The sequence below is a fragment of the Ponticaulis koreensis DSM 19734 genome, from assembly GCF_000420665.1.
Classification (GTDB): Bacteria; Pseudomonadota; Alphaproteobacteria; order Caulobacterales; family Hyphomonadaceae; genus Ponticaulis; species Ponticaulis koreensis.
On sequence record NZ_ATVJ01000001.1, the window covers coordinates 1,249,436 to 1,304,320 of the forward strand.

The 54,885-nt window shown below is 55.6% G+C and carries 59 protein-coding genes and 1 tRNA gene (2 of these 60 only partly in view); 28 read left to right on the forward strand and 32 right to left on the reverse strand.

All coding sequences use genetic code 11. The annotated features are described in order from the left end of the window. The 3 genes from G523_RS0106505 to G523_RS18320 all read left to right on the forward strand — a co-directional run. Nucleotides 1-1,455, forward strand: partial view of an SUMF1/EgtB/PvdO family nonheme iron enzyme gene (locus G523_RS0106505; RefSeq protein ID WP_022694228.1) — the 3' portion only. The gene continues 1,215 nt to the left of window position 1, outside the view; only the last 1,455 of its 2,670 coding nucleotides appear in the window; its start codon lies off the left edge, out of view; it ends in the stop codon at nucleotides 1,453-1,455. A gap of 208 nt (nucleotides 1,456-1,663) precedes the next feature. Continuing rightward, the gene (locus tag G523_RS0106510) at nucleotides 1,664-3,376 is read left to right on the forward strand and encodes a TadE/TadG family type IV pilus assembly protein (RefSeq protein ID WP_022694229.1); all 1,713 of its coding nucleotides are present in this window, start codon (nucleotides 1,664-1,666) and stop codon (nucleotides 3,374-3,376) included. 126 nt (nucleotides 3,377-3,502) lie between these two features. Then, nucleotides 3,503-4,948, forward strand: coding sequence for a carboxylesterase/lipase family protein (locus tag G523_RS18320; protein ID WP_022694230.1), 1,446 nt, complete (start codon nucleotides 3,503-3,505; stop codon nucleotides 4,946-4,948). A 74-nt stretch (nucleotides 4,949-5,022) separates the two neighbouring features. On the opposite strand, the gene G523_RS0106520 is transcribed toward G523_RS18320, so the two are convergent. Further along, on the reverse strand, nucleotides 5,023-5,409 hold the full coding sequence (locus G523_RS0106520) for a DNA-binding transcriptional response regulator (RefSeq protein ID WP_155802605.1): 387 nt from the start codon (nucleotides 5,407-5,409) through the stop codon (nucleotides 5,023-5,025). A gap of 91 nt (nucleotides 5,410-5,500) precedes the next feature. On the opposite strand from G523_RS0106520, the gene G523_RS0106525 reads away from it, so the two are divergent. The 4 genes from G523_RS0106525 to G523_RS0106540 all read left to right on the forward strand — a co-directional run bounded on the left by G523_RS0106525 (nucleotide 5,501) and on the right by G523_RS0106540 (nucleotide 9,845). Further along, entirely contained in the window at nucleotides 5,501-7,093 is a 1,593-nt protein-coding gene (locus tag G523_RS0106525) for a sensor histidine kinase (protein ID WP_081648725.1), read from the forward strand. Between the two features lie 19 nt (nucleotides 7,094-7,112). After that, nucleotides 7,113-7,517 (forward strand): response regulator, encoded by a 405-nt coding sequence (locus G523_RS18325; protein WP_022694233.1) that lies wholly within the window; start codon nucleotides 7,113-7,115, stop codon nucleotides 7,515-7,517. Nucleotides 7,518-7,707: 190 nt separating this feature from the next. Further along, nucleotides 7,708-8,817, forward strand: coding sequence for a hypothetical protein (locus G523_RS0106535; protein ID WP_022694234.1), 1,110 nt, complete (start codon nucleotides 7,708-7,710; stop codon nucleotides 8,815-8,817). Next, entirely contained in the window at nucleotides 8,814-9,845 is a 1,032-nt protein-coding gene (locus G523_RS0106540) for a phosphotransferase (protein ID WP_022694235.1), read from the forward strand. Before G523_RS0106535 ends, G523_RS0106540 begins: the two co-directional genes overlap by 4 nt. A gap of 17 nt (nucleotides 9,846-9,862) precedes the next feature. Here the strand turns inward: G523_RS0106540 and G523_RS18330 are convergent, their stop codons facing one another. The 6 genes from G523_RS18330 to rpoH form a co-directional block, all read right to left on the reverse strand. Further along, nucleotides 9,863-10,750, reverse strand: coding sequence for an alpha/beta fold hydrolase (locus G523_RS18330; RefSeq protein ID WP_022694236.1), 888 nt, complete (start codon nucleotides 10,748-10,750; stop codon nucleotides 9,863-9,865). A gap of 318 nt (nucleotides 10,751-11,068) precedes the next feature. Further along, nucleotides 11,069-11,143: transfer RNA gene (locus G523_RS0106550), tRNA-Val, on the reverse strand. A 98-nt stretch (nucleotides 11,144-11,241) separates the two neighbouring features. Next, complete coding sequence (locus tag G523_RS0106555; RefSeq protein ID WP_022694237.1) at nucleotides 11,242-12,054, reverse strand: TrmH family RNA methyltransferase; 813 nt, start codon at nucleotides 12,052-12,054, stop codon at nucleotides 11,242-11,244. A 46-nt stretch (nucleotides 12,055-12,100) separates the two neighbouring features. Next, complete coding sequence (locus G523_RS0106560; RefSeq protein ID WP_022694238.1) at nucleotides 12,101-12,436, reverse strand: RcnB family protein; 336 nt, start codon at nucleotides 12,434-12,436, stop codon at nucleotides 12,101-12,103. Between the two features lie 75 nt (nucleotides 12,437-12,511). Next, nucleotides 12,512-12,706 carry a hypothetical protein gene (locus tag G523_RS0106565; RefSeq protein WP_022694239.1) on the reverse strand — a complete coding sequence of 65 codons (195 nt, stop codon included), beginning with the start codon at nucleotides 12,704-12,706 and terminating at the stop codon, nucleotides 12,512-12,514. Between the two features lie 71 nt (nucleotides 12,707-12,777). After that, nucleotides 12,778-13,668, reverse strand: a complete 891-nt coding sequence (rpoH, locus tag G523_RS0106570) for an RNA polymerase sigma factor RpoH (RefSeq protein ID WP_022694240.1) — start codon at nucleotides 13,666-13,668, stop codon at nucleotides 12,778-12,780. 304 nt (nucleotides 13,669-13,972) lie between these two features. Here rpoH and G523_RS0106575 point away from each other — a divergent pair, with 304 nt between their 5' ends. After that, nucleotides 13,973-16,324, forward strand: coding sequence for a methyl-accepting chemotaxis protein (locus tag G523_RS0106575; protein ID WP_162141031.1), 2,352 nt, complete (start codon nucleotides 13,973-13,975; stop codon nucleotides 16,322-16,324). A gap of 59 nt (nucleotides 16,325-16,383) precedes the next feature. Here the strand turns inward: G523_RS0106575 and G523_RS18335 are convergent, their stop codons facing one another. Continuing rightward, nucleotides 16,384-16,962: a superoxide dismutase family protein gene (locus G523_RS18335; RefSeq protein WP_022694242.1), complete on the reverse strand. Its 579-nt coding sequence runs from the start codon at nucleotides 16,960-16,962 to the stop codon at nucleotides 16,384-16,386. 153 nt (nucleotides 16,963-17,115) lie between these two features. On the opposite strand from G523_RS18335, the gene G523_RS0106585 reads away from it, so the two are divergent. After that, nucleotides 17,116-17,553, forward strand: coding sequence for a hypothetical protein (locus G523_RS0106585; RefSeq protein ID WP_022694243.1), 438 nt, complete (start codon nucleotides 17,116-17,118; stop codon nucleotides 17,551-17,553). A gap of 2 nt (nucleotides 17,554-17,555) precedes the next feature. Here G523_RS0106585 and G523_RS0106590 read toward each other — a convergent pair whose 3' ends face one another. Beyond that, nucleotides 17,556-18,614, reverse strand: a complete 1,059-nt coding sequence (locus G523_RS0106590; protein WP_022694244.1) for an RluA family pseudouridine synthase — start codon at nucleotides 18,612-18,614, stop codon at nucleotides 17,556-17,558. A gap of 58 nt (nucleotides 18,615-18,672) precedes the next feature. Next, a complete protein-coding gene (locus tag G523_RS18340) occupies nucleotides 18,673-19,290 on the reverse strand; it encodes a TetR-like C-terminal domain-containing protein (protein WP_022694245.1) in 618 nt (205 codons plus the stop codon). Nucleotides 19,291-19,572: 282 nt separating this feature from the next. Between G523_RS18340 and G523_RS18345 the strand changes: the two genes are divergently transcribed. From G523_RS18345 to G523_RS18350, 3 genes are all read left to right on the forward strand, one after another. Next, nucleotides 19,573-20,700, forward strand: coding sequence for a TolC family protein (locus G523_RS18345; RefSeq protein WP_022694246.1), 1,128 nt, complete (start codon nucleotides 19,573-19,575; stop codon nucleotides 20,698-20,700). Nucleotides 20,701-20,785: 85 nt separating this feature from the next. Beyond that, nucleotides 20,786-22,522, forward strand: coding sequence for an alkaline phosphatase D family protein (locus tag G523_RS0106605; protein WP_022694247.1), 1,737 nt, complete (start codon nucleotides 20,786-20,788; stop codon nucleotides 22,520-22,522). 34 nt (nucleotides 22,523-22,556) lie between these two features. Further along, nucleotides 22,557-23,216, forward strand: coding sequence for an RluA family pseudouridine synthase (locus tag G523_RS18350; RefSeq protein ID WP_022694248.1), 660 nt, complete (start codon nucleotides 22,557-22,559; stop codon nucleotides 23,214-23,216). Nucleotides 23,217-23,262: 46 nt separating this feature from the next. Here the strand turns inward: G523_RS18350 and G523_RS0106615 are convergent, their stop codons facing one another. The 3 genes from G523_RS0106615 to folE form a co-directional block, all read right to left on the reverse strand. After that, nucleotides 23,263-23,493: a dodecin family protein gene (locus tag G523_RS0106615; protein ID WP_022694249.1), complete on the reverse strand. Its 231-nt coding sequence runs from the start codon at nucleotides 23,491-23,493 to the stop codon at nucleotides 23,263-23,265. A 159-nt stretch (nucleotides 23,494-23,652) separates the two neighbouring features. Further along, the gene (gene hisI / locus G523_RS0106620; RefSeq protein ID WP_022694250.1) at nucleotides 23,653-24,042 is read right to left on the reverse strand and encodes a phosphoribosyl-AMP cyclohydrolase; all 390 of its coding nucleotides are present in this window, start codon (nucleotides 24,040-24,042) and stop codon (nucleotides 23,653-23,655) included. A gap of 21 nt (nucleotides 24,043-24,063) precedes the next feature. Next, nucleotides 24,064-24,678 (reverse strand): GTP cyclohydrolase I FolE, encoded by a 615-nt coding sequence (gene folE / locus G523_RS0106625; protein ID WP_027441516.1) that lies wholly within the window; start codon nucleotides 24,676-24,678, stop codon nucleotides 24,064-24,066. Nucleotides 24,679-25,009: 331 nt separating this feature from the next. Here folE and G523_RS18355 point away from each other — a divergent pair, with 331 nt between their 5' ends. Next, nucleotides 25,010-26,350: a DUF2254 domain-containing protein gene (locus G523_RS18355; protein ID WP_022694253.1), complete on the forward strand. Its 1,341-nt coding sequence runs from the start codon at nucleotides 25,010-25,012 to the stop codon at nucleotides 26,348-26,350. A gap of 54 nt (nucleotides 26,351-26,404) precedes the next feature. On the opposite strand, the gene G523_RS0106640 is transcribed toward G523_RS18355, so the two are convergent. Both G523_RS0106640 and G523_RS0106645 read right to left on the reverse strand, forming a co-directional pair. Then, nucleotides 26,405-26,776, reverse strand: a complete 372-nt coding sequence (locus G523_RS0106640) for an RcnB family protein (protein WP_022694254.1) — start codon at nucleotides 26,774-26,776, stop codon at nucleotides 26,405-26,407. A gap of 89 nt (nucleotides 26,777-26,865) precedes the next feature. Further along, nucleotides 26,866-27,531, reverse strand: a complete 666-nt coding sequence (locus G523_RS0106645) for a hypothetical protein (protein ID WP_022694255.1) — start codon at nucleotides 27,529-27,531, stop codon at nucleotides 26,866-26,868. 212 nt (nucleotides 27,532-27,743) lie between these two features. Here G523_RS0106645 and G523_RS18360 point away from each other — a divergent pair, with 212 nt between their 5' ends. Further along, nucleotides 27,744-29,507: an ATP-binding protein gene (locus tag G523_RS18360; RefSeq protein WP_022694256.1), complete on the forward strand. Its 1,764-nt coding sequence runs from the start codon at nucleotides 27,744-27,746 to the stop codon at nucleotides 29,505-29,507. A gap of 58 nt (nucleotides 29,508-29,565) precedes the next feature. On the opposite strand, the gene G523_RS0106655 is transcribed toward G523_RS18360, so the two are convergent. From G523_RS0106655 to G523_RS0106665, 3 genes are read right to left on the reverse strand one after another with little or no spacing between them, the layout of a single operon-like run. Beyond that, complete coding sequence (locus tag G523_RS0106655; protein WP_162141032.1) at nucleotides 29,566-30,171, reverse strand: phage tail protein; 606 nt, start codon at nucleotides 30,169-30,171, stop codon at nucleotides 29,566-29,568. Nucleotides 30,172-30,196: 25 nt separating this feature from the next. Continuing rightward, nucleotides 30,197-30,805 (reverse strand): phage tail protein, encoded by a 609-nt coding sequence (locus G523_RS0106660; protein WP_022694258.1) that lies wholly within the window; start codon nucleotides 30,803-30,805, stop codon nucleotides 30,197-30,199. A 40-nt stretch (nucleotides 30,806-30,845) separates the two neighbouring features. Further along, entirely contained in the window at nucleotides 30,846-31,457 is a 612-nt protein-coding gene (locus G523_RS0106665; protein ID WP_022694259.1) for a phage tail protein, read from the reverse strand. Between the two features lie 250 nt (nucleotides 31,458-31,707). Here G523_RS0106665 and G523_RS18365 point away from each other — a divergent pair, with 250 nt between their 5' ends. After that, complete coding sequence (locus G523_RS18365; protein ID WP_081648728.1) at nucleotides 31,708-33,174, forward strand: dicarboxylate/amino acid:cation symporter; 1,467 nt, start codon at nucleotides 31,708-31,710, stop codon at nucleotides 33,172-33,174. Nucleotides 33,175-33,257: 83 nt separating this feature from the next. Further along, nucleotides 33,258-33,680, forward strand: coding sequence for a hypothetical protein (locus tag G523_RS0106675; protein ID WP_022694261.1), 423 nt, complete (start codon nucleotides 33,258-33,260; stop codon nucleotides 33,678-33,680). Nucleotides 33,681-33,838: 158 nt separating this feature from the next. On the opposite strand, the gene G523_RS0106680 is transcribed toward G523_RS0106675, so the two are convergent. After that, nucleotides 33,839-34,312, reverse strand: coding sequence for a hypothetical protein (locus G523_RS0106680; RefSeq protein WP_022694262.1), 474 nt, complete (start codon nucleotides 34,310-34,312; stop codon nucleotides 33,839-33,841). Between the two features lie 237 nt (nucleotides 34,313-34,549). Between G523_RS0106680 and cysS the strand changes: the two genes are divergently transcribed. After that, nucleotides 34,550-35,938: a cysteine--tRNA ligase gene (gene cysS / locus G523_RS0106685; protein WP_022694263.1), complete on the forward strand. Its 1,389-nt coding sequence runs from the start codon at nucleotides 34,550-34,552 to the stop codon at nucleotides 35,936-35,938. A 119-nt stretch (nucleotides 35,939-36,057) separates the two neighbouring features. After that, nucleotides 36,058-36,612 carry a hypothetical protein gene (locus G523_RS0106690; protein WP_022694264.1) on the forward strand — a complete coding sequence of 185 codons (555 nt, stop codon included), beginning with the start codon at nucleotides 36,058-36,060 and terminating at the stop codon, nucleotides 36,610-36,612. 79 nt (nucleotides 36,613-36,691) lie between these two features. Here G523_RS0106690 and G523_RS20860 read toward each other — a convergent pair whose 3' ends face one another. Beyond that, nucleotides 36,692-36,856: a hypothetical protein gene (locus tag G523_RS20860; RefSeq protein WP_022694265.1), complete on the reverse strand. Its 165-nt coding sequence runs from the start codon at nucleotides 36,854-36,856 to the stop codon at nucleotides 36,692-36,694. A gap of 98 nt (nucleotides 36,857-36,954) precedes the next feature. After that, complete coding sequence (locus G523_RS20865; protein WP_022694266.1) at nucleotides 36,955-37,125, reverse strand: hypothetical protein; 171 nt, start codon at nucleotides 37,123-37,125, stop codon at nucleotides 36,955-36,957. Nucleotides 37,126-37,272: 147 nt separating this feature from the next. Here G523_RS20865 and G523_RS18370 point away from each other — a divergent pair, with 147 nt between their 5' ends. Then, nucleotides 37,273-37,821, forward strand: coding sequence for a phosphoglycerate mutase family protein (locus G523_RS18370; RefSeq protein WP_022694267.1), 549 nt, complete (start codon nucleotides 37,273-37,275; stop codon nucleotides 37,819-37,821). 145 nt (nucleotides 37,822-37,966) lie between these two features. Beyond that, nucleotides 37,967-39,316 (forward strand): aspartate aminotransferase family protein, encoded by a 1,350-nt coding sequence (locus G523_RS18375; protein ID WP_022694268.1) that lies wholly within the window; start codon nucleotides 37,967-37,969, stop codon nucleotides 39,314-39,316. Here G523_RS18375 and G523_RS20870 read toward each other — a convergent pair. Genes G523_RS20870 through G523_RS0106725 form a run of 3 tightly spaced genes read right to left on the reverse strand, consistent with a single transcriptional unit; the run spans nucleotide 39,313 to nucleotide 41,896 of the window. Next, a complete protein-coding gene (locus G523_RS20870) occupies nucleotides 39,313-39,471 on the reverse strand; it encodes a hypothetical protein (protein WP_022694269.1) in 159 nt (52 codons plus the stop codon). The genes G523_RS18375 and G523_RS20870 overlap by 4 nt on opposite strands. Then, entirely contained in the window at nucleotides 39,464-40,501 is a 1,038-nt protein-coding gene (gene cydB / locus G523_RS0106720; RefSeq protein WP_022694270.1) for a cytochrome d ubiquinol oxidase subunit II, read from the reverse strand. The genes G523_RS20870 and cydB overlap by 8 nt, the downstream gene beginning before the upstream one ends. Nucleotides 40,502-40,504: 3 nt before the next feature. Continuing rightward, nucleotides 40,505-41,896 carry a cytochrome ubiquinol oxidase subunit I gene (locus G523_RS0106725; RefSeq protein ID WP_022694271.1) on the reverse strand — a complete coding sequence of 464 codons (1,392 nt, stop codon included), beginning with the start codon at nucleotides 41,894-41,896 and terminating at the stop codon, nucleotides 40,505-40,507. 171 nt (nucleotides 41,897-42,067) lie between these two features. Between G523_RS0106725 and G523_RS18380 the strand changes: the two genes are divergently transcribed. Together G523_RS18380 and G523_RS0106735 are read left to right on the forward strand one after the other, a co-directional pair. Continuing rightward, entirely contained in the window at nucleotides 42,068-42,511 is a 444-nt protein-coding gene (locus tag G523_RS18380; RefSeq protein ID WP_022694272.1) for a MarR family winged helix-turn-helix transcriptional regulator, read from the forward strand. A 56-nt stretch (nucleotides 42,512-42,567) separates the two neighbouring features. Then, nucleotides 42,568-43,179, forward strand: coding sequence for an exopolysaccharide biosynthesis protein (locus tag G523_RS0106735; RefSeq protein WP_022694273.1), 612 nt, complete (start codon nucleotides 42,568-42,570; stop codon nucleotides 43,177-43,179). 6 nt (nucleotides 43,180-43,185) lie between these two features. Here G523_RS0106735 and G523_RS0106740 read toward each other — a convergent pair whose 3' ends face one another. Next, entirely contained in the window at nucleotides 43,186-44,625 is a 1,440-nt protein-coding gene (locus G523_RS0106740; protein WP_022694274.1) for an AMP nucleosidase, read from the reverse strand. A gap of 109 nt (nucleotides 44,626-44,734) precedes the next feature. Between G523_RS0106740 and rfbC the strand changes: the two genes are divergently transcribed. Next, nucleotides 44,735-45,313 carry a dTDP-4-dehydrorhamnose 3,5-epimerase gene (gene rfbC / locus G523_RS0106745; protein ID WP_022694275.1) on the forward strand — a complete coding sequence of 193 codons (579 nt, stop codon included), beginning with the start codon at nucleotides 44,735-44,737 and terminating at the stop codon, nucleotides 45,311-45,313. On the opposite strand, the gene G523_RS18385 is transcribed toward rfbC, so the two are convergent. Next, entirely contained in the window at nucleotides 45,288-46,202 is a 915-nt protein-coding gene (locus G523_RS18385; RefSeq protein ID WP_022694276.1) for a sterol desaturase family protein, read from the reverse strand. The genes rfbC and G523_RS18385 overlap by 26 nt on opposite strands. A 136-nt stretch (nucleotides 46,203-46,338) precedes the next feature. Between G523_RS18385 and cysQ the strand changes: the two genes are divergently transcribed. Genes cysQ through G523_RS0106765 form a run of 3 tightly spaced genes read left to right on the forward strand, consistent with a single transcriptional unit; the run spans nucleotide 46,339 to nucleotide 48,650 of the window. Continuing rightward, the gene (gene cysQ / locus G523_RS0106755; protein ID WP_022694277.1) at nucleotides 46,339-47,166 is read left to right on the forward strand and encodes a 3'(2'),5'-bisphosphate nucleotidase CysQ; all 828 of its coding nucleotides are present in this window, start codon (nucleotides 46,339-46,341) and stop codon (nucleotides 47,164-47,166) included. Between the two features lie 44 nt (nucleotides 47,167-47,210). Next, nucleotides 47,211-48,164 carry an acetyl-CoA carboxylase carboxyltransferase subunit alpha gene (locus G523_RS0106760; RefSeq protein ID WP_022694278.1) on the forward strand — a complete coding sequence of 318 codons (954 nt, stop codon included), beginning with the start codon at nucleotides 47,211-47,213 and terminating at the stop codon, nucleotides 48,162-48,164. Between the two features lie 6 nt (nucleotides 48,165-48,170). After that, nucleotides 48,171-48,650: a YchJ family protein gene (locus tag G523_RS0106765; protein WP_022694279.1), complete on the forward strand. Its 480-nt coding sequence runs from the start codon at nucleotides 48,171-48,173 to the stop codon at nucleotides 48,648-48,650. 6 nt (nucleotides 48,651-48,656) lie between these two features. Here the strand turns inward: G523_RS0106765 and G523_RS0106770 are convergent, their stop codons facing one another. Together G523_RS0106770 and G523_RS0106775 are read right to left on the reverse strand one after the other, a co-directional pair. Next, on the reverse strand, nucleotides 48,657-49,325 hold the full coding sequence (locus G523_RS0106770) for a glutathione S-transferase family protein (protein WP_022694280.1): 669 nt from the start codon (nucleotides 49,323-49,325) through the stop codon (nucleotides 48,657-48,659). A 67-nt stretch (nucleotides 49,326-49,392) separates the two neighbouring features. After that, on the reverse strand, nucleotides 49,393-50,112 hold the full coding sequence (locus tag G523_RS0106775; protein ID WP_022694281.1) for a VOC family protein: 720 nt from the start codon (nucleotides 50,110-50,112) through the stop codon (nucleotides 49,393-49,395). 76 nt (nucleotides 50,113-50,188) lie between these two features. Here G523_RS0106775 and G523_RS0106780 point away from each other — a divergent pair, with 76 nt between their 5' ends. Next, nucleotides 50,189-51,319 (forward strand): DUF3137 domain-containing protein, encoded by a 1,131-nt coding sequence (locus tag G523_RS0106780; RefSeq protein ID WP_022694282.1) that lies wholly within the window; start codon nucleotides 50,189-50,191, stop codon nucleotides 51,317-51,319. Between the two features lie 3 nt (nucleotides 51,320-51,322). Here the strand turns inward: G523_RS0106780 and G523_RS0106785 are convergent, their stop codons facing one another. Together G523_RS0106785 and G523_RS0106790 are read right to left on the reverse strand one after the other, a co-directional pair. Next, nucleotides 51,323-52,093: a metallophosphoesterase family protein gene (locus G523_RS0106785; RefSeq protein ID WP_022694283.1), complete on the reverse strand. Its 771-nt coding sequence runs from the start codon at nucleotides 52,091-52,093 to the stop codon at nucleotides 51,323-51,325. Then, on the reverse strand, nucleotides 52,086-52,943 hold the full coding sequence (locus G523_RS0106790) for a LytR/AlgR family response regulator transcription factor (RefSeq protein WP_022694284.1): 858 nt from the start codon (nucleotides 52,941-52,943) through the stop codon (nucleotides 52,086-52,088). Before G523_RS0106790 ends, G523_RS0106785 begins: the two co-directional genes overlap by 8 nt. Before the next feature lie 179 nt (nucleotides 52,944-53,122). On the opposite strand from G523_RS0106790, the gene G523_RS0106795 reads away from it, so the two are divergent. Then, entirely contained in the window at nucleotides 53,123-54,322 is a 1,200-nt protein-coding gene (locus G523_RS0106795; protein WP_022694285.1) for an acyltransferase family protein, read from the forward strand. A gap of 3 nt (nucleotides 54,323-54,325) precedes the next feature. Here G523_RS0106795 and G523_RS0106800 read toward each other — a convergent pair whose 3' ends face one another. Both G523_RS0106800 and G523_RS0106805 read right to left on the reverse strand, forming a co-directional pair. After that, nucleotides 54,326-54,772 carry a DMT family transporter gene (locus G523_RS0106800; protein ID WP_022694286.1) on the reverse strand — a complete coding sequence of 149 codons (447 nt, stop codon included), beginning with the start codon at nucleotides 54,770-54,772 and terminating at the stop codon, nucleotides 54,326-54,328. Then, nucleotides 54,772-54,885, reverse strand: the 3' portion of a protein-coding gene (locus G523_RS0106805) for a 2-hydroxymuconate tautomerase family protein (RefSeq protein ID WP_022694287.1). 96 nt of this gene lie beyond the right edge of the window; 114 of the gene's 210 nt are visible here — the last part of the coding sequence; its start codon lies beyond the right edge, outside the window; its stop codon occupies nucleotides 54,772-54,774. Before G523_RS0106805 ends, G523_RS0106800 begins: the two co-directional genes overlap by 1 nt.

Sequence of the window (54,885 nt, forward strand, 5' to 3'; positions counted from 1 at the left end):
TCAGCATGGCTGGCAGTGGACCAACAGGACCCTGATGCGGTTCTCACTTTCTATGAAACGGTAGAGAACAATCCGGTGCTGCGTGCGCAGGTGCGAGCCCGCTGGATCACGCTAGAGAGTGAAGCCTGGGTGACGGCGCGTGCCCGCGACACAGAAGATGCGTATCTGACGATGCAGGACATGTATGGCGAAACGCCGCCGACATTTGCACGCCATGTTGACGATGTGGACGATGCGCTCGCCCGCATTCAGGCAGCCGAGGCGGATGCGGAGGAAGATACATCTGGCGCTGAGACCGTGCTTGCAGAAGCAGACACTGAGGTTCTGCCAGAGGATGATACAAGCTCGCCTGAAGTCACAGAAGCGCCGCCCGAAACGGATGCGACTGAAGAAGACGAGGCTGGCTCAGAGGTCGACACTGAAGCTGATGCATCAACGCCGTCAGAAGGCGAAGAAGTTGGTGATGTAGACACTGAGGCAGACGCCGAAACCGTTCCGGACGCGGCAGATCAGACAGAGGCACCGGAGGCTGAAACAGAGAGCGACCCGGTTGTTGAGTCTGATGAAGCGGCCGGTTCTGAAGAGGACACATCCTCCGAGGCTGAAAGCGATCCCGCGCCTGAGGGAGAAACGGACGCGAGCTCAGATGAGACCGCGGGCGAAACTGAAGGCGATGTCGACGTCACCGATGAAGGGGATGCAACCACGCCGGATGCGGATCCGCCTGAAGAAGATACCTCGGAGGCCGATGAAACAGAGTTGGCAGAAACCGACACGGAAGCAGCGGGCGAGGTTGATACTGACTGTGAAACCTGTCCGGTCATGGTGTCCGCGCCGGGTCTCGCTGAGGTTTCTGTCTCTGCGCATGAAATCAGCGTGGCAGAATTCGGTCGCTATCTGACCGCGACAAACCGCAGTGCGCCGACAGGTTGTTTCACGCACCGTATCGAGAGCGAAAGCATTTGGGGCTATACCTCTGACGCAAGCTATGCTGAGCCCGGCTATCCGGTGACAGATGCCTCACCGGCAAGCTGTATCTCTTACGATGAGGCGGTCCAGTACACAGAATGGCTGAGCGCAGAAAGCGGTGAAACCTATCGCTTGCTGACCGCCGAGGAATGGACGGCAATGGCGGGGCCGCCAGCACCGGGCCTGATGGCGTGCAGCGCCAATATGGCTGACCAGTCTCTCGGGGCTGAAGGTCTGCAGACACCGCTACTGAACTGCGATGACGGTGAGCCTTACACAAGCCCTGCGAGCGGTAACGCTCTGTCATCTACTTACGGAAATATTGCTGAATGGGTCAGTGATTGCCGCGATGATGAGTGCAACCGTAGGGTTGCTATGGGCGGATCCTGGGTCACGGGGCCGGTTCAGCTGCGCGGCAATGTTGAAGACGTTTTCTCGCCGAACAGCCGGTCTAACTCCTTGGGATTCCGCGTTTTAAGAGAGTGAAGGGTGACGCCGGGTAAGGTGCTTTCGCGTTAACGTCTTGAGCGATCTGACTTGTATGCACGCTTAGCGTGTATGTGTGAAGTGCGAAGGAACTCTGGTGGAGGCTTAAAAAGCCCTTAACAGACTATCTAAACCTTGGAAGCATATGTTTCCAAAGTAATTTTCTTTTACTGTTAAACGTGGACTCAACAGGATGAAGAGTTCGCGAATGAAGAATTTTCTGAAGGACAGTCGAGGCAATGTCGCGATGATTTTCGCGCTATGCCTGATTCCGCTTGTCGTACTGATGGGCGGAGCGATCGACTTTTCCAGGCAGCGTAGTGGTGAAGGGCTCGCGCAGGATGCGGTTGATGCTGCATTGCTCGCGATTGCCGGTACTGCACAGGACAAAACCGACGCCCAGCTGACGCGCGAAGCGCTCGTCTGGTTCGAGAACCATATGCAGGATCTCAATCTCGACATTGACAGTTTTCAGGTTGTCAAAGTGGGTGACGAGCTGACGGCGACGGTCAATGGTCACGTCGATACCGCTTTCCTTGGCCTGATTGGCATTAATGATCTTGATGTGAACCGTACGGCATCTGTCCGGATCGGCCTGACAGCCGTTGAACTGGTCATGGTGCTTGATACCACAGGTTCCATGCGTTCGACGCCTTCTGGCCAATCTATGACCAAGCTTGAATCCATGCAGGATGCAGCGCTGGATATGGTCGATATTCTCAGCGAGCTGGATAATGGCCGCGGCGATATTGAAATCGGCCTTGTGCCCTTTGCCACCTATGTGAATGTTGGGCTTGATAATATCGAAGCCAACTGGATTGATTCTGGTGCAGACAGCCCGATGCATGCGGACAATCTCGCAGAAGGTCTCAACCGTTTTGACCTCTATGAGCATATGGGGTTTGAGTGGAAGGGATGCGTTATGGCGCGCCCGGCGCCGCATGATGTACGCGATACGAGGCCGCGGGCGAACCGTCCGGAGACTCTCTTCGTGCCTCTATTCCACCCCGATGAGCCGGATTCGCGCTATCGCTGGTTTGAAGAATACCCAAACAATTATATCGATGATGCGGGCTATTCGCTCGGGTCCGATCTCCTCAATGTCGGTAATCCTGTGAAATACGGCGTACCTGAAAGCATTCTTGCCACCATTGACGGCATCTCAAATCGCTTGCTGCGTTCCATCCTTCGAGATGACGACGATGATGATGACTGCGAAGACGGTGACGATGACGGCGAAGGCCGCGGTCAGGAATGTAATAACGGCAATGGCAACGATCCGACCAACCCGGATAACTGGGATGACGTCTCCATCCATCGTGACTATGACTATTATAGCGATGTCGACACTGAAATTGGCCCGAGTTTTAGCTGTGAGATGTCGCCAATTCTGCCGCTGACAACACATTTTCAGACTGTCCGCAACAGTATCCGCAGCCTGAGTGCGCAAGGATCCACGAACATCGCGCAGGGTACCGTCTGGGGCTATCATGCCCTGTCGCCGTCCGCTCCGTTTACTGAAGGCGACCGCTATTCGCATAGCGTCCAGAAGGTTATGATCATTCTGTCGGATGGCAATAATGTAGTCAGAGCGCGTGAAAACCACCCAGGTGGGTCGGACTTCTCAGCCTATGGCTATATGGAGAATGACCGTCTGGAAGGGCTTCCGCGCAGGTATGATACGACAGATATCATGGACACAATGGACCAGCGCACTTTGCTGGCTTGCGAAAATGCCAAGGATGAAGGCATTCGCATTTTCACAATCCGCGTGTCGTTGGAAGATGAACGATCTGATGAATTGCTGCGCGCATGCGCCAGCGCACCTGAAGATTATATCGACGTGCCGGACTCTGACCGTCTGGATGAAGCGTTCAGACAAATCACAGACCGTATTTCGCAGCTTTATCTGACCCGATAAATCTGCGTACGCGCTTCACAGAAATATCAACAAGGCCGGCTCTGCAAAGGGCTGGCCTTTTTGGTTGTTGATGATAGGTTCCTCTCATAAAACAATCAAAACAGACTGTTTCTTAGGGAGGAACATATGAAAACCATTCTACCAGCGCTTGGCGCTGTCTTACTGGTATCGGCCTGCGCGACATCAACGCCGCGTGCGCCGACTATGATTGGCGATGTGGTGGACACACCGCTCGGCAGCGTGCGCGGTGAGACGGTCACCGAGAATGGCGTTACAGCGCATATTTATCGCGGTATTCCGTATGCCCAGCCACCTGTTGGCGATCTTCGCTGGCGCGCGCCAGAGCCTGCGGAAGCCTGGGAAGGTGTGCGCGATGCAACCGGGTGGCCGAACCGTTGTCCGCAAGGTGAAAGCAGCATGGGCGCTGGTGGCCCGATCAGCGAGGACTGCCTCTATGTAAACGTTGTCACGGCGGCCGAGCGTTCTGACGAAGCCCGTCCGGTTATGGTCTTCTTCCATGGTGGTGGTCTGACGAGCGGCACTGGCAATTCAACGACTTACAATCACCCGATGCTGCCGAATAAAGGCGTCGTTGTCGTGACAGTGAATAGCCGCCTTGGTCCAATTGGCTATATGGCCCACCCGGAGCTTTCAGACGAAAGCCGCTACGGTTCGGGTAATTACGGTACACTCGATCTGCGCGCTTCCCTTCAATGGGTGGAAGAGAATATCGAAGCCTTCGGTGGTGACCCTGACAATGTGACGATCTTTGGTGAGTCGGGCGGCGGCACAAAAACGATCTCCCAGATGGCGACGCCGCTCTCTGACGGTTTGTTTGATGCGGCTATCGTCGAGTCCGGTTCTGCGCTTGTTTCCCAACAACGTATTACAATGCTCGATGATGCCGAAGCGACGGGCGTGCAACTGGCCGAAGCACTGGGCGCATCCAGCCTTGAAGACCTGCGCGCGCTGAGCTGGCAGGAGGTCATTGCAGCAGGTGAGGAGATCGGCTTCCGGGCCAATGTTGTCGTCGATGGCTATGTCATTCCGGAACCTGTGAGCACGATTTTTGCCAATGGCGATCAGGCTCAGGTGCCGCTTATTGTGGGTGCCAATCAGGGCGAACGGTCGCTGCAGACGTCTGTACCGCTTATGGCGAACCTTCACAGCGCGGCTGGTGCGCCGACCTATGTTTACAATTTCACCCAGCTGCCCTGGGGCTGGCGTCAGGAAGAGGGCTGCGTGGCCTTCCATGGTCTGGAGCTGACCTATATATTTGGCGCTGTGCCAACCGGTCTGCACTCTGCGACGACGCAATTCCTTGCAGGCACAGGCGGATGCACGACCCGCGTACCGGAACATGATGCGCAGGATCTCTGGCTGGCCGAGCGGTCTGCGGAGATCTGGGCGTCTTTTGCCCGTGACGGTGACCCGAGCGTGCCGGGCCTTGTCGAATGGCCGCAATATTCAGAGGACGATAACGTCTATCTGGATATCGGCGTGCCGCTCGAAGTGCGTGAGAATGTTCAGGGCTCTTATGTGAGACCGAATGTAGAAAACCCGCGCTTTTGATCGCAAAAAGAAACGGCCTCTTCGGAGGCCGTTTTTCGTTTATGCAGTCGTCTCAAGTGAGTGGCCGCACCCGGCTATGATGCCATTGGCGCTTCGAAAGACATGAGCAATTCATGCAGGCTTCTGGCGGATAGGGCATCCTTTTCCATGCAGGCGGCGATGCGCGCGTCGATCTTCTCACTGCCGAAATCATCCGGAATTTCACCGCTTAACAGAACTACGTTTGTGCTCTTGTCGAGCGCCTTCATCATCTCCAGAGACCCGCGAAACTCGAAAGCGGGCGGCACAATATTATCGAGGAAAATAACGTCATATGGCGGATTATTCTCAATGCGGGTGACCGCATCATCCACGTCCTGACAGAACTCGAAATCTGCCGGAGCCTGGCCCATTGCGCCCAGCATTATTCTGAAGATCATACCCATGGCTGAATGATCATCGATCAGCAAAATTCTGCTCACAACAAATGCGCCCCCGCGCGATTGCAATGTGTTAAGGTTGCCCTGATTCTATTTATTTATCATAAGTAGCGCTTTTTATACAGAGTGAGATATGAGCTCGAACGAAAGTCAGGATTTACCAGTAGACGGATCGTTGGACGCAATGAGTGCTTCAAATGAAAGTACAGCGCGCATGCAGCGCGAAACTCTGGATGCCAGCCTGCTCGGTATTATTACAGCCAAGCCTGTTTTTTCAGACGATGGCGAGGTCATCGATTTTGAATATCTGACCGCCAATCGCGTGTTACAGAGAACCCTCGGCATTTCCCCTGAGGACCTTGTCGGCAACAGAATGCTCGGTGTGTTCCCCGAACTCGCTGACCACCACACCTTCCCGTATTATTGCGATGTCGCGGTTACAGGTGAGCCGATTGTATTTGAGTCGGACTTCCAGTCTGACGAGCTCGACATTCATGTGGTCGTATCGATTTCGAAGCCGAGCCCCGATTACATCACGATCACATTCGTAGAAGTGTCCGAGATTGTTCGGATTACGGACGCGCTAGCTGAGCTGAATGCGCTTTCTGGCACCGAGATTGATCTGGAGGCCTATATTCAGGGAACGCTGGATATCGGTCGGCGCGCGTTTAATGCGGGCAGAGCTTATCAGATTTCGTTTCATGATCATGGGTATAGCGTGATTGCTCAGGTCGGTGCTCAGGGGGCACCGGAGGTGAAGAGGCCTCTGCCGACCGATATTGCGCTCGAATTATGCCAATCTGGTACCGTGAAGACTGTGCGCAATCTCAACGATCACATGGATGCCGCATCCGCTGGCGACGTGCCGTTTTTGAGCTTTATCGCCGCCTCTTTCATGACGGGTGAACAGACGGTCGGCGCGCTGGTATTTTGTTCAAAGGTTGCACGCAGGCGAGAGCCGACACCTTCGGAACTGAAACTCGTCAGCACTTTGGCTGAATCTGCCGGCGCGCGTGTGCGTCTTGATGCGGCAAACAAAGCTTTGAAACAGCGTAATCTGGACCTTGAGCGCTTCGCGAGTCTCGTTTCGCACGACCTGAAAGCCCCAATGCGAACAATACGGCTCCTCTCCGAAATGCTGGCTGACTATCTGGTAACAGATCCTGAAGCAGACGCCATATTGGGTGAGCTGCGAAACAATGCGGATCAGGCGCAGAATATGATCAAGTCTCTGCGCGATTTTGCGCAGCTGGGCGCGGCGGGCCTGCAAATCGAGGCCGTTGATGTTGGCGGCGCGGTAGAAGACTGTCTCAACCGTCTTACCGCGGACATGCAAGAAGCGTCGGCGCAAGTGGATGTTATAGTCGACGGGAAGGTGCTCGCTGACCGGACACTTCTGATACAGGTGTTCAGCAATCTCATTCTGAACGCCATTAAATATGCAGGACGAGACGACACGACAATCCGCATTGAGAGCTATGATGAGTCGGAAAAAGACCTCACCATCTGCGTGACCGATGATGGAGATGGGATAGACCCACGGTATGCGGAACGCATTTTCGAATTGTTCCGCCGTGTACCCGGTAGTGAGAAAAAGTCCGAAGGTGAGGGCGTAGGGCTGGCCGTCTGTCGAAAAATAGTCGAAAGTCTGGGTGGTAAAATCTGGCTTGATGCAGATTATGCAACTGGAGCGTGCTTTTGTATTACATTGCCAAAAGCTGATTAGAAGCTGAGGAGGAAGAAAGATGACAGACGCCGCGCTTTTGCTGGTTGAAGATAATGATCTGGATGCTCTTCTTCTGACGTCGGCCTTACGCAAGGCGTGTCCCGGGCTGAATGTGCAGCGCGCACATGATGGTGAGGCCGGCCTCGACGCATTGGAAACGATGAAGCCGGAAATGGTCGTTCTTGATATCTCAATGCCTGGTCTTGATGGCATTGAAGTGCTCGAACGCATTCGCCAGAACGACAAAACATCAGCAATGCCGGTGATTATGTGTTCGAACTCGGATTCGCCGGTTGATGTGCTGCGCAGCTATAAAAAGCATGCCAACGCTTATGTGCAAAAGCCCGATAGCCATGCCGGGTATGACGAGCTGGCAGCGTCTCTGTCACGTTTCTGGTTTGATGAGGCCAAACTCCCCCGGTAGGTTGTGCGCCTTTCAGGGCTGACGTTGCGGCAGGATTGCGCGCATGTGTTTCGCCGCATAGCTTTCCGTTAGCGGAAAGTCCGGGGCGGCCCTGAACCGTGATTGCGTTTGTCGAGCCGCAGCAAAGCTGGGAAACAAATAAGCTAAAGCCCCAGTCTGTCCGGACCCCACTCCGCGGGGAGGAAGACAGATGATAACAGGTGCGGACGATTATCCGTTTCACCAGACGCCTGACCCAATGGCGTTTGCCGGAACCGACCGGAATTTCTACGACCGTTTCTTTTTCAACGGCTATACGCCAGATGGCGAGGTGTTCTTTGCCGTGGCCTTCGGCCTCTATCCGCAACTGGATGTGATGGACGGGGCGTTCTGCGTTCTGAAAGACGGCAAGCAGCACAATGTGCGCGTATCCCGTAAGATGCATGCAGACCGGTCTGTGCTTGCGGTTGGGCCGCTCAGCATTGAGATCGTCAATCCGCTGAAGGAAACGCGTATCAAGCTGACCGACAATGACAGCGGTATTGCTTGCGATCTGATCTGCCATGCGCGCCACGAGCCAATCGAAGAGCCGCGCTTTACACGTCGGATCGGCACGCGCGCCTTTATGGATTATACGCGCCTGACACAGAATGTGAGCTGGTCAGGCGAGATCAGACTAGATGGCGAGACTATACGGTTTGATGCGTCCGAAGTGTTTGGGACACGCGACCGCAGCTGGGGTGTGCGTCCTGTCGGGAATGCAGATTCCCAGCCGCCCAGAGAAGGTAGCCTTACCCAGTTTTACTGGCTCTGGACGCCATGTAATTTCGAAAATGCTGTCGCGTTTTCTCACACGAATGATGACGAGTATGGCCGTCCGTGGAACCGGCGCGCCGGTACGCAGATGATTGGCGAACCACTTCGTGAGTATGACGAGGTCGAGTATCGCTATGAGTGGTCACCGAACACACGCCGTATCGCATCCCTGATCGCAGAGATGAGTAGCGAAGACGGTCGCGCCGAGCTTAAGTTCACCCCGTTCAAAACCTTCTATATGACTGGGCTTGGTTACGGGCATCCACAATGGGGGCACGGCAAGGATCAGGGTGATGTGGCTTTCGCCTATGATGTGATGGAGTCCGAAACGTGTACCCCGTTCGATCCGCTGTGCCTGCACATTCAGGCGCTCGCAAAGACAGAGCTTACGATAGACGGGAAAGCGCATTCCGGCATTGGTGTAGTGGAGCAATTTTTCGTCGGGCGGCATGATCGTACCGGCATGCTGGACGGTCTTGCTGTTCTGCCGGAGGGCGAGCGATGAGTGGGCCGGATATTGATGTGCGCTGGCTCTCCAGCTGCCTTGGGCAGGGGCGCAACGATCTGCGCGGTATGAGTTGGTCGCCGGTGGGAACAGGGCAGGTGGCTGCCAGCTATCGCGGTGAGCTCGACTGGGCAAAGGGTGACGCGCCGGAGACGATCGTCGTCAAATGCCCGAGCGAGAATGAGCAGAGCCGTGCGACAGGCTTTCACTATGGCCTCTATGAAAAGGAAGTTGCCTGGTATCGCGAGCTTCGTCAGCAGTCGGAAATAAATTGCCCCAAATGCTACGGCACGCATTTCGACCAGGAAAAATCAGAGTTTTTTCTGGTGCTGGAGGACTGTTCGCCGGCCCGTCAGGGAGACCAGCTGGCTGGCGCGAGTGTGGATGAGGTGCGCGCCGGTGTGATCGAACTGGCCTGCCTACATGCCGCATTCTTCGATGACGACGGCATAAACCAGAACCCTGCGACGGCGCTGACGCCTGAAGATATCAAGCTGCGGTCAGGTCTCTTCCTGCAGTTCTGGACGCCCTTTCGCGAGCGTTATGCGACGCGGCTTGATGGTGCGCTTCTGGAGATGGGGGACCGTCTTGTTGCCCGCTACGACCAGTTCGATACCCGCCCGCTCAAACATTTCAGCCTCGTGCATGGTGACTTCCGGCTGGATAATCTTCTCTTCCGCGATGGTGCGCGCCCGTTCGTTCTGGATTGGCAGACCCTTGTTGCAGGCTGTCCGATGAAGGACGTTGCATACTTTATCGGGACGAGCTTTGCCTCACCCGATGACCGGCGCACCCATGAAGATGATCTCTTGCAGACCTATTTTGCAAAGCTTCGCGAGCTTGGCGTGCAGGCCGACGAAGATGCGCTGATCAGGGATTACCGGATTGAGGCGCTGACAGGTCTAACCATGGCGGTTGTGTCCAGCATGCTGGTTGAGCGTACCGAGCGCGGTGATGAGATGTTCGCTCTCATGGCCGAGCGCCCGGGCTATCAGGCGCTTGAGCTGGATAGCGTGTCGCTGTTTTAGGGTGTCGTGCGGGGCGCTTATATGCCCTTGAAGAAGGACGCCAGATGTCCGCTGACCTCTGCCGGCTTTTCCAGTTGCAGGAAGTGCCCTGCTCCCTGAACTTCGATATGGGTGACACCCTTTGGAAAGTCGTCCGGTCTGATGGCAGAACGAAACGCATCCGCCAGAATGCATCCATCGCTTGCGCCATTCATGGCTAGGGTCGGAACACTGATTGGTGCGGCGACCAGATGCGCGGTCTTCGGTTCAGGGGCGCCGCTCATCGCGCGATAATATGATAAAGCGGCTTCCAGCACTTTCGGCCTGGAAAACGTCTCTTTCATGATTGAAAGGTCTGTCTCGGGTATATCCCATTCGGGTGACCATGTGCGCCAGAGGTTTTCCAGATAGGCAAAGTCATCTCGGCGGATTTCATCTTCAGCGATTCCGACCTGCTGAAAGAAGCGCATATAGGCAGAGGCGTCGCGCTGAGCCTCATTGGTCATGATGGCCTCAACGAGGCGTGCGGACGGTGGTACGGCAAGCAGGCTCAGAGACTTTATCTTGTCGGGCGCCATTCTGGTGGCCGCGTAAGCAAGTGTCGACCCCCAGTCATGCCCCACAAGGTGAACCGGATCGGAGCTGAGCAAATTGATCGCTGCAACGACATCTGCGGCCGTTTCCGCGAGCTGATAATCTGAAATCTCGATCTGCGGTGACGGTTGGGAGGAGGGCTCATACCCGCGCAGGGTCAGCGCAACAGCACGAAATCCAGAGGCTGCCAGATGAGGCATGACCTTCGCCCAGCTCGCAGGTGTATCGGGAAAGCCGTGTAGCAGTAGCGCTGTCGGGCCTTTACCCATTTCCCAGCACGAAAATGTCAGGTCACGCATTTCAAGCTGCCGGTGGAGTGCGCCGTCAATCATTCAGATGTCCTTCCCGGGATGTGGGAGCATGAATTGCTCCGCTGATTATCCGGTGGATGCTAGCGGCCAAATTCGCGGAAGGACAGGCTTGTTTCGGTTCTAGGGGACGGGCCGCTGCGCGGCGTGAGGCAGGGCCAACACAATTTTCTCTAAAATCGATCCACTGGATCAGCGGCCAAATCCATGCAGCGGCAGACCTGCCGTCGGGCTTTGCCCGCCTGCCGGAGCCGCTGCGCGGCGTGAGGCAATACGACTACAATTCATTCCTGAATTCGTGCCACCGGCACGAATGTTTTTGCGAAGCAAAATCGGAATGAATGGTGGGCGGTACAAGGATCGAACTTGTGACCCCTACGATGTCAACGTAGTGCTCTCCCGCTGAGCTAACCGCCCACTCTGGCGAAGCACGGAAAATTACCGTGTTTCGGGAAGCGGTCATAAATCACAAAGCCTATACGCTCGTCAATTCCAAACTGCGTGGAAAATGCAGGCTAAGGCGCAGTTTTTGAAAGCCGCTGCGAGAGCACAATCGCAAGACTGGTGGCGACATTGAGGCTATCGACCTCGTTGGACATGGGAATGCGGATGGCCTTGCCGCGTGCGATCAGGTTATCCGGCAGGCCGGGACCTTCCGGCCCAAGAATAATGGCAAGCTTTTCGGGCCGATCGGCGGCATAGAGTGAGCTTGCTGCCTCACCCGGTGTCAGAGTCCAGGGCGTATAGCCGGACGCTTCCAAAGCGTTGAAAATTTCATCGGCCGTCGCGCCATGATGAAAGGGGAGCCAGAGTGCGGTTCCGGCAGATACACGGATGGATTTCCGGTAGAGCGGATCGCAGCTCGTCTCGTCCAGAATGATCGCATCGCCGCCAAGCGCGGCAGAGTTTCGAAACAGCGCGCCGGCATTGTCGTGATTTGAAAGACTGATCGCGACGACGAGCGTGTCATGGTCGCGAGCTTTCAGCCAGTCTGAAAGCGGCGCGGCACCATCCTTGTGTCCGCAGGCGAGAATACCGCGATGGATCGGGAAGCCGACAATCTGGTCCATAACAGGCTGGTCCGCAGTGTAGACCGGAATATTATCGGGCAGGTTTTCGAGAAGAGGGGCGAGAACAGGCAGGCGCCCGGTTTCGAGAAATATGCTGTCAGGTTTGAAGCGTGACCGGCTCAGAAACACATCCAGTGTAACCTTGCCTTCGACGATAAATTTGCCATCGCGCCCTGTGAGGTCGCGCTCGCGCACGGATGTATAGTCCGCTATGCGTGGGTCCTCAGGACTAGTAATTTTGACAGGCGCTGAACTCATGAGAGGCTTATGCGCCGCGTCAGACTATTGGGCAATATTTGTCGGATTATGAGATGGCCGCGCCACCTGCAATGTCGCGAATAACCAGCTCGACCAAGCCGCTATCAGGGCGCACCAGATAGGCATCATCATCGATGAGAACCCATTCCTGACCGCGCGGGGCAGACGGCAAACCATAGGCGTAATAATCCTGCCAGTCGCGCACGCCAAACTCTACAGGGATGACGTCGCCGCGGTCGTAAGTCATGCTGACTTCAGGGGCTTGTGGAGCGAAATAATAAGCCGGTTCCGGCTGGACTGATGTTGCCGGGTCTTCGGCAAAAGCCATCGGGGAAAGTGTAAGAAGGGCCATTGCCAGGCCAAGGTTCATGAGGGGGCGCATGTGAATATCTCCGTTGCTTAATCAACGGAGGAACCCGCAAACGGTTCCGCATTTTCTGGCTGTGGTGTCTGGCGATTATTCGCTGACGGGCTGGTCGGCAATGCCGCTCAGATAGCTATCGTCATCAATACGGGGATCGGCCTGCGAAAGAATAAGGTTCGGGCATTTGTCCGAACCGGCCTTTTCAATGGCTTCGCGGCTTATCTTGGCCACTCCGGCATCTGAACCAAATTGCAGATGCCGTGAGTCGCGAATGTTTGACTGTGTCATGTGTTCTCTCCCGGAGAATGCGTGTTGTCCCCACGCCTATAGGGAGAGAATGGACCGAAATTCTAAAAAAACTATGGCTTAAGCGGGAGGCCTTCTTCTTTTGCCGCCCGAACCATAGCTTTTTGCAGTTTTTCAAACGCGCGCACCTCAATCTGGCGGATACGTTCGCGGGAGACATTGTAGACCTTGGAGAGGTCTTCCAGTGTCACCGGCTCGTCTTTCAGGCGGCGCTCCGTGATGATGTGCTTTTCGCGGTCATTCAGATCTTCCATGGCGCGCTCCAGAAGCGTCATGCGCGCATCGAATTCCTGACGGTCCGCAAACTCACGGGCCTGACCCGGATTGGTTTCATCTTCCAGCCAGTCCTGCCACTCGCCATCGCCTTCCGTGCCGCCGATTGGCGCGTTGAGAGAGGCATCAGACGCAGACATGCGCCCATTCATGGAAATGACTTCGTCTTCGGAGACGTTGAGGCGGGTGGCGATTTCTGTGACCTGTTCCGGACGCAGATCGCCGCTTTCAATCGCGTTGATCTCGCCTTTAATGCGGCGCAGATTGAAGAAGAGCTTTTTCTGGGCGGCGGTCGTGCCGAGTTTTACCAGCGACCAGCTACGCAGAATGTATTCCTGAATAGAGGCGCGAATCCACCACATCGCGTAGGTCGCGAGGCGGAAGCCTTTATCCGGATCGAATTTTTTGACGGCCTGCATCAGGCCCACATTGCCTTCTGACACCACTTCAGCCATCGGCAGGCCGTAGCCGCGATAGCCCATCGCGATCTTGGCGACGAGGCGCAGGTGAGAGGTCACCATTTTTTCCGCAGCTTCAGAGTCTTCGTGCTCCTGCCAGCTTTTCGCCAGCATGAATTCTTCCTCTTTGGAAAGCATTGGAAATTTGCGGATTTCGGTCAGATACCGAGAAAGGCCCTGTTCAGGTGACAGAGCGACTGATGTCCCAGCCATGTAATTACCTCCCATGAAAGACTCGCCTACTCACTAAGTGACGTTTGCGAACGTTCCAGGTTTCAAAAAAATCGCCCATCTGAGATGCAGCAATCAACCATGCATGCCCCGTCAGCATCGGCAGCATACCTATGCTATGTAGGTACAATTTGAGCTCATTGAACCCGTTCTTGCCAAAAAAGAAGCGCAAATTTTGGTAACGTTTCCTTGTGCGAGCTTCAGGAAAACACTCGTTCCGGTAGAATAAAGTTAACCCATACGCGCTATACATTAGGCATTTAGACAAGCTGTGTGGGAGATGTACGTGCTGGAACGTATGCTATCGTCACTTTCAATTAAGTTGAAAATGGGGCTCGCCGTCGCGCTACCGACGATTGGGCTTATTGTGTTTGCCGTCGCGTTTTGCGTTGGGCAATGGAAGTCTGTCGAGAGCATGCGCCATACGGTGCAATTGACAGAATTTTCTCAGTCAGTGAGCGAACTTGTTCACGAGCTTCAAGTGGAGCGTGGCCGAACCGCTGGGTATATCGGCTCGGGCAAGGCGGCTGATGCTGAATCCAGCCTTGAGACGCAAATGCGACGTGTCAATCAGTTCCGCGAGAGCTTTATAGAAACGGCTTCATTATTCCGCGACGACCTTGAGACAGACTTGCAGCGTGAACATTTGCAAGCGGTTCTGACCAACCTTGATGGTCTCGACGCGCACAGGAACGCCGTACGCACTGAGGCACTGACAGTTGCGCAGGCGGTTGGTGAATACACCCATACGATCAACGATCTCATTGCGCTCATTGCTGACGAAGCTGCTCTGGTCGGCGATGCCGATCTTTCCGGCGCGCTTCAGGGATTGTTGCAGTTGACCAATGCCAAGGAAGCCGCGGGACTTGAACGCGCACGCGGTAGCGCAGCACTGGCTGCAGGTGAGATGAACGAGGTGGCGCATCAGGCCCTATTGTCTCTCAGTACAATCCAGCAAGAGCAGTTTTCAAACTACCGTTCGTCTATGACAGACGAATGGGAGCGTGCGCTTGACGGTGTCGAGCAGGGCGCGGTTGGCACGCGTATCGCATCGATCCGTGAGAACCTGCACCGCGCCGGGTATGACGGCCAGCTTCCGGATGTCACCAGCAATGAATGGTTCGAGCTTACAACACAGCGTATTGACCGGCTTATGGCGATTACCGACGATGTTTCAGAACATATCCGCTCGATTGCGCTCGCAAAACAATCACAACTTCAGACGCTTGTGTGGACAGTTATCGCTATGTCTGTCGTGTTGACGCTTATCACGATGGTCGCGTCGTACATTCTGGTTTCAAGCATTGTGCGACCAATGGAAAACATCACAAAGTCGCTCGACCAGCTTTCTAAAGGCGAGACCGAGGTGAAAATCTCCGGCACGGAACGCGGTGATGAAATCGGTGTTCTTGCGCGTGCAGCACGTCAGTTTATGGAGCTGTCGCGTCAACGCGAGGCTCTGATGAAGCAAAACGCTGAGAATGAACAGAAAGCGATGGTTGAGCGCCGTAATGTTCTTGACCAAATGGCGCGTCAGGTCGAAGAGGCGACGCATTCAACTGTGTCAAAAATTGTGGTGACTGCGGAAGAGCTGGCTTCGAATGCAAGCAGTATGCGTTCGCGTCTGAGTGATGCGTCTTCGAATGCAAGCAAGGCCAATCAGGCGACTTCAGAGTCTCTGGACGGTACGCAACGGGCTTCTGATCTGGCTGATGAACTGAACGCGGCAATCGCCGAAGTGGCTGAAAGCATTATGCGCGGCGATAAGATGGCACGTGAAACCGTTCAGCTGGCTGTTGATTCCCGTCAGACGGTTGAAGAGCTTGATGAGGCGACACAGCAAATCGGTGACTTCGTTCGTGTCATCACCGAGCTTGCCGAGCAGACAAATCTTCTTGCCCTCAACGCCACGATTGAGTCCGCACGTGCAGGTGAACACGGCAAAGGCTTTGCTGTCGTGGCGTCCGAGATCAAACAGCTCGCATCTCAGACCAATACATCTGCGACGCAGATCACCGAGCGTGTCGGGCAGATTCAGTCGCGCACTCGTACGGCTGTCGATGCAATCAACCGCATCTCATCTTCTATCGAGCAGCTTGGCGGTGTGACATCATCTGTGGCTGCCGCGGTTGAAGAACAGCGTGCTTCTACGGACTCCTTTACCGGCTTCCTCAATAGTAATCGTGCGGCGATTGAAGATGTGGCCCGACAGGTCGCAGATCTCACGCGAATTACTCAGGAAACCTCTGAAAGCGCGACGTCCATGTCTCGTCAGGTAGATGAGATGACCACTGCGTCTCGGTCAGCGAATGAGGAGATTCCGCAAATCGTCCAGCGTGCGGTTGCGGCGGCGGATAACCGCGGTGCACCGCGAACCAAAACCGAACAGCCTGTGACCGTTACTCAGAACAATTCGTCACGTCCGGCGGTTCTGAAAGATGTGTCCAGCAGCGGTGCACGTCTCAATCAGCCGAGCTCGGGCAAGGTCGACCTCACCCTTCCCGGTCAGATGGGGCAGGTGAAGGCTAAAACGGCATGGTCAAATGAGACGGAATCAGGTGTCGAGTTTGAAGAAACCCTGTCTGGCAATCTGATGGAACGTCTGATCGCGATGGCAAAGAAGGACAGCGCTGCCTGATCGAGGGCATCGGACGCTGAAATAGAAACGGGGCCGTGTGGCCCCGTTTTTTTGTTGGTCTAGTTGATGACTGCGCAGGCAACACGGGGGCCTGCTCCGCCAATCGGCTGGGACACATGATCGTCCTCGTCAGCGTGAATAATCAGCGCTGCGCCATCGTCATCGAGAAGTTCTGAGCCGGTTGTGAGTGTTGTGAAGGCTTCATAGCCAGCCGACCCGTTCGCCGCGACCCAGATGTTCGGAATGTCGCCGCCTTCCGGGCCAGCCGGATTAAGCAGGCCGTGGCCGCCTTCGACCTTGCCAATATGGCCGCCAGAATTCGTGAATGTGCCAATGTCAGAGCAATCACCGATCTGGTGCAGGTGCAGGCCATGCCAGCCAGGCTCAAGCGAACCCGGCTGAACAGTCACGCGCAGCAGAACGCCGTTAGAGCCTTCAATCAGATTGACGGCACCAATCTCTGCGCCATCAACGCCGGTCAGCGTGCCGCGAGCATTCAACATGCTTGGCAGGCTCTCGCCGGATGTTTCTGTCGGCAGAGGTGTTTCAGGTGCCGGTTCTGTTTGTGGGGTTTCTGCCTGTGAGCAGGCCGTCATGAAAAGTGCGGTAGCTGCAGTAAGTAGCAGTTTGTTCGTCATGTCTGGTCTTCCCTTGTTAGGTGCAAAACGCAGACTGACAGGCGTGGTTCCCACGTAAAGCTAAAAACGATGTATTCAGGTACAGACTGACATATGCGCGTTTTTCAGTCTTGGTTTCTCATGTGTTAGACTGGCGCAAACCGGGAGGGGTGGATGAGCTTTCTATCACGACGAGGCGTTCTGGCCGCTGCAATTGTTTCTTTGGTGTTTGCTCCTGCTATCGTCGCGCAGGAAGGTAATGAAATAGACTTTCACGTCGAGGTGACGATTAACGGTCAGGGTGTTCCCGTCATATACGTTTCAGGCGGGATGCCCTTGGATGAAGGTCGTCGCGCGGAAAATGGCAGTGTCATGCATTCGGAGGTTTCGCCTCTCACGCTGGGCGCTGACGCCGAGGGCATGAAGGAAATACTGGAGCTGATCGAAGAGGCGCTTTCAGCGCGTCGTGGCCCGCTCATCGAAGTCACGCGCGAAACGCGTGCTGGCAAAGTGAGTCAAACATTCATCGGGGCCGATCCCGGGTCTGTAGAGGCGGATGAGAACACAGGCGAGATAACGATCAAGCCGATCCGGCTGGAACTGAATGCTTAGGCTTACATCGCCCGCAGTTTAGCCATCAGTTCAGCCATGTCGTCAGGTGGTGGCTGTTCAAAGTGCAGCGCCTCTCCTGTGACGGGGTGTTCAAAACCCAGAATGTAAGCGTGTAGCGCCTGACGACGGAACTGACGCGCAGCGGTTGTTGCCTCGATGAAGGCCTCACCCTCACCGAAGGCTTTGATGCCCTTGTGCTTGCCATAGACCGGATCACCGATCACTGGCGCGCCGATATGGGCCATATGCACGCGAATCTGGTGCGTGCGGCCTGTCTCAAGACGACATTCAACCATCGCCGCAGCAGGCAGGCCTGATTTCTCGTCCAGATGGCCGAAGCCTTCCAGCGTCGTATAGTTGGTGATGGCGTGCTTGCCTTTTTCGACATAGCCGTCACCGCCTTCCGGTTCGTGCCAGTCCGCAGAGGGGGCACGTACGCTTTCACGGACGACTTCCATCTTCTTTCGGTCGGATGATGAGCGGTCGATACGGGTCTCGATGCGTCCGATAAGCGGACGCGGTGCGCCGCGCGTAATGGCAAGATAGCGCCGGTCCATGTCATGCGCCTGAAAACGGGCAACGAGGCCTGTGTGAGCGACTTCGGATTTCGCCACCACCATGACGCCGGATGTATCTTTGTCGAGGCGGTGTACAATGCCGGGGCGCGCAACGCCGCCAATGCCGGAGAGGCTGTCGCCGCAATGGTGCAGAAGCGCGTTCACCAGAGTGCCGCTCCAGGCACCGGGTGCCGGATGTACGACCATGCCGCATGGCTTGGCAATGACAATGAGATGCTCGTCCTCGAACAGGACGTCCAGCAGAATATCTTCCGGCTGCGGTGTGGCGGGTTCAGGATCGGGCAGGGTGAGTGTGTAGGTCTCGCCTTCACTCACCTTGAATTTCGGGTCGATTGGTTTGTCATGCCCCGCAATGACCTGACCATCGTCGATCAGCCCTTTCAGGCGCGAGCGTGACAGGTCCGAAAGCTGGTTTGCGAGCCAACGGTCAAGACGCGTTCCGGCTGCGTCGGCCTCTACGGTAAAATTATGTGTGCTGGGCATGCGGCGTCTTTACCGCGAGTTCCGACAAAAGGGAACTCGCTTGACGCAGGGCGACGGTTTATCCGCGAAGGTGATCCATCAGGCCTGTTACAGCATTGATGCTGGTGGACTCAGGGAAGGGTGCACGAAGCACGATAAGGCGGTGCCAGAGCGGGCCGAAGAGAATTTCCATAGCCATATCGACATCATATAGCTGGCGGATTTCTTTCTTCGCGCGGGCGGTCGCAAGAACCTGCTTGAGGGGGCGCTTGAAATGGTCATTGATGTGCGCGCGGAACAGCTTGTTGGCGTCTGCCTCATCGGCTGCGGCCAGAAGGGCGCTACGCATGAGGATCGCATCGCTACCGGAGCGCGCCATGTCGACCACCGGGTCAATCAGACGGGCCAGTTGTTCGTTAAGCGGGTGATGGTCGCTGATGACCGGCGTTTCGAGAACATCCAGAACCGCATCAACAACCAGACACGCAGGCGACGGCCAGTACTCTTCAATCTGCGCTGTCGGGGCTTTTACATGGTTGAGGGCCGATTGAAGGTCAAAATCTCTCCAGCCTGAACGACGAATTTCTTCGAGGGCCGCAGCCATGATTGCATTGCGTGAAGCCGAGCCCTGCGAAAAGCGACGGGTATCCGGCTGGATGTTGAAGTCGACGACTGTTTCTGCGTGGGCGGCGGACATGGGCGGGGTTCCATTTTAGTGATGTTGAAGTCTGGAAGGTAAACGTCCGAAACTGGCAGTTTGGTTCCATTTGAAGGCGAAAAAACTGTGCTAGCCGCTGAAAGGTTTTACGGTTTTGTTCGGTTGGAATGGTGATAAACTGTATGTATTGAGAGGCTTGAGGCGCGCGCGCCAAGATCATGTCCGCATGAAACGTCGAAGCCGGGCAGGATTGTATTGCAGCCACATTTTCGCCTTTATTAGTAAGTAAACAATCGCTCACATTTTGTGTGAGGGATGTTTATGACTGAAAATTCTCGTAGACCGCAGCAGATTTACTTTGTCGTGATGTGGCTGATTTCCATTGTTTTCGCAGGGTGCCTGATTGGTCTCGGAAGTCTGGTGATCCGTGATCTGCCGACGATAACCGACCAGAGATCCATTGATAGTTTCATCGACAGAGAGGCAAAAGCGGAGCTCGATGCTGAGCTGGCGGTGGTCGATGCGGCAATAAATGATGCCGTTATAGCTGTTGAAGATCATCAGACCCGCGTTGAAATTGCCGAAACTGAGCTGGCGTCAGCGACGGATGCGCTGAATGCTTGGTTCGATAACCGCACCGTTACCGAAGCCGTCGACCAGAACCCGGAAGTGGCGGCGCGAACACTGAACCTTGAAGTCGTCCGTGACCGGCTCGCCAATGTTCAGATCGAACAAGCCGCGCTTGAGCGCGATGTGAGCCAGCTGCGCCGCGAACGTGTAGACGTTCAGCAGAGTCTGGGCCGCCTGCGTCTTGAGGCACAGCCTGAATTCGATGCTTATTTCACCGGTGTTGAGACGCGCGTATTTCTCTATCGTCTCATGCTGACCCTGCCGCTGCTTCTGATTTCGGGGTATCTCATGGTGAAGCATCGAAAGGGTAATTACTGGCCGCTTTATCGGGGCTTTATGATTTTCTCGGCCTTTGCCTTCTTTGTAGAGCTGGTGCCCTACCTTCCAAGCTATGGCGGTTATGTGCGTTATGGTGTGGGTGTGATCATCGCGATTGCAGTCGGCCATTTCACCATTCTTGGTATGAAAGCCTATCTTGCGCGCCAGAAGGCGGCCGAAAAGCGCTCCGAACCGGAACGTCGCAAAGCTATTCCGAATGAATTGGCGTTGAAAAAGCTGAGCTCAGGTGTGTGTCCGGGATGTGATCGCAGCGTGTCGGTTTCCATGTCTTCGGGAAGTGATTTCTGCCCGCATTGTGGCCTGCGCATCAAAGCTGATTGCGGCGGGTGCGGTGAACATAAGCTGGTCTTCTATCAATACTGTAAAACCTGCGGGCATGACTGTACGCACGACCATGATGAGGCGATGTCACCGGACCATAACCACGCCCATAATGACGGACCCGAACCGTCCGGAGGTCTGCAACCTTCCCCCGCGTAATCTGGACCAGTCTCCTCCTGAGTGTCACAACCTCGTCGCAGAGCTGAGCTAAGCGAAGCGGAACGGGCTCTCAGGAGGACATGCCATGGATATTTCTCGTCGTAAGGTATTTGGACTGATGGCGGGCGCCGCCGGTGGATTAAGTCTCGGCGCATGCGCGTCAGGCCGTTCTGTTTCAGAATACAGCCGCGAGAAAAGCCCGGTCGGTGTCAGCTTCGATCACGGTGTCGCCTCTGGTGACGCGACGCACGATTCTTTCATTCTCTGGACGCGGGTCACACCTGAGCGTGATACCAATGAACCGATCTGGGTGACGATCTTCTACGGCACGGACCGCGCTACGATTGAGTCGCTTGAAGACGGCACGATGGGCGAGGGCGTGGATTTCATTCCGGTGAACACGGGTATCAACCGCGATTATACGGTGAAAGCGGACTTCCAGAATTTGCCGTCTGACACGGTGTATCACTACCGGTTCGCGGTCGAGACAGATGCGGGCATGGTTTTCTCGCCAGTCGGTAAAACGCGAACGCTTCCGGCAAGCGGCGGAGAGCAGGCAAACCTCGCAGTGATATCCTGCTCGAACTGGCCGTTCGGCTATTTCAACGTCTATAAAGCCATCGCCCAGCGCGATGATGTGGACGCGGTGATCCACCTTGGCGACTATATCTATGAGTATGGCGTCGATGGTTATGGTGGTCAGATCGGTGAGCAGATCGGTCGTCGTCATGATCCTGTGACAGAGATCGTCACGCTTGAAGACTACCGCACCCGTCACGCGCAATATAAGTCCGATCCGGACCTGCAGGCCGCCCATGCGATTGCACCATGGTATTGTACCTGGGACGATCATGAGAGCACGAACAACTCCTATCGTTCGGGCGCTGAAAACCACAATCCGGAGAACAATGAAGGTGACTGGACGGCCCGTAAACAGGTTGCGGTCCAAGCCTATATGGAATGGATGCCAGTGCGCGAGCTTCAACCGGGCCGCGCCGCAGAATCGATTTACCGCAGCGCGGACTGGGGTGATCTGGCGTCTATCTTCATGCTGGAATCGCGCCTGACAGGTCGGTCTGACGAGATTTCATGGTTCTCCGAAGTTCGCGGTGATATGGCGCCGGAAGAGATTATGGCGACCGTTCAGGATGTGAATAATCGCGTGAATGACCCGTCACGCACAATGCTCGGCGGTATTCAGGAAGGCTGGCTCGCTGACGGCATGAAGTCTTCGGTTGAGGGCGGCAAGACATGGCAGCTTCTCGCCAATCAGGTTATCATGGCGAATGTGAAACTGCCGAATTTGACAGAGACGCTCACACCGGAAGAGATCGGCATGTTGCCGGCTGGTTATGTAAATATGCTCGTGCCGTTCTCCACACTGGGGCAGTCTTTCAACCTTGATGCGTGGGATGGTTTCCCGGCAGCCCGTCAGCGTCTCTACGATGCGGCGAAGGACGCCGGCGCGAACATGCTGGTCATTACGGGTGACACACATACAGCCTGGGCGAATGACCTTAATGACAGTGGTGGTCTGGTTGGTGTCGAGTTTGGCTGTACGTCTGTTACGTCACCGGGCATGGGCACGAGCGCACCGATTGATCGCCTCGGCCAGCTTATGGCGGACGCGAATGATGATGTCGTCTGGTATGATCCGTTTGGACATGGCTACACCATGCTGAAACTGACACCTGAAAAGGCAACGGCCGACTATCACAAGGTCTCTACCGTTCTCGAGCGTGAGTTCACGACCGAAAAGGTCGCGACCTATGAAACAACGCTCGGTCCAAATGGCGTGACGCCTCTGCGTCCGGTCGTTTGATTGCAAGTGAACTGATTTCTGATATGGGCGGGGCATGAACGCCCCGCTCGATTATCGCCCTCCGGCTACTGACCTGCTTCCCGTCATCCATCTGGATGAGGCGATGATTGTGGTCGATAAACCGTCCGGGCTGTTGTCGGTTCCGGGCAGGCTGCCCCAGCATAAAGATAGTATGATCAGCCGTTTGCAGGCTGTGTATCCTGACGCGCTGACCGTGCACAGGCTGGATATGGATACGTCCGGCCTGATGGTATTTGCCCGTGGGTCGAAGGTGCATCGTACTCTCTCCAAAGCCTTTGAGGCGAAAGCCGTTTCAAAGCGCTATGTGGCGCTCGTGCGTGGCGTTGTGGCTGACGATGAGGGCGAGGTTGATCTGCCCATACTGAAGGACTGGCCGAACCGCCCGAAGCATATGGTCCATGAGGACGGTAAGCCTTCGCAGACGCGCTGGAAGGTCTTGGAGCGGCTGGATGAAAAAACGCTGGTCGAGCTGACACCGCTGACGGGCCGTACCCATCAGTTACGCATCCATATGGCTGAGCTGGGGCACGGTATTCTGGGCGATTGCTGGTATGGCAGCCCCGAAAGCATGGCGGGTGCTGCCCGGCTCTGCCTTCATGCGGCGGGTCTGTCATTTACCCATCCGGCGACGGGGCAGATGTGTTCGTTCGAGGCCGACGCCTCTTTCATGTAGAAACGGCGCCCTTGCGAGCGCCGTCATCAGGGCTTGAATGTGTGGCCTATTTCTTTTTCTTCTTCGGTGTCGCTGGCTCTTCAACTTCAAAAGTGAGTTGCAGATTGACCCGGTATTTCTTGATTTTACCGTCTTTGATGACCGTGGACATGTTGTTTACATTGGCAGATGCGAGGCCGCGAACGGTTTTCGAAAACCGTGCCACAGCTTTCTCGATCGCGTCTTCGAAAGACTTGCTGGATTCTGCGAGCACCTGCTCTGATTTCATGATTGCCATGATTTTACGCCTCACATTTCGATTTTAAGATGTGAGGAGTGTCATCCAGCTTTGAGCGATCGTCTAGGGCTGAGCGCAGAAAGACCGAGAAATCAAAGCGTTATTCCCGCGAGACGGAGTGTTCGGGCATTAGGCTCGCGTGAATGGCGAGGATTTGGCTCAGCCATCCGTCTTGACGAGACGGTTCGTTCCGTCAACGCGCCGGTAGAAGCAGGATTTCCGTCCGGTGTGGCAGGCCGCGTCTGTCTGGCGGATTTTCATGACAATGGCGTCCTGATCGCAGTCTGTGTAGACTTCGATGACGTCCTGAAAATGTCCTGAGGTTTCGCCTTTGACCCAGAGCTTGCCGCGCGAACGTGACCAGTAGGTGGCGCGGCCGGTCTCCAGCGTTGCAGCCAGAGCTTCGGCGTTCATCCAGGCAAGCATGAGGACGTCGCCGGTATCTGCGTCCTGCGCGACCGCGGCGATGAGGCCATTGGCATCAAACTTAGGACGAAACTCTTCAGTTTCGTCCTGTTCTTTTCCGGAAAGGGGCGGTTGAAAATTCATAGCCGCCTTATGCGCTAAGGCTTATTTGCCTGCAAGACGAAGGAAGCGGTCGCGCTTGTCTTTATCTGTTTTGAACACGCCAGTGAACTGGGTTGTGATTGTAGAGACGTCAGGGTGGTGCACTCCACGTGTCGTCATGCACTGGTGTTTCGCATCGATCAGAACCGCGCAGCCTGCTGGTGCAAGGCTTTCTGTGATCGCGTCACAGATTTGCGCTGTCATGGTTTCCTGCGTCTGGAGACGTTTTGCGAAAATCTCAACGACGCGTGCAAGCTTGGAAATGCCGACAACGGCATCTGTTGGCTGATACGCAACATAGGCTTTGCCAAGGAATGGCGCCATGTGGTGCTCACAATGGCTCTCTACGTCGATTTCGCGCAGCATGACGAGGTCATCATAGCCCTGAACGTCATCAAATGTGCGTGAAAGATAGGCAACCGGATCTTCTGTATAGCCGGAAAACCATTCTTCATAGGCTTTGACCACACGCTTTGGTGTATCAATAAGACCTTCACGTCGTGGGTCATCACCCGCCCATGCGAGCAGTGTCCGGACCGCGTCTTCCGCTTCTTCACGGGAAGGACGTGTGAGTGGTTCTGTGCGCTCGTAAGAGCCAGGTGTCGTGATCTTGTCCATGGTCATGGAAATCCTTGGTCTGAGGGACGAGGGTCGAGCCGGCTTGCGCCGGACTTAACGCCCGCCCGGGTGAATACCCTCAGGGCAGTAGAGGTCTGATATAGGGCTTAACTGTGCCTTTTACCAGCGTGTTTACGTTGGTTTCAGGAAAACGGATTTCAGAAAAACGTGATTTCTGAATCATTTTTTCCATTTTTCATGGGCGATCCAGAACCTTCCCCAGGGGCAGGGTATTCATCAGAAACGTCAGCTTCGGCGCACTGATAAAGTCTTCCGAAGAGGGAACCGTAGACACTTTTAAACGTTAGAACTCCCGAAAAATGGGGGTCCTTTGAAAAGTTACATTCTGAACACGCTGGATGACATCCGGTCGAGCTATTGGTTCATTCCGCTGGTTATGGCGATCATGGCCGCAGCGCTATCGTTTCTGGCCATTCGAGTGGATGCCTCTATTGAAAATGCTGCGCCTGACTGGCTCGGCTGGCTGTTCGATAACCAGCCCGATGGCGCGCGCGAGGTGCTTTCCACGGTCGCTGGCTCCATGGTGACCGTGGGCGGCGTTGTGTTTTCCATTACTCTGGTATCTGTATCGAACGCTGCGTTTCAGTTTGGTCCGCGCCTTCTGACGACATTCATGCGGGACAGATCTAATCAGATCACGCTCGGAACGTTCACAGCAACGTTTCTGTATTGCCTATTGGTTTTACGGGCCGTGCAAAGTGCACCAGCCGATGCAAGCGATGGCATGGCGTCAGAATTTGTACCTCATATCGCACTATTGGGGGCGATCGCGTTGGCGATCTGCTCAATCGGCGTTTTGATCTACTTCATCCACCACGTCCCGCAATCCATCCACGTCTCGCGTCTGGTCGCTGGCATTGGTAGTGAGCTGTGCAGCCAGCTGGATGAGCGGTTTCCGACGCCGTTAGGCGAGGCGAGCAATACCTCTGATCGTGGGGCTCTCGAAGAGAAGTTGTCAGAGGGGCGAGCCATTCGAGTCAGGAAATCCGGCTATATACGGATTATAGACGGTGACAGCCTCATCGCGCTCGCCAGCAAGTATGATCTCATGATTGAGCTGTTGTGCCTGCCGGGCGGCTTTATCACATCCGGTGACGCAGCCATGCGTGTTGTCGGGCTGGAGACGCACGAGGACTGTGACGCGATTGAGGATGAGCTTCGCGCTGTTGTCGCTCTTGGGGCCATGCGTACGCCAATGCAGGATGCCGGCTTTCTGGCTGAAGAACTTTCCGAGATTGCCCTGCGCGCGCTATCGCCGGGCGTGAACGACCCTCATACCGCGATCACCGCCATGCACTGGATGGGCGCATCGCTGACTCTGCTGGGAGAGCGCGAGGATTTGTCTTCGGTACGACGCGATGAGAATGATGCGCCGCGTGTACTCGCGCCCGTTGATGGGTTTGATAATTTGATGCGTGCAAGCCTGTGGCGCGTGCTGCCGTTCGCGGCGCGCAATGTGACGGCGGGCGAGCAGCTTGTTGCCATGACAGAACGTTTGCGGGCACGTCTTGGCGAGCCGCGCCGCAAGCAGCTGGATGATCTGATGGAGTGCTTCTTTGAAATCGCGCGTGAGAGCCTCACCGCAGAAGAAGTGAAATATCTGACGGCGAAGGCGCGAACCTGTCGAGAAAAAGCGCCAGAGCGGGTATAAACTCTGGCGCTATGGGAGCGGGGGAACGGGACCGCTCCCAGGTGTTCCTGAGAGTTAGTTCAGGAACTCCATAATAAGCTGCGATGCTGCAGCAACGAGGACGACCTCGTTATTATCTACCTGTGCATAGTAATGGCCGGACGGGGGAGGGGTCAGTCCATACCGGTCATAGTCACGGATTACACGGTAGTTGTTATATGTGCGGTCGCCATAACGGATCGCGTCGCGTTGGCCGTCTTCATAACCTTCCTGATAAGCTCTGCGCTCATCATCGCGGTCGCGCCAGTCCTGGCGGTCATTATCACAGCGTCCCTGCATTTCATGTCCTGGCGGACAGTGTGGCGGGTCGGCAAAGGCCGGTGCTGAGGTGCCGATCAGGCCGAGGGAGAGCGCTGATGCGGCAAACATTTTAGTCATGGGCGCCATGTCTGCCTCCTTAGTTGGTATGCAGACACAACGCGGCTTTGTGGGCGAACGTTCCGAGTATTACAGATGTTTCAGGCAGGCGATGCCGGTTAGTTCGGGCTGGTCACATAACGTGTGGCGTATGTGTGCGCTTCTTCAAAGCCGTGCGCCAGGTGGCGAATGACAACTCTGTCCTGCGAGCCTTCAGGTACGTAACTGAATTCGCAATCTCGCGTTTTCATCACATTGAGGAAGACCTGCGAGGCGCGTTCATCCAACAGTGCACGTCCATTAATTCCTTCACCGATCTGGCGTGTCCGGTTCCCGCACGCATAGGCCCAGCCTGTACCTTCCTGCGCGCTGTGTATCACGAGCGTAATTGTCGGCGCGCGTCCGGAGCGATGCTCGGTGACGGCCATGTTTGGAACCGGCACGGGATGGCCTGAAAGAATCTCGCCGGAGAAAGGCGCGACGTCGCAAGCGGCATGTTGGCTATTCCCGTTGCGGGAGTATTGGCAGCTTGCCATCCAGTTTCCTGTGGTGATGACGTGATTGCGCGAGTAAAGCCCGTCGCGCTCCTGAATGACATTGCGCATCGTCTGGAGTTCAAGCGGCAATGGCTCTGCAGATGGCGCGACGCCAGCGCCGCGAATGCGCTCTATGCGGGCAAGTTCGTCAGCACCGGGGGATGGGCAGGCTGCAAGCGTAACGGCGCCGCCCAAAAGGGCGAGTGCGCTAAGTAAGGCTTTGTTTCGAGCTCGTTTCACACCGGTCATGTCTGGTCACTCCTGCGGACAGTGTCGCGCAAAGCATTTTCCGGGCTGCAAATGGCAGCGGCGAAATTTGAAAGAAATTCCCCTCTGGTTAGTCTTTGTTAGACCCTTCCCGCTATAGGGAGGCACAGAATGATCGCGAGGGCTTGCGGGCTGGCTGATCATGTTTGAGGGGGGTGATCTACGGGAAAGGTTATCTCCGTTCGGGGTGGAGCATGACTTTAATCCAGCAATATGAGCACCTTCTTCGGATTGATCCGGAGACGCCGACCGAAGACCTGATCCGGTATCGTGCGATCTGGCTCGTCGGGCTGATGTTCGTGGTCATGCAGCTGATAAATCTGACTGTCATTTCGATCGATCACGGCGAATGGACGTATGATCACACCATCTGCACCGTCACTGTGGTTTGTATCGCCACCGCCGTACATGCGCTGCGCTGGTACAAAAATTACGATGTCTACGCCGTCATCTTCTCAGTTATGCTGTTTCTGGGGATGATTGCTTCGGCTTTGCCTCAAAATGCGGGTATCAACTCCGCGCTCGTGCCGCTGCTGATTGTCGGGCCGCTCTTGTGTGGATATATTTCGGGGCGACGAGCCGCGATAATTTTCTGGGCCGTTGGTACGCTGGTGATCTGTTTTCTGGCCTGGGTGACGTGGGATTCTCCGGTGCAATGGGCATCAGGCGAACGACATCGTGACCTGAACCGGGCAACCAACGCATTTTACTTCATGACACTTTCCGCCACTTTGTCAGCGATGCTGACGGGGCGTACTTTCATGGCGCTTCGTAAAATGCGAGAGAATGCCGAGCGTGCAGCGCGTGCAGAGGCGGCCCAGTCCGAGTTTCTGGCCAAGATGAGCCATGAGCTACGTACGCCACTACATGGCGTTATCGGGCTCACAGATGTTTTGATCAGGTCTGACCTGAACCGACGCGAGAAGGAGCTGACAGAGACGCTCCGCGAGTCAGGCGACTCTCTGCTCCTTATCCTCAATGATCTGCTGGACCTTTCTAAAATCGAAGCCGGTAAGATGACCATTACGCTTCAACCGGCCAATTTGCGTTCGGCGCTGGAAAAGGATGTTCAGGGCTGGGCAGAAGTCGCCAAAGCGCGTGGGCTCGGTTTCGTGGTCAGCCTTCCGGACGAGCTGAGTATCGGTGCCGAGCTGGATGAGCTGCGCTTGCGGCAGGTCGTGCATAATCTGATCTCCAACGCGGTGAAATATACTGATGCGGGCGAGGTGCGCTTTGAGGCGGAACTCACCGATTGCACTAATGACAGCGCGGTTCTCAAAATGCGGGTGAGTGATACCGGAAATGGCATTAGCCCCGATGCGGTGCCGCGTATTTTTGAAGCCTTTGTGCAGGGTGATGTCAGCGGGGATAATGTCGAGGGCGGCACGGGCCTCGGGTTGCCAATCTCACGCATGCTTATTGAGCTTATGGGTGGTGAGCTGACGCTTGAAAGAACTGGCCTTGAGGGCAGCGTGTTCTGCGCCCGCCTGCCTTTGCGTTGTGTAGAACAGCCGGAAGATGAAGAAGACGATCCGGTCGTGCTCTCCGAGCTTGGCGAGCTACGCGCGCTTGTTGTTGAGGACCATGAGGTCAACAAACTGGTGCTCGGCGAGTATTTGAAAATTTTGAATGTCGATTTCGAGATGGTCGAAGACGGCGTTGAGTGCCTGAAAAGGCTCGAAAATAACGCCTTCGATGTCATTCTCATGGATAAGAACATGCCGCGCCTGAACGGCGTTGAAACAACGCGTCTGATCCGTGAAAGCGGCAAGCATTTTGCCAATATCTATGTGGTGGCCGTGACAGCGGACGCGATGGTGGGTGAGCGGGAGCGTCTACTGGCGGGCGGTATGGACGATTTTATCTCCAAGCCGCTTCGTATCGAGGAGCTCCTGCGGGTGATGCAGGAAGCCCGGCTGCGCAAGCTAAACGCAACGGGGCTTCCGGCCGTTGATTGAAGGCGAGTCATTCATGATCAGCCCGCTATCGAGGAACGGGCTGGCCAGAAATTGTATCTTAAGAACGTGGCGGGAAGGTCCCGCTGACTGCGATGCACCACTTCATCGTCAGAGACGGTTGGGTGTTAAAGACTTGGGTATCTCCGGCGCCTTCAGTTGTAATGGCGTCCGGGGCAAAGTCCGGCCCGTTATTTGTTCCCAGATCCGTGTATGCCAGCGCAGTGCTCGGGAATTGAGCCATAAGTGCGCCATCGAATGAGGCGCTGTTTCGCTGGTCCGGAGACGCTTGCAGCGTGTGCGAGTGCTCGGGAAAGTTGGATTGGGAAATGTATGAGGTGTGTGAACCGTAATACATGCCCCATGGATAATTGTTCTGGAGGCCCAGTCCCAGTCCGTAATGCACCGGCACACGTCCGTTCAGGTTCGGAAGTGCCATATTGATCCGTCCGTCACCGCCATAGGTGGTGCCGATTAACGCGTAGAGTGCTGAATACTGTGCGATTTGCAGTGTCTGACCACTTGCTTCCATAAAGTCGCGCGGACAGAAATCGTACGAGGTGAGGATCACGTCGCCGATATATGGATCTGGACCGGCATTTGCGGTTCCTGTCGTGCCGAGCAATGCAGCGGCAGAGGCTATTGCGATAGAGAGCTTCTTTAGCATGTCTATTTTCCTTTTTTCGATCTGCTTAGCTGCGCGGCGGATAGGAGCCATCCACCGTGATGCAGTAACGCATCGCCAGAATCGGCTGCACATTGTTGACAGGATCCGGAGAAACGCTGCCGCTTGGACCGATCTGCGTTGACGCAAAATCATAGCTTGGATCGACGTTTGAGCCTGTGACCGCACGTAGTGGGGAAGCTGCGCTTGCCAGATGTGCATCGTCCGGATCGTTCGTGTTTGGCAGTTGCGAGGTGGTCAGAACGTTGTGATTGTGCGGTGGGATGTTCGCGACTGTCAGGTAATTATGTTCAATACCTGTCTCTGCACCCCAGGGATAATAGGTAAGTCCCGGGCCTTGTCCATAATGGACAGGTGCTCGTCCACGCAGGTCAGGCATGCCAAAGGTGGTCGTACCATTTCCCCCATATGTTGTGCCGTATAATGAAAACAGCGCACCATTGTCGGCAATCGTCATCAGCTGACCAACCGCTTCGACGGTGTTATATGGGCAATAGGATGCTGCCGTAACAATGATTTCACCCATATAGGTAGAAGGCCCCGCATGGGCGGTTCCGGACAGGGCTGCGCTGAATGCCGCAATACCCATGGATTTCAGAATTTGTGAGCGACGCATGTTCGTCTCCTCTTACTCGTGGAATTTCGGGATTGCTGGTTTAGCTGCGCGGTGGATAGTCGCCATTAATGTAAATGCACCAGCGCATCGCGATGATTGGCTGTCGGTTTTCGAATGGTTGGGACTGACCCGTCGTTGAAATCGAATCTGTGTCGAGCATCTCGTCCGGTGCGACTGGACCCGCATGGTAATAGTGCGCGGCAGACGGTAACGAACTCAGGTCGCCCAGCATCGCATTCGTCGAGTCGCCGGTATCTGTGTCTTCATTCGCCGACTGGAGCGCATGATTGTGCGTATACAGATTGGCGCTGCTCAGTGCGCGCGTTTCTGTTCCAGCCGTCTGACCTTGAATGAATGTTGGCCCACCGCCCAATGTCGTGCCTCTGCCCATAGGTATGCGGCCTCGCAAATCTGGCAGGTTGAAATTGCTTATCCCATTCCCGCCATACATCGTGCCGACCAGTGAATAGAGTGCCTGGTATGAGGCAATGTCCAGCGTCTGACCTTCGGCAGGCAAAGTGTTTCGGGGGCAATAACTTGACCCGTTCAAAATCACGTCACCGATGTACTGATAGTCGCCTGCGTCAGCGGCCCCCAGACACGTGAGCGATACAGCGGCCAGTGCGGCCCCTTTAAGTGTGTTCCTCATCATGAAACGTCCCTTCCATATTATGCTCTGTCGAGCAGGAATAGCGTCTCTTAGAAATTGAAATTTCGCCAGATGAGAGAATCAAAAATATCGAACAGAAATAGAAAAGTGATTATTTACAATGTTCTGCATCTATATTAGTGTGATTAGTTGCGCTGATTTCGCAATCTGTTTTCCCTTGATAGTTGAGCGTTGGTGGTTGATTCTTCAGGGAAAATTGAAATTAACTATAGCGGATTGATTTCTTGCGGTTTTGTCGGCGACAATCCGTCTGATCCCGCTGACGGACGAAATGTGTAGTCTTTCGGCCAATACAGAGCTTGCGTATCACAGCCGGAATGTCATGCCACAAACCCGTTTTACTTACCGCCGTCTGAGCCATCGTCTGGATGCGCTGATCCGTGGCCGTTTGTGGCTGCAGGTGATCCTGTCGCTGATATTTGGTGTTTCTTTCGGGCTGGTGTTGGGACCTGATCTGGCGCTCATCTCGCGCGAGACCGCAGAGCTGATTGGCAAATGGGCGGCCTTGCCAGGCAAGCTGTTTCTTGCAGCGATCCGGATGGTCATCATTCCACTGGCGGCGAGCTCTATCATTCTGGGTATTGCAGGCACGGGCAGTAGTGACGCGCTCAAATCTATCGGTCGCAAGCTACTGCTGTTTATTCTGTCGACGACGGTCGCTGCCTCTGCCATCGGCCTTGCGCTTGCCCGTATGGTCAGGCCCGGTGGTGCCGGTGGTGTCGCAGTGGAACCGCCGGTCGCGCCGCGTCTGCCTTTTGTGACGCCCGATGCGCCGGAGCCAAGCTCTGCTTTGCAGGATATGACGCGCGATATTCCCGACATGATCACCAATCTGATCCCGCAGAATATAACGGCCTCTCTTCTAGAGCAGGACATGCTGGCAATTGTGGTCTTCTCACTCTTCGTGGGTATCGCCGCCGTAATTGCCGATAACAGGGAGCTCACCCGTCCGCTGGTTGCGCTGTCTCAGGCCATGCTGGAAATCAGCATGACGGTAATCCGTGTCGCAATGCGTTTTGCGCCGCTGGCTGTGTTCGGCCTGATGGCTGAAACCATGATGGCAAGCGGTGTCCAAACCCTGATGGACCTCGCGGTGTATTGCGCCATTGTTCTCGCAGGTCTGCTCGCTCTGCTTTTGCTTTATCTGATAATTGCCACTGTGTTCGGGCGTATTGGGCCTGGCGCGTTTCTAAAGGCCGTCGGTCCGGTACAGCTTCTTGCGTTTTCGACCTCCAGCTCAGCAGCTGTGATGCCGCTGACTATGAAAACAGCTGTCGACAAGTTGAAGACGCCGGCCTCACTGGCAGGCGCTATCATCCCGCTTGCATCCACTGTGAACATGGCTGGCACTGCGCTTTATCAGACGGTGGCGATTGTGTTTCTTGCGGATATTGGCGGGGCCAGTCTGTCATTCGGCGATATGGCGCTTGTGATGATTACACTGACCGGAGCATCTATCGGCGCGCCTGCTGCGCCAGGCGCGAGCATCGCAATCCTGTCAGCGACAGCGGCGAGCTTCGGGATTCCGCTGGCAGGCCTGCCATTGGTTCTGGGTGTCGACCGTATTCTCGATATGGCGCGCACCGCGGTGAACGTGACGGGCGATCTGGTACTGTGCCGTATTTTGTCGCCCAAGGCAGAAGTCGAGCCGGAACCAGCGGAGCCAGACGATACGGGCGCGACGACAAAACAGAGCTGACGCGTATTTGTCACAAAACCATATTATTTAAAGGGGTATTTCTGTTGTGTATCCATTAGAACTGCTGGTTTTGGGGATTGGCTATGTATCTTCGGGTTGCTGCTCTTTCAGGTATTCTGTTTCTCACATCCTGTGACCTGTCACCGGATTCTCCGCATGGCTTTCGCTTGCCTGATGGTGACGCTGAGGTTGGTCGGATCGTGTTTGAAGAAAAACAATGTTCCAGCTGTCATATCATCGAAGCTTGGCCGGAACTGCGTGAGGGCGTTGAGCCTGAAATGGATGTACGTATTGGCGGTATGCAGACGCGTATTGCCACGCAAGGCGAGCTTGTCTCCGCGGTTATCAATCCGAGCCACCGGATTGCGCGGGGCTATCGCCGCGAGCCATATGTCAGCGGGGGCGAGTCGTCTATGCGCACGGTGAATGAAGATCTCACCGTGGCTGAGCTTATCGATCTCATAGCTTTCCTGCAGGGCGAGTACGAAGAATTCCCGGATTATTGATCCCCGCCTTTAGGCCTGTCTCGATTGAGCAGCTATCTCATGCTGCCGCAGTTGCCAGACTGGTTTTGGAACCTTTGCCTGCAAAACAGCGCAGGGCGGTGGTTGACTCGCCCGAGGCATTGAGTGCTGCCTGAATGAAACGGTTCGGGTATCGTGGATTAATTCGCGTCGTTTGCTGGATAGCTAACCGTCATGAAGGACTGCCAGTCGTTTGCTGTGACGGACCAGTCCTCAGCAGACATTCCATCGTCTGAAAATTCATAGCGGGACTTTCCGACGGGGGTATCGGTTTCGCCCCAGGTGACCTCCAGCGCGCCGTCCAGCCAACTGCCTGTGAGGCGATGAATATTGCCCTGACTGTCTTCCCAATAGCCTGTCACGTCTTCGCCATCCACGCGATAAACGCCCCTCCCGGCGAATATGGTGTCGCCTGTATCGGCGTGTGCAATGCGATAGTCCTGTACGTGGAGATGGGGGCTCAGGCCTTCACTCCAGACCGAGGTGCAGACAGCGGGTATGCCCCAGGCATCACAGCTGGCTTCAAAGCTCTGGATGGGAAGATCAGCCTGGGCGGACAGGGTGAGACAGCTGCTCATCCCCATTAAAGCGGTAACGCGTGTAAATGGTTGCATCTTTGGTCTCCTGTTAATCAAAGGTTACGCCAGATCGGGTGCGAGTGGAATAGGGGAGAATGTTCCTGCTCGGTCGCGAAGGCTGGTATCCCTGCCTTTGAACATATAACGTGCGTGATGACGCGGGAGGAGCGAGGAACTCGTATCAGGTCTGAGTTAGAAATTATCCTCCGTCGATCTCAGGACCATACAGAAATCGTTATTCCCCTCTTCACCATCCTGAATTAAACACCCCTCATGACACTTCGCATCTATGACACTATGGCGCGTGAGAAACGCGTGTTTGAGCCTCAGGACCCTAAGCGCATCACAGTCTATGTGTGCGGACCGACGGTTTATAACTATGCCCATATCGGCAATGCGCGCCCGCCTGTGGTGTTCGATGTTCTGCGCCGTCTGCTGAAAGACATTTACGGGCGCAGCTCTGTCGTGTTTGCGCGCAACATTACCGATGTCGAAGACAAGATTATCAAAAGCTCTCAGGAAACTGGTGAGAGCATTGCTGATATCACGCGCAAATATGCCGATATCTACAATGAAGACATGGCGAGCCTGAATGTGCTCGCGCCGGATATCGAGCCCTGGGCGACCAGCCATATCGACGGCATGATCCGCATTGGCGAAAGCCTGAAGCGCAAAGGCTATGCCTATGTCACCAAGGATGGCCTCTATTTTCAGGTCGACCAGATGGAAGACTATGGCAAGCTCTCCGGTCGTCGTCAGGAAGACAATGAAGCTGGTGCGCGCGTCGCTGTAGACGAGGGTAAGCGCAACCCATCCGACTTTGCTATCTGGAAGTTTGCCAAAGAAGGCGAGCCGGAAGAGGCGATCTGGGACAGCCCGTGGGGCAAGGGTCGTCCGGGCTGGCATATTGAATGCTCGGCCATGATCAAAGCAGAGCTTGGTGACACGATCGACATTCATGGCGGCGGTATCGACCTTCAATTCCCGCACCATGAAAACGAGATTGCCCAGTCTGAATGCGCGCACGGCGAAACGCTGGCCAATTACTGGATGCACAACGGCTTCCTCGACATGGAAGGCGAGAAAATGTCCAAGTCCCTCGGCAATGTGAAACTGGTGCATGATCTGGTGAAAGACTGGCCGGGCGAAGTGCTGCGCTATGCGTTGCTGTCTGGTCATTACCGCGCGCCGCTGGACTGGACGCGGGACCTGCTGGAACAGTCCAAGACGACGCTTGATCGGATCTATGGCGCGTATCGCCGGGTCTGGGGTGACGGCAAGCCGGTGGCGGACAACCGTCATGGCGTGCGCGACAAGCTGATGGATGACCTCAACACGCCTCTGGCTCTGGCTGAACTCAATGCTCTGGCGTCCGAAGCGAATAAAGCAGCTGACGAGAAGAACGAGCAGGCGATGGAAACCGTCCGCAATATGATGTTTGACGCGGGGCAGGCGCTTGGCCTTCTCTCCAAGACTCCGATGGAGTGGGAGCAGGGCGGCGATGGCGACGACAATGCCCGCATTGACGGCCTCGTTCAGGCGCGTCTCGATGCCCGTAAGAATAAGGATTGGGCCGAGGCCGACCGTATTCGTGACGAGCTGAAAGCGGAAGGTATCGAGATTATGGACGGCGCAGGTGGCGCGACCTGGAGGCGGGTTTGATTTACGTGAACTGTACAAAAATCTGCGGAAAATATCAATTTATAATAAAACTCCTATAGCTATGCAATTTAAGACGTAGTAGGGAGGTGGCCTCGCAAAGTTGAACCTTGGGGGTTGATATGAAACTAAAATTTTTGTTCGCGGCGCCGCTTGCGCTGCTGGTTGTGGCTGCTTGTGAGACGACTTCCAGTCGTCCATATCAGATGTCTACAGAAAATGTGCTCGCCGCTCAGCAGGCGCTTGAAGGTAGTGATGCGAAGTTTAATGTTGGATCATTCAGCGCTGCTCAAGGTGTAGACGAAGCTCCAACTTGCCGAGCTTTGGGTACAATTGAAGTCGCACCTGGTCAGTCGCCTGTCGATTACATTCGTGAGGCGCTTCAGACGGAGCTCTTCGCTGCAGATTTGGTCGCCGCCAACGGCACAGCGATCACCGGTGTCGTCGAAACGCTTCAATTCAACTCTTTCGGCACTGGTAGCTGGGATGTTGCGCTGCAACTTTCGTCTCCTGCGATGCCAGAAGGTTATAGCGTCAGCACACATTACGAGTTCTCGACCAGCTTCAGCGCAATCAACGCTTGCCAGAATGTAATTGATGCGTTCCAGCCTACAGTCGCTAGCTTGTTGAATGCTGCTATCAACGATCCACGATTTGCTCAGCTTGCCGGTGAGTAAGTCGAAATCGTACGCTTAAAACAAAACACCCGGCTATTTGGCCGGGTGTTTCTGATTTGGGGTGTATAAAATTTTTCGCTCAGGCAAAGAAGCGCATCAAAACATACGCGAGACCGCCCCAGAAAAGTCCGTTCACCAGAAGGCAAAAGAACAGGGTGCGGCGGACGCTCCATTTTCCATCAGCTTTGCGGTCGTCTGCGCGACTGACGGGTACATATGCCGGAGGGGACGCTGTTTGGGTCATTGTTTCCTCCGCCTCTTGTGTGAGGTGTGTATGTTGAGTTGTATGCGCGTATTTTACCAAAATGTCAAATAAGCACTAAGTCTAATTCTTTGAGGGTTTCAAGCGCCCGGAAGGCCGCCGGAAAACATCAGGCCTAGCAAGCCCCAGACGGCAAATCCGCCTGCAACCATAATGATTGCGGTCGCCCAGTCTTGCACGGTGATCGGGTCATCTATCCGTTCTGTCGTTTGGCGTTCGGTATGTGCGTCAGACAGTGTCACGTCGCTCATTGTATCCTCCTCAGGCTTTATCTATTCTCACAGCGGGAAGGCCCGCACATGGGTGCTTGAAGGTCAGGATAACCGAATCCGCCTAATAATGGAATAACACTTATTCATTTAAGGCATGATCATTATCAGAAAAGTCGGGGCGTTTACATGATCGCGAAGATAAAACGTGCGGGATTTCAGGTTCTGCTCGCAAGCGTGGTGCTCGTGGCAGCCTGTACTGCGCCAGGTTTGCAAAACGCCTTTGCAAGCAGTCCAACGATTTTTCTGGTTCGCCATGCCGAGAAAGAACCGGGCTTTGATCCTGTGCTCACCTCTGAGGGCGAAGCGCGCGCCGAACGACTTGGTGAGATCATGGATGAACTGGGCGTGGACGCCGTCTGGTCATCAGATACGCGTCGCACCCGCGCAACGGCCGCGCCGGCGGCAGACGCAGAAGGCCTGGAAGTCCAGATCTATGATCTCGACGCAATGGAAGAATTCGCTGACACGCTTCGCAATTCGTCTGGCACAATACTGGTGCTCGGCCATTCAAATACCACGCCAGTGCTCGCGGCTATGCTTACAGGGCGCGACGAAGGCCCATGGTTCGATGAGGCTGATTATGAAAGCCTTTTCCGGATTGAATTTAACCGCCGCGGCGAGCCGCTTTCATTCCAGATGAGTTATGACGCGCTGGAACGTTATGCCTTCGACTGATAATTCCCCGCTTCGGATTTAACCTTACTCTGCCAGAAATGAGGCATATGCGTTTTGTGACTGCCTCAGAGACCTCCAGAGATTGCGGAGACTGAGTGAGTCCGGCGATGTGGAACCCTCGCGCGAATAGTGGGTGGTTTCGCAAATGGCAGTGCAACACAAAGTGGATACGACTTACGGGCTGGATGTCCTGAAACATTCGATCCAGCGTGAAGAACAGGTATATCGCACTCGCAATCCCGGGAGTGAAGAGCAGTTCCGCCGGGCCAAGCGCTGTATGCCGGGCGGTACGACACGCTCAACCGTCTACTATCCGCCATTTCCGCTAACGATCGAACGTGGCAGCAAGGGCCGCGTCTATGATGTAGACGGGCACGGCTATCTGAATTTCGTTGGCGAGTACTCGGCCGGTGTTTACGGCCATGATGATGGCATGACGCGGCGCGTGCTGGATGCAATTGCGCGCCATGGCACACTGCTCAGCGGTCCGACGCGGCATGAAGACTTGCTGGCGCGCCTGCTGTGTTCGCGCTTCGGGTTTGAGCAGGTTCGTTTTTGTAATTCTGGTACTGAAGCTAATCTTCTCGCACTTGGGCTCGCACGTAATGCGACAGCCCGCACAGGCGTTCTGGCGTTTTCAGGCGCCTATCACGGCAGCTCTCTTGTGCTGATGGAAGGGCGCGATGCGCTCAACATCCCGATTGATATAACGCTCGCTGAGTATAACGATATTGAAGGCACGCGCGCGCTGATTGAGGCAAACGCGTCCGAGCTGGGTGCAATCCTTGTCGAACCGATGCTCGGTGCCGCGGGCTGCATTCCGGCAAAGACCGAGTTTCTGCAAATGCTGCGGGAGATGGCGGATAAGCACGCCATCGTTCTGATCTTTGACGAGGTGATGACCTCGCGTCTCGGCCCTGCTGGACTGCAAGGCGTTGTGGGTGTTCAGGCAGACCTGACCACGCTCGGCAAATATATCGGGGGTGGTTTCTCCATGGGGGCGCTCGCAGGGCGGCGCGATCTGATGGCGCGCTTTGATCCGGCTTCGGGCGATGCATACCTTCCACATGGCGGAACGTTCAATAGCAACGTCGCGTCTATGATTGGCGGGTATATCGGCCTGTCGGATTATTTCACTGAAGAAGAGGCGGTTCGCCTGAATGCGCGCGGCGATAAGCTACGCAAGACGCTGAATGAGGCTGCACGCGATCTGGGTGTCCCAGTGCAGGCGACCGGTCGTGGCTCGATCATGAATCTTCACCTGAATGACGGAGATATCACCCATCCTTCAGACCTGGATGTTGCGGGGGCGAGCGAGTTTAAGCGTCTCTTCCATCTGCATATGCTCAATCGCGGGATTTACGTCGCCGCGCGAGGCATGACGACGCTCAACCTCAATATGCATGAGGCCTATATCGCGGCGTTTGAGGATGAGTTCTCCCGGTTTATCGAACTCTATGGCAAAGACCTTGCCGCCTGCGTGGACGGGGCTTAAAGCCCCAGAAGGCCGCGCAGAATGTAAGCGGCGAGGATAACCACCGCGCCGCTTGTCACGGCGATGCCCATGAACCACGCAAGACGCGGCGCGATAGGGGCTGGTTTGCTTTCTGTGTTGTCTTCGGGACCAACAGGCTCAAAGATCTTAGTCATGATAACTCTCTTCCGGGTCTACTTTCCCCCAGAAGAGGGAGTAGACGTAGATTGTGTATGCCAGAATGACCGGCAGCATGATCGATGCGCCGACCAACATAAGTTGTAACGCATTGTCCCGTGCTGCGGTTTCCCAAATTGTGAGCTCAAACGGCACAAGATACGGGAACAGGCTGATGCCGAGGCCGAGATAGCCGGTCAGAAAGAGCGCTGCAGACAGCACCATTGGCCGCCAGTCAGGCGCTTTGTCACCCAGAATGCTGAGGTCCCGCCAGAGCGCGACAAGTAAGAGGCCAGCGAGCAATGGGATAGGCGCGAGCGGCAGGAATTTACCAAACTCGATTGCCTGCATTGTCACACCCCAGCGTTCTGTCACGCGCGGATCGATGGAAAGCGTTGCAAGGCTGATCGCGGCCATGGCGAGTGCCACGAAAAGGGAAGACCGGCGTGCCCAGGCGCGTGACCATTTTTGTAGGCCGCCTTCTGTTTTCAGAACCAGCCAGGATGACCCAAGCAGCACATAACCGCCGGTCACGGAGAGTGCGACCAGCAATGTGAAAGGTGTCAGCCAGTCAAATGTGCCACCCGCAAAACTGCGGCCATCAACGCTGACGCCCTGAATGAAGCCGCCGAGGATCAGACCTTGGGCAAAGGCGGCGAAGAGAGACCCGTAGGAAAAGGCACCATTCCAGAAATGGCGGGTCGTCGTACGGACGGCCTTGTGACGGAATTCGAACGCAACGCCGCGGAAAATGAGCGCGGCGAGCATTAGAAGAACCGGAATATAGAAGGCCGGCATCAGAATGGCGTAGGCGAGCGGGAAGGCCGCAAACAGGCCGCCGCCACCCAGAATGAGCCAGGTCTCGTTACCATCCCAGACGGGCTCGATTGTGGCCGTCATCAGATTGCGTTCTTCGTCAGACTTCGCAAATGCCGTAAGGATACCGATGCCGAGATCGGACCCGTCCAGAAGGACGTAGAGCATAACCGCGGTGGCGATGAGCAAAGACCAGATAAGTGGGTAATCCATGGCTCAGGCCTCCTCTGCCTTGTCTGTGACGGATGCAAGCGCAGAGCCGGGCGCGCGGTGTTCGCGAACGGGTGGATCGGTCGGGTCATCGTCAAAGCCGCGTGTTGCGATGCGGGCCATATAGATGACGCCTGCGGTGAAGATGATCGCATAGACCACCATGAAGACGATCAGTGACGTGGCAACAGCTGCCGGTTCGACTGGTGAGATACTGTCTTCGGTTCGAAGGAAGCCATAGACGGTGTAGGGCTGGCGACCGACTTCGGCGACAATCCAGCCAGTGATAACGGCGACGAAGCCCAGAATGCCAGTTGGGACTGCCAGCCAATGGAACAGGCCAGGTTTTTCGATGCGCTTCATAGCCCAGAGCGCGACGCCCCATCCGCCCATGAACAGCATGATCATGCCGGCACCAACCATGATGCGGAAGGACCAGAAGACAGGGAAGACAGGTGGCCGCTCATCTTCAGGGAAGGCATTCAGCCCCTGAAGAGGTTCATCTGTATTGAACAGATACGGGCTGGTGCCGGGGATCATGATCTCGGCGATATTGCGCTCGTTTTCTGCATCTGGAATCGCAAACAGGATGGTGCCCTGCACGTCGCTGGTTTCCCACCAGCCTTCCATCGCGGCCACTTTTGCGGGCTGGTAATGGTGAGCGACTTCACCAGACCAGTGACCGGCCCAGATCTGAAGGGGCATAAGCAGAAGAAGCGTGCCGGACGCCATGCGGATCTGCCAGCGAGTCGGCTCCGTCACGCGGCCACGGATGACCTGATACGCGCCTGCAGCCAGAACAACAGCCGCCGTGGTGATAAAGGCAGCGAGCATCATATGGACATAGCGGGACGGGAAGCTCGGATTGAAGATCACTGCCCACCAGTCCGTCGCAAAGAAGTTGCCGGTCTCAGGATCAATGTCGAAGCCGACAGGTGTCTGCATCCAGCTGTTTGCAGACAGGATCCAGAAAGCAGAGATGGACGTGCCAATCGCGACTGCGCAGGTGGCGACGAAGTGGAGTGTGGGGCCTACGCGCTTCCATCCGAACAGCATCACACCAAGGAACGTCGCCTCGAGGAAGAAGGCCGTCAGCACTTCATAGCCCAGGAGCGGGCCGATTACACTGCCCGCTTTGTCTGAGAAGACGGCCCAGTTCGTGCCGAACTGGTAGGACATGACAACGCCGGACACGACGCCGATACCGAAGGCGAGGGCGAAGATTTTCACCCAATGCAAATAGAGGCGCTTGAACACCTCTTTCTTCGTGAACAACCACAAACCCTCGGCGACAGCCAGAAAGGCTGCCAGACCAATCGTGAAAGCAGGGAACATGATGTGGAAGGCGACCACAAAGGCAAATTGCAGCCGCGACAGAATCAGTGCGTCGAATTCCATAAGAATAACTCCTCACCGATTTGGGTAACATATTTTAGAGGCCTCTAATATGTTACAGAGTGCCACTGAGGCGGAATATCTCGCAAACAAAGTGGGGTATTTCGACTGGAAACAAGCTGTAAAGGAATCGTGCTATTGCTTCATGAGTGAAGCCTTTCAAGGAGCACATTCATGTCCTCTGCACGTCGCGCACGCGTTTATCAGAAACTGCAGGCTGCAAGCCACTGCGTTCAGAAAACGGCCGACCGGCTTGTACAGGAGGCTGGACCGCTTACCACGTCTCAGGCTGCGGCGCTTTCAGTGGTGGCAGGGTTTGCGAGCTGTAACCAGCGTATGATTGCCAGCCAGCTTGGCCTCAATGAATCTGCCGTGACGGCGATGGTGACGCGTCTTATTCGGGACGGGTTTTTGACGCGCGCGCGATCAAAGACCGATGCGCGCACATGGCTTCTGACGCTGACGGATTCTGGCCGTGAGGCACTCCAGTCGGTGAATGGCCCGTTCGCGGAAATCAATGATCGGCTGGAAGCGGTGCTGACCGAGGCTGAAATCAACCAGCTAGCTGATATGTTGAAGCGCCTTGCTGACAGCTTCGGCGAAACAGAGCAAAGCTGACGGCAATCAGGCTCGCCCGGTGGACAGAGCCTTTCAAATCTGAACGAAGTGATTTCATGAGCGCTACAAATCCTTCTACGCTTTGCCGGTTGTTTGATCGCCTTGTCGAAGAGACTGAAGGCGATACGGTGTCCGTTGTCCGGCTGATGAAGATTGTAGGGCCACGCTCTTATGGTCCGCTGATCATGTTGCTGGGTTTTATCTCGGTAAGTCCGCTCACAATCATTCCCGGCGCAACATGGCTGGTGGCTTTGCTGACGCTTCTGATTACCGGCCAGATCGTGCTCGGCTTTGAGCGTCCCTGGGTGCCGAAGAAGATTCTCGAATTCAAATTCAATCGGGAACATCTTCTGGCCGGCGCGAAAGGTGCGCGCGGCTGGGCTGAAGTGTTCGACCGCATTCTTCGTCCGCGCTTGTCTTTCCTGACCCGGAAACCGTTTTTGCAAGTCGTGGCGCTGATGTGTGTTGCCGCAGCTTTGGTGACATTTCCGCTTGGCCTCGTGCCGTTCGGGCCGGTTCTGCCGGGGCTGACGATACTTGTGTTCGGTCTCGGACTGATGGCGCGTGATGGTATTGTTATTCTGCTCGCCAGTTCAGGCCTGATCGGGTCGTTTATTCTGGTGACACGTCTTGCGTCCCGCTGGCTCGATCTCGGCTGGTTTGGCTGAGCTTGCTCATCTAAACGGCGGCTCGTCGAAGGAACGCAGCTTGCGTGAGTGCAGGCTTTCTGCGCCTTCGTCAGCCATACGTTCGAGCGTGCGAATACCTATCTGGATATGTTCGCCAATCGCGCGGGCATAAAACGCATTTGCCGCACCCGGCAGTTTGATCTCGCCGTGCAGCGGTTTGTCCGAGACAACCAGCAGCGTTCCATACGGTACGCGTAGGCGATAGCCATTGGCCGCAATCGTTGCGCTTTCCATGTCGATGGCGATCGCGCGCGACAGGTTGATGCGCTTGGCGGAGGCTGTGTAGCGAAGCTCCCAATTCCGGTCGTCCGTCGTGACGACGGTACCTGTGCGCAGGCGCTTTTTCAGGCCTTCGCCGCTTTCGCCTGTAACATCGACAGTCGCCTGTTGCAGCGCGACCTGAACTTCGGCAATCGGCGGAACCGGAATATCCGGCGGCAGCATATCGTCAAGCACGTGGTCATCACGCAAATAGGCGTGGGCTAGAGCATAGTCTCCAATGCGTTGCGAGTGGCGCAGGCCACCGCAATGGCCGACCATGATCCAGCACTGCGGACGCAGCACAGCGAGGTGGTCTGTAATCGTTTTGGCGTTGGACGGGCCAACACCAATATTCACCATGGTGATACCCTGACCGTTTTTGCGGCGCAGGTGATAGGCTGGCATCTGGAAGCGGCGCCAAGGCGCGTTCTGGATTTTCTCCATCGCATTTTCTGTGTCGGCGAAGACTTCTACGCCGCCCGCTGCAGACAGGCTTTCATATTTGTCGTCTTCCTTGAGACGCTCAACGGCCCATTCAGCAAAGGCGTCGATATAGCGGTGATAGTTGGTAAAGAGCACATAGCTCTGAAAGTGCTCGAATGGCGTGCCGGTATAGTGCTTCAAACGCTGGAGCGAGAAGTCGGTGCGCGGCGCATCGAATAGGGCAAGCGGCTTGGTATCGTCGACGTCGAAGAAGTCCCCGTCTGCGATTTCGTCACCGATAGAGACGAGCTGCGGCGTTGGGAACCAGCGCGCGATATCTGCCGCCAGTGACATATCCAGCCCTTCACCCTGGGAGGCTTCCCAGACATAAGGATACGGAATTTCCTGTTTGGACGGGCGCACTTCAAGTTCGACATCATAGTCGCGCAGGATCGGCTCCAGCTGCTCGCGCAGATAGGTCTCGAACACTTCAGGCTGTGTGATTGTTGTTGTGTAGGTGCCGAAATCGGAAAATTTGCCGAAAGATCTGGAAATCTGCGGGACCGCGCTTTCCGAGTAATATTTTACGACAAGTTCAGGGTAGCAGAACAGGCCTTTGGCGCGGGCGGCGCGATCCGGGATCGTGCCATTCTCCGCGAATTCGGTGAGGGCTGTTCGGAGGTTTTCGCAGGCTGTCGTATACAGCCGGTTCAGTTCATCAATTACAGTATCAATTTTCATGTATGGCTTTTAGTGCGTTCGGAGGATTCGGGCAAGAATGCGCGGGATTGAAACTTTGTTCAGATCGGGCAGATAGGGTCGTCAGAACGCATTCAAACGGGAGCATGGCATGGAAATCGAACATCTGGACCTTCCAGGATTGATGCTTGTGACGCCCCGCGTTTTTGAAGACGGTCGCGGAAGTTTCTCAGAGATGTTCAACGAACGCGAGTTTCAGCGTCGGACTGGCGTGGATTTTCGCGTGGTACAGGTGAACCGGTCCGTCTCTGCGCAGATCAACACCATACGCGGCCTTCATGCGCAAATGCCGCCGGATGCGCAGGCTAAGCTTTTGCGTGTCGAGCATGGACGTATTCTGGATTGTGTCGTCGATATACGTCGTGGGTCGCCCACCTATCTCGGATCCGTCACGGTAGAACTTTCAGATGAAGACGATGCCCAGCTGTTCGTGCCGAAAGGCTTTCTGCATGGGTTCCGGACGATGGAGCCGAATACGCGGGTGATCTATAAGGTCGATGCCCATTATAGCCCGCAGACGGAACGTTCGATCCGATTCGACGATGTTGATCTTGGTTGTGACTGGCAGCTGGTTGGCGGAGAAGAGCTTTACCTGTCGGACAAAGACCGTGACGGAATGGCCTTTGCCGATCTCGATAATGCGTTCACCTATCAGCCGGTGCGGATGTAGATTGAGCGGCCAGCCAGTCGCGGCGGATATCTTCGCTGCGGGTATGTCGTCCATCAGGTGACCAGCCTGGTGGATTGACCGCGCGCTTCACCCAAGTGAGAGGCTTCAGACCGTCCGACGCGCAATCGCGTACCAGTCCGACAAATTCGTGAAAGGCGATCCAGACCGGATTGTAGGATTTGATCGGCTTTACAATCCCATACACAGGCTCTTCATTCGGGTCTTCTTCGATGAAGGTGCCGAACATCTTGTCCCAGACAATGAAGACACCTGCGTAATTCATATCGAGATATTTCGGGTTGGTTGCATGATGCACCCGGTGATGGCTCGGCGTGTTCATAACCGCTTCAAACCATGACGGCATGCGGTCAATCACCCGGGTATGAATCCAGTACTGGTAAACAAGGTTCAGCCCCGCAACAAAGCCGATGACCAAAGGATGAAAGCCGAACAGGATCATCGGCAAGCCGACCAGAATCAGCCCGGTGAAAGGCCCATACCAGGGCTGGCGCACCGCTGTGGTCAGATTGTATTCCTCGCTGGAATGGTGGGTGATATGCTCCATCCAGAACCAGCGGACACGGTGCGCAAAACGGTGCTTCCAGTAATAGGTCAAGTCGTAGAGCGCAAAGGCGAGTGCCACCGACCACCATGTGACAGGAAACTCGAAGACGCGGTAATTCCAGACCCACATGAAAAGGACGATGCCAAGAAAGCCCGTCAGAATATCCATGCCAAGATTGCCAAGTCCCATCGCGATAGATGCGAGGGCATCCTTCGTCTCATATCTGCCAGTCGCGCGGCGCGTTTTCACAGCCCACCATTCAGCAATGATGGTGATCAGAAAGAAGGGCACGGCATAAAGAACAGGGGACGGAAACTCAGGCATTATTTTCTTGTTTCTGGGCGTTTCGTATCGCGACTGTGCAATCTGATCAGAAGTCCGACTTTCTGCCAAGCCTGACCTTGCGACACGTCGAATTTCGCGCTTAGTGCCGTTTAGTTGTTTATTCAGGGGACAAAAAATGGGTGACATTATTTCGCCGAGTGCGGAGCTTTCAGACAAGCTGGTGAAAGCCGCCATCGATGCAGGCGTTGTGATCATGGAGGTCTATAACGCAGCCGACGGGATCAATACTGATACCAAGAGCGATGATTCACCCGTCACTATTGCCGACCAGAAAGCCGAAGACCTCATTCTGAAGGTGCTGAAAGAGGTCACGCCGACTGTACCTGTGCTGGCCGAAGAATCAGTGGCTGCAGGCAATATCCCTGATGTGGGGGAGCAGTTCTATCTGGTGGACCCGCTCGATGGCACAAAAGAGTTCATCAAAAAGGGCACAGACTTCACTGTGAACATCGCGCTCATCCTGCATGGCCGTCCGATTATGGGCGTGGTCTATGCTCCGGCGCGCAATCATATCTGGGTTGCTGAAGGTCCGGCAACGGCGTGGGAAGCTGATGTTGCACCGGGAGGCGACGTGCCAGCCGAGGCTGATCGCAAACCTCTGAAAATTCGTAAACTGCCTGAAGCAGGCGTGACGGCGGTTGCCTCCAAAAGCCACCGCACACCGGAAACAGACGAGTTCCTCGGCAAGTTCAATGTCGCCGAACTGGTCTCCATGGGCTCGTCTCTCAAATTCTGCATGATTGCGGCAGGCGAAGCTGATCTCTATCCGCGCCTCGGTCGCACAATGGAGTGGGACACAGGCGCAGCGCATGCGGTGATCTCTGCTGCCGGCGGCCGTGTCTTGACGCTTGAGGGAATAGACCTCACTTACGGAAAAAAAGAGCGCGGCTATGACAATCCGCATTTTGTCGTTTATGGTGATTTAGAGCCGCCGACAGCGTGATCTGGTCTGACGGCTGATCAGGAATTTAGATCAAGGGCGTTGAGTTGAATACGTATCTGGATTTTGAAAAGCCGCTGGCTGATCTCGACCGCAAGATTGCGGAACTGGAAAACCTTTCCGGTAATGGTGAAGGTCCGTCGCTTCAGGACGAGATTTCCCGTCTGCGCGAGAAGTCATCCAAACAGCTGCACGAGCTCTATAAAAATCTGGACCCGTGGCGGAAAACACAAGTTGCTCGCCACCCGGAACGCCCGCACTTCAAAGATTATATCGCTGAAGCGTTCGAAGACTTTGTCCCGCTCGCCGGTGACCGCGTCTTCGGTGAAGATGAAGCTATCGTTGGTGGTCTGGCAAAATTCCGTGGCCGTAGCGTCGTCGTTATGGGCCATGAAAAAGGCCGCTCCACAGAAGGCCGTATCAAGCACAATTTCGGCATGGCTCACCCGGAAGGTTACCGTAAAGCGGTTCGCCTGATGGATATGGCCGAACAGTTCGACCTGCCGGTTGTCACACTCGTCGATACGGCTGGCGCTTACCCGGGCAAAGCCGGTGAAGAGCGTGGACAGGCTGAAGCCATTGCCCGCTCAACCGAGCGCTGCCTCACTCTGCCGACACCTATGGTGTCTGTGATTGTAGGTGAGGGCGGTTCAGGCGGCGCGATTGGTATCGCGGCTGCGAACAAGGTTCTTATCCTTGAGCACTCTATCTACTCAGTGATCTCGCCTGAGGGCTGCGCATCTATTCTTTGGCGCGATGCAGCACGTGCGCGTGATGCGGCTGAAGCGATGAAGATTACGGCCCAACCGCTCCTGTCGAACAAGATTGTCGACGAAGTCATCTCAGAGCCTCTCGGCGGAGCGCACCGCGATCCGGCGAACACGATCCGCTCTGTGTGTGATGCGATTGATCGCAACCTCACATCTCTTGAAGGCCTAAGCCCGAAAGAGCTGCGCCAGCAACGCAAAGAGCGTTTCTACGCCATTGGCCGGATGAACTAATCCATCATGACTTGCCCATGTGGCACAGGCCGCGACTATTCCGACTGTTGCGGCCGCTTTCATGCAGACCTCGCTGTTCCTGAGACCGCTGAAGAGCTGATGCGGTCTCGCTATTGTGCCTATGCCAATCAGAAAATTGAGTATCTGGTCGCCACGCACGATCCTGATCGGTTGGACGAATTTGATCGTCTGCAGGCCGGCAAATGGGCGCGTGATGCCGAATTTACCCGTCTCGATATTCTCTCCACCGTGCGCGGCAAAGCCGGCGATGAGACCGGCATGGTCGAGTTCATTGCCTGGTTTTTGCTAGAGGGTGACCTCACCTGCCATCATGAAAAGTCCAGCTTCCGTCGCCTGGACGGGAAGTGGGTCTACACAGATGGCATGAGCAAGCCTGCCGCCAGCATGTTTGCTTTGCTCGGGCGGAATGATGCCTGCCCATGCGCCAGCGGCAAGAAATTCAAAAAATGCCACGGAGCAGGTTAGGGCAGCCTAACGCACAATCTCTTGTGCGCCGCCTTTCTGCACTGCGGCCTCATAGGCAGGGCGTGAGTGAATGCGCTCCAGCCAGGCAATTGTGTTCGGCATGGCGATACCGGTATTGGCGCGCGCCATACCGGCTTCGAGCGGGAAGCTCATCATAATGTCAGCGCCGGAAAGCGTGTCGCCAGCGAAATACTCCGACTTTCCAAGTTCGGCCTCGATGTATGACATGATGCCTTTCAGAGACGGCGAAAGGTAAAGGTCACGCACCTTACCGGTGACGGCTTTCACGATCTGCTTAATCGGAAATGGCGGCGTGGTTTCCATGCGCGTAAAGAAGAGCTGCATAATGAGCAGAGGCATCAGGCTGCCCTCGGCTGCATGCATCCAGTATTGGTATGGCACACGTTCCGGTGCATCCTGATCCGGGCGCAGGCCGCTCTCAGGGTGTTTGTCGAGGAAGTATTCCACGATGGCACCTGTCTCGGCGAGTGTGACGCCGTCGACCGTGACCAGAGGTGCTTTGCCCAGCGGGTGGAGTGCGCGATAATCGTCCGGCGCCAGATTGGTCTCCGGATTACGGTCATAGACCTTCAGCTCGTAATCGAGCCCCAGTTCTTCCATGAGCCAGATAATGCGCATGGACCGCGAGTTTTTCAGGTGGTGTACCGTAATCATATGAGCGTGTTCTCCCTTCCAGAGGCTTTAACCTAGAGCGTTCCATCAAAAGGAAAGCGATGTCATTTCAGCTCACGCGAAATGTTACGCCTGCAAGGTCAAAGCCTGTTTGACTGACTGAAACGCCGTGGGCGCGTGCACGTTCCAGAGCCGCGTTTTTATCTTCTACACGGACATGAAATTCAGGGATGCCGGGCGTCTCTGACTGCCGGAAATTCACATTACCATCCCGCGTTTCTATACGGCGGATTTCCAGATAAGCGGTGCCGAGAATAGTTGCCCATTTCAGTCCCATGTCATCAGGCTTGGGTGACTGAGCCAGCATGCCGGTGATTGCGCCCGGGACAGAGTTCTCCTCCCAGTCCGGCCCGCCCCAGCGCCAGCTTTCCGGCGGGCGGGGCTCATCCACGGAAACTATCGCGCCGCCGACATCGGCAGGGTGGAAATGGCTCGCTGCGATCTCATCACTGTCATAGTTCCAGACGCGGCGAAGATTCATGTCATCGCCGCGTGCGCGAACGCCTTCAATATCGGGTGTCTGGAAGATGGCCATATAGCCGCCTTCGCCAAACCGATCGATGAAGCGGCGGGCAGGGGCATCGGGCGTGACGGGAACTATAACCTCCAGAAACTGGTCGCCCAGCGCAAACACGGCATTTTTCAGGCCGAACTCACCTACGCCCGGATCGGGGTATGGCTTGCCAAGGCCCAGTATGTCCTGCAGTTTTTCAGCGGTGTCGAGCGAGTTGGCAGCGATGACGAGTTGTCTTATGCGCGGCGGTGTCATTTTCTCTCCCTTTTTTAAAGGCAAGGTAGAATGAAAACGGGGATCACGTCGAGGCACTAACAAAAAGGGGACGTAAATGGCGGCAAGCTGGGACGAGCTGGCAGACCGGTTGAAGGATAAAAGCCTGAAGGTCTTCAGCGATCGCGCTGTGGTGGGACCGCTTTATGAGGTCACGCGCCAGAATGAAGGCGACGAGGCCAAAGCGGCTGAAAAGTCACTACAGGGGGACTTCACCAAAGGTTTTATCGCCTTCTTCATTGTGTTTGCCATCCTGATGACGGTGCTGCCTGATACGTTCTGGGGTATCGCAGCGCGGTTTATTCTCTTTCCGGTCCTGTTCTTAGGCACGTTTGCACTGGTTGCATGGTTTCGCCGCGATACGCTGGTAATGTTGCTCACTGCGGCGAAAGGCAATTTCCTTGCGCGCGCCTCGGCGCTATCCGCCATGGCAGAACGACTTAATCTTTCCTATGTGGCATCTCCTGGCGGGGCGCCGCAGACTTTGAAAATCCTGTCAAAACTGAACTTTGTATCCGGTCGCCTGCGCGATCTGATCGACACGCTGGATGAAAATGGTGGCTTGGACGAGGCGGTTGAGGCTGCGGTAGCCAGCGGCATGCTGGTGCCGGACGTTGTTATGCTGGGCGGCAGCGAAGCACAAAAGGCCCGCTATTATCGCCAGAGCGCGCTCGGCCATGCCTTCGAGGACGGTTTTGAAGGCGAGCGGAACGGCATTCGCTTTTCGGCCTTTGAATGGATTGAAAGCGTTGATGATGCGCCGGACAAGTATCACCTGCTACTGGTGCTGAATGCGCCATATCGCTTGCATGGCGTCACCCAGCTGCGATCACGCGGTACGCCATGGTCAAAGCCGGTGACAGAGCGCGAGCTGAACGATGTGCAGCTCGTGCCAGCTACGTTTAATGATTATTTCCGCCTGCGCAGCACTGATCAGGTCGAAGCGCGTACCATCTTTAATCCGGCTGTGGTGGAGCGTATTCTGGCACTTGCACATGGCGAACCGTTTCGCGCGGTTGCCTCTGTTGAGCATCTGGTGATCAACTTCGAAGGTCAGAACCGGTTCAATCTGCTCGATCTGCAGACCGGCGCGTGGAGCGATGAAAGCATTCGCGAGACATGGTCTGACATCGCAGACCTTCTCACCGTTACTGATGAGATGGCCCACGCCTTCATGGTGCGTGACTAAAGCTTACGCGCCCGGCTTTCGATAGGCAGGGCAGTTCACGCTTACATAGTCCCGCCTGTCATCGGGATGAATGATGAGCGCTGTCAGCTGCCCGCCATAGACGGCAGCTGTATCAATGCCAGTGGCGTGCGGAAACTCGCGCGGACCGTCAAAGAAGGGTTCATGGCCAAAAATGACATCGCCAAACCGGCCATCATAGCGTTCTGCCCAGAAGGGATCGTCCGGGGTCTGATGACCGCTTGCGATGAAGGCACCGGAATAGTGGTCGACAAAGCGTGTGCGATAGATTTTCTCCACGCTGCGCTGGTCATGACGTTCAAGCCGTTCCACCTCATCCCAGTCATGCGGGAAGGACCACATATCGCCCGGAATGCCGCCATGCACGGCGAGCAGATTACGATCATGGTTCCGCCAGAAATGACGTGCTTTCAGCAGAGTATCCCAGTCCTCTTCTGTCGCGTCCGACATGAAAGCGACAAGTTCCGGAGAGCTCTCTCCCATTTTGCGCGCGACTTTCGGACTGTCCTGCAGGCGAAGGCGATAGCGTAAATGCTTGTCCTCATGATTGCCGCGCAGAAGGGTCGTTTCGGTATCGGAATGATGGATGAGCTGGCTCACAATGCGCACCGTGCCGACCGGGTCTGGCCCTTTATCGACAAGATCGCCGACAAAAATCAGCTTATCCTCCGTAGACGGAGTAAGCCGGTCGAGCAGGTCTTTAAGCTGGTCTGACATCCCGTGGACATCGCCGATGAAAATCAGTCGATCAGGCATGGTGCACCTCGCCCGGCAGCCGGTCGCGATAGCTGCGCGAGCCGGTTAGGGTGACACCATTATCGAGCTGGATCGTTACATTACCGTCGCGTGTTGGGATGATCTCCTGAATATGATCGCCGTGCACAATATAGGATCTGTGGACACGGATATGGTTGGTGCCGGTTTCTGCGAGCAGGCGTTCCAGCGAGGATAATGTCATTCGCGCGAGATGCGTGCCATGCTGCGTTGTGATTTCAACATAGTTTGATGCGGCGGCCGCGTAAATCACATCTTCTGCATTCAGGAAAAGCGTACGCCCACCGCTCTTCAGTGTAAGGCGGCCCTCTTTGCGGGCATCGGAGCGTGCGGCCTGCGCTTCCAGTCTGCGCTGTTCCATTGTCCTGCTCACGGCGAAAAAGGTGACAACCAGCACGTAGGAATAGGCATCCTTGCGATATTCGTAGAGCCAGATGGACGGGTCTGCGAGGCCGAATTCATACTCATATCCGACGAGCGGCGGATAGCTCATCTTGCGGAGCGCCACCATGATCAGCGTATGGATAATGGAGAAGGCAATGCTCGCCAGAATGTGTGCGGGCAGGGACGTCTTCCATGACTGAAGCGAGACCGGAAAACGGCTCAGCATGACCGGCACGATCAGAAAGCCGATCAGGCTGGCAATGTGAGACGCCCCCTCACGCAGCCAGGGTTCCAGCCCCGGCTCAAGACCTGCACGCGCGGCATCATCAGCCAGTGACACAGACAGCACAAACCAGGAGGCGGCTGTAAACAACAGCACGAATATCCATGCGCGCTGGTCGGCGTGGGCATCTGCGATCGCTTCAGGATGGGTGTGTTTCTCGGCCATGGTATTTTCTGACACACATTCGCGCTTTGAATAAATGGGCAAGTTCGTCACTCGTCCCTCAGCGCCGTATTTCGTCCTCATCAGGCGTAGTTTGTCCCGCTCTGCCGGTCTTTGCGTATAGGCGTGCGACGACGCGCGGCGGCCATGGCTTTCTCCCCGCTAAACGGGAGACATTCCAGATGACTGACATGACAACACGGCGATACGACCTCGACTGGCTCCGTGTAATCGCCTTTCTGATCCTCATTTTTTACCACACCGGTATGTTTTATGTGACGTGGGGCTGGCATGTGAAAAGCGTGCACGCAGGGCCGGATGCCGAATGGCTGATGCTGCTTACCAATCCGTGGAGGCTATCGCTTCTCTTCTTCATTTCGGGCGTGGCGCTGCGCTTTCTGGCCGATAAAGGCGGGATTGGCGCGCGCATGCGTGAGCGCAGTTGGCGGCTGGGCATTCCTATCCTGTTTGGCATGGCGGTGATCGTCGCCCCGCAAAGCTGGCTGCAGCTCGTTGAAAGCGGTGAGTTTGAAGGAAGCTTCTGGGCGTTCTGGCCGGAATATATCGATCCGATGAGCGAGTTCTCTATCACCACGCCGACATGGAACCATCTCTGGTATGTGGTCTATCTGCTCGTCTACACCCTGATCCTGTTGCCGCCATCTGGCCTGATCAGCCGGTTTATGCAGGGGGCAGGCGAGAAGGTCACGCGCTTTCTCTTTGCTGGACGGTTTGGCATTCTGAGCGCGCTCGCCATCCCGGTGCTGCCACATATTCTTTATCGCGTACTGCTCGATCCGCATTTTCCGACGACGCACAACCTCACCGAGGATTGGGCCAATCACGCGCACAGCTTCACCATGCTGTTGATGGGGTTTGTGCTCGCCAAGGATAAGCATTTCTGGAGCGCTGTCCGCCGCAGCCTGCCATGGGCCGCGGGCCTAGTTCTGACGCTCGGCGCGACCTTATCCGTAGTCTGGACGAACTGGGAAGCCTGGGCGGAAAGCGGCAATTACGACTGGATCATCTGGCCGGCCCGCATTGCGCGCCTTGCCTATGCTTGGATCATGATCCTGACACTGATCGGTCTGGCAGCGCGGTATCTGCTTCATGATAGCCCGGCGCTTCGCTATATGACCGAGGCCGTCTTCCCCTGGTATATTCTGCATCAGACCCTCACCGTGATGGCCGGTTTCTGGCTAACGCGTCAGGGCCTGCCGGTTGAGGTGGAGTTTCCGCTCGTCGTGCTGGCAACCTTCGGGGGCTGCGCCTTGCTGCACGAACTTGTCATCCGCCGTATCGGCTGGTTTAGGCCTCTGTTCGGACTGAAACCGAGGCCCGGTTCCACCCCGTCGGACAGAGCGATACAAGTGGCAGGCTGACCGTCAGGCCGGCCTGCGCGCCAGATAAATCCCCGCAATCATCAGACAAATGCCGATGAGCTTTTTCAGATCAAGCGGGGATTTTACGGCGCCGAACCATCCGAAATGATCGATGAGTGCAGCGCATATGATCTGGCCCAGCAAGACGCAGAGAATGGCCGGGCCAATGCCCATACGCGGGGCCAGCCAGGTGATCGACAGAATGTAGAACACCATGGCGAGCCCGGCCAGAAACAACCATGGCGGTGCTGCGCGCATGGCGTTCAGATCGGGCAGGCCATTCAGGGCGATGGCGATACAGGTGGTGGCGATCAGCCCCACGGTGAGAAGAGACATTACGGATGCAGGCGCGCCGATCCGTACCCCCAGACTCGCATTCATAGCCGCCATGACGGGTATGCCGACACCTGCGACGATCATCACGCCATACATCCATAACTGTCCATTCATCAGGTGTTTAATGCCCTTTTTCTGAATTCTGTAACGGGCAAACCGCCAGCCCCCCAATTGTCCAAGTCAACTTCATCAATAACCACAAAGGTTGTCGATGGATTTTTATTCAG

Excerpts from the sequence above, each read along its gene's own strand:
- G523_RS0106510 (WP_022694229.1), top strand. The coding sequence starts at position 1,664 with ATGAAGAATTTTCTGAAGGACAGTCGAGGCAATGTCGCGATGATTTTC.
- G523_RS18320 (WP_022694230.1), top strand. The coding sequence starts at position 3,503 with ATGAAAACCATTCTACCAGCGCTTGGCGCTGTCTTACTGGTATCGGCC.
- G523_RS0106525 (WP_081648725.1), top strand. The coding sequence starts at position 5,501 with ATGAGCTCGAACGAAAGTCAGGATTTACCAGTAGACGGATCGTTGGAC.
- G523_RS18325 (WP_022694233.1), top strand. The coding sequence starts at position 7,113 with ATGACAGACGCCGCGCTTTTGCTGGTTGAAGATAATGATCTGGATGCT.
- G523_RS0106535 (WP_022694234.1), top strand. The coding sequence starts at position 7,708 with ATGATAACAGGTGCGGACGATTATCCGTTTCACCAGACGCCTGACCCA.
- G523_RS0106540 (WP_022694235.1), top strand. The coding sequence starts at position 8,814 with ATGAGTGGGCCGGATATTGATGTGCGCTGGCTCTCCAGCTGCCTTGGG.
- G523_RS18330 (WP_022694236.1), bottom strand. The coding sequence starts at position 10,750 with ATGATTGACGGCGCACTCCACCGGCAGCTTGAAATGCGTGACCTGACA.
- G523_RS0106555 (WP_022694237.1), bottom strand. The coding sequence starts at position 12,054 with ATGAGTTCAGCGCCTGTCAAAATTACTAGTCCTGAGGACCCACGCATA.
- G523_RS0106560 (WP_022694238.1), bottom strand. The coding sequence starts at position 12,436 with ATGCGCCCCCTCATGAACCTTGGCCTGGCAATGGCCCTTCTTACACTT.
- G523_RS0106565 (WP_022694239.1), bottom strand. The coding sequence starts at position 12,706 with ATGACACAGTCAAACATTCGCGACTCACGGCATCTGCAATTTGGTTCA.
- rpoH (WP_022694240.1), bottom strand. The coding sequence starts at position 13,668 with ATGGCTGGGACATCAGTCGCTCTGTCACCTGAACAGGGCCTTTCTCGG.
- G523_RS18335 (WP_022694242.1), bottom strand. The coding sequence starts at position 16,962 with ATGACGAACAAACTGCTACTTACTGCAGCTACCGCACTTTTCATGACG.
- G523_RS0106585 (WP_022694243.1), top strand. The coding sequence starts at position 17,116 with ATGAGCTTTCTATCACGACGAGGCGTTCTGGCCGCTGCAATTGTTTCT.
- G523_RS0106590 (WP_022694244.1), bottom strand. The coding sequence starts at position 18,614 with ATGCCCAGCACACATAATTTTACCGTAGAGGCCGACGCAGCCGGAACG.
- G523_RS18340 (WP_022694245.1), bottom strand. The coding sequence starts at position 19,290 with ATGTCCGCCGCCCACGCAGAAACAGTCGTCGACTTCAACATCCAGCCG.
- G523_RS18345 (WP_022694246.1), top strand. The coding sequence starts at position 19,573 with ATGACTGAAAATTCTCGTAGACCGCAGCAGATTTACTTTGTCGTGATG.
- G523_RS0106605 (WP_022694247.1), top strand. The coding sequence starts at position 20,786 with ATGGATATTTCTCGTCGTAAGGTATTTGGACTGATGGCGGGCGCCGCC.
- G523_RS18350 (WP_022694248.1), top strand. The coding sequence starts at position 22,557 with ATGAACGCCCCGCTCGATTATCGCCCTCCGGCTACTGACCTGCTTCCC.
- G523_RS0106615 (WP_022694249.1), bottom strand. The coding sequence starts at position 23,493 with ATGGCAATCATGAAATCAGAGCAGGTGCTCGCAGAATCCAGCAAGTCT.
- hisI (WP_022694250.1), bottom strand. The coding sequence starts at position 24,042 with ATGAATTTTCAACCGCCCCTTTCCGGAAAAGAACAGGACGAAACTGAA.
- folE (WP_027441516.1), bottom strand. The coding sequence starts at position 24,678 with ATGGACAAGATCACGACACCTGGCTCTTACGAGCGCACAGAACCACTC.
- G523_RS0106640 (WP_022694254.1), bottom strand. The coding sequence starts at position 26,776 with ATGGCGCCCATGACTAAAATGTTTGCCGCATCAGCGCTCTCCCTCGGC.
- G523_RS0106645 (WP_022694255.1), bottom strand. The coding sequence starts at position 27,531 with ATGACCGGTGTGAAACGAGCTCGAAACAAAGCCTTACTTAGCGCACTC.
- G523_RS18360 (WP_022694256.1), top strand. The coding sequence starts at position 27,744 with ATGACTTTAATCCAGCAATATGAGCACCTTCTTCGGATTGATCCGGAG.
- G523_RS0106655 (WP_162141032.1), bottom strand. The coding sequence starts at position 30,171 with ATGCTAAAGAAGCTCTCTATCGCAATAGCCTCTGCCGCTGCATTGCTC.
- G523_RS0106660 (WP_022694258.1), bottom strand. The coding sequence starts at position 30,805 with ATGCGTCGCTCACAAATTCTGAAATCCATGGGTATTGCGGCATTCAGC.
- G523_RS0106665 (WP_022694259.1), bottom strand. The coding sequence starts at position 31,457 with ATGATGAGGAACACACTTAAAGGGGCCGCACTGGCCGCTGTATCGCTC.
- G523_RS0106675 (WP_022694261.1), top strand. The coding sequence starts at position 33,258 with ATGTATCTTCGGGTTGCTGCTCTTTCAGGTATTCTGTTTCTCACATCC.
- G523_RS0106680 (WP_022694262.1), bottom strand. The coding sequence starts at position 34,312 with ATGCAACCATTTACACGCGTTACCGCTTTAATGGGGATGAGCAGCTGT.
- cysS (WP_022694263.1), top strand. The coding sequence starts at position 34,550 with ATGACACTTCGCATCTATGACACTATGGCGCGTGAGAAACGCGTGTTT.
- G523_RS0106690 (WP_022694264.1), top strand. The coding sequence starts at position 36,058 with ATGAAACTAAAATTTTTGTTCGCGGCGCCGCTTGCGCTGCTGGTTGTG.
- G523_RS20860 (WP_022694265.1), bottom strand. The coding sequence starts at position 36,856 with ATGACCCAAACAGCGTCCCCTCCGGCATATGTACCCGTCAGTCGCGCA.
- G523_RS20865 (WP_022694266.1), bottom strand. The coding sequence starts at position 37,125 with ATGAGCGACGTGACACTGTCTGACGCACATACCGAACGCCAAACGACA.
- G523_RS18370 (WP_022694267.1), top strand. The coding sequence starts at position 37,273 with ATGATCGCGAAGATAAAACGTGCGGGATTTCAGGTTCTGCTCGCAAGC.
- G523_RS18375 (WP_022694268.1), top strand. The coding sequence starts at position 37,967 with ATGGCAGTGCAACACAAAGTGGATACGACTTACGGGCTGGATGTCCTG.
- G523_RS20870 (WP_022694269.1), bottom strand. The coding sequence starts at position 39,471 with ATGACTAAGATCTTTGAGCCTGTTGGTCCCGAAGACAACACAGAAAGC.
- cydB (WP_022694270.1), bottom strand. The coding sequence starts at position 40,501 with ATGGATTACCCACTTATCTGGTCTTTGCTCATCGCCACCGCGGTTATG.
- G523_RS0106725 (WP_022694271.1), bottom strand. The coding sequence starts at position 41,896 with ATGGAATTCGACGCACTGATTCTGTCGCGGCTGCAATTTGCCTTTGTG.
- G523_RS18380 (WP_022694272.1), top strand. The coding sequence starts at position 42,068 with ATGTCCTCTGCACGTCGCGCACGCGTTTATCAGAAACTGCAGGCTGCA.
- G523_RS0106735 (WP_022694273.1), top strand. The coding sequence starts at position 42,568 with ATGAGCGCTACAAATCCTTCTACGCTTTGCCGGTTGTTTGATCGCCTT.
- G523_RS0106740 (WP_022694274.1), bottom strand. The coding sequence starts at position 44,625 with ATGAAAATTGATACTGTAATTGATGAACTGAACCGGCTGTATACGACA.
- rfbC (WP_022694275.1), top strand. The coding sequence starts at position 44,735 with ATGGAAATCGAACATCTGGACCTTCCAGGATTGATGCTTGTGACGCCC.
- G523_RS18385 (WP_022694276.1), bottom strand. The coding sequence starts at position 46,202 with ATGCCTGAGTTTCCGTCCCCTGTTCTTTATGCCGTGCCCTTCTTTCTG.
- cysQ (WP_022694277.1), top strand. The coding sequence starts at position 46,339 with ATGGGTGACATTATTTCGCCGAGTGCGGAGCTTTCAGACAAGCTGGTG.
- G523_RS0106765 (WP_022694279.1), top strand. The coding sequence starts at position 48,171 with ATGACTTGCCCATGTGGCACAGGCCGCGACTATTCCGACTGTTGCGGC.
- G523_RS0106770 (WP_022694280.1), bottom strand. The coding sequence starts at position 49,325 with ATGATTACGGTACACCACCTGAAAAACTCGCGGTCCATGCGCATTATC.
- G523_RS0106775 (WP_022694281.1), bottom strand. The coding sequence starts at position 50,112 with ATGACACCGCCGCGCATAAGACAACTCGTCATCGCTGCCAACTCGCTC.
- G523_RS0106780 (WP_022694282.1), top strand. The coding sequence starts at position 50,189 with ATGGCGGCAAGCTGGGACGAGCTGGCAGACCGGTTGAAGGATAAAAGC.
- G523_RS0106785 (WP_022694283.1), bottom strand. The coding sequence starts at position 52,093 with ATGCCTGATCGACTGATTTTCATCGGCGATGTCCACGGGATGTCAGAC.
- G523_RS0106790 (WP_022694284.1), bottom strand. The coding sequence starts at position 52,943 with ATGGCCGAGAAACACACCCATCCTGAAGCGATCGCAGATGCCCACGCC.
- G523_RS0106795 (WP_022694285.1), top strand. The coding sequence starts at position 53,123 with ATGACTGACATGACAACACGGCGATACGACCTCGACTGGCTCCGTGTA.
- G523_RS0106800 (WP_022694286.1), bottom strand. The coding sequence starts at position 54,772 with ATGAATGGACAGTTATGGATGTATGGCGTGATGATCGTCGCAGGTGTC.